The organism is Sorangium sp. So ce145, from assembly GCF_051525985.1.
Taxonomy (GTDB): Bacteria; Myxococcota_A; Polyangia; order Polyangiales; family Polyangiaceae; genus Sorangium; species Sorangium cellulosum_B.
The window spans coordinates 10,175,001-10,232,671 of record NZ_CP150315.1; the positions used below are offsets into that span (position 1 = coordinate 10,175,001).

The 57,671-nt window shown below is 72.6% G+C and carries 37 protein-coding genes (1 of these 37 only partly in view); 19 read left to right on the forward strand and 18 right to left on the reverse strand.

Annotation, left to right across the window (positions count from 1 at the left end; all coding sequences use genetic code 11):
- Nucleotides 1-106 precede the first annotated feature (106 nt).
- The gene (locus tag WMF34_RS37715; RefSeq protein ID WP_437990822.1) at nt 107-940 is read left to right on the forward strand and encodes a hypothetical protein; all 834 of its coding nucleotides are present in this window, start codon (nt 107-109) and stop codon (nt 938-940) included.
- A 21-nt stretch (nt 941-961) separates the two neighbouring features.
- Here WMF34_RS37715 and nadA read toward each other — a convergent pair whose 3' ends face one another.
- Nucleotides 962-1,921, reverse strand: coding sequence for a quinolinate synthase NadA (gene nadA, locus WMF34_RS37720; protein WP_012240033.1), 960 nt, complete (start codon nt 1,919-1,921; stop codon nt 962-964).
- Between the two features lie 238 nt (nt 1,922-2,159).
- On the opposite strand from nadA, the gene WMF34_RS37725 reads away from it, so the two are divergent.
- From WMF34_RS37725 to WMF34_RS37740, 4 genes are all read left to right on the forward strand, one after another.
- A complete protein-coding gene (locus tag WMF34_RS37725; protein ID WP_044966758.1) occupies nt 2,160-2,498 on the forward strand; it encodes a DUF3634 family protein in 339 nt (112 codons plus the stop codon).
- Nucleotides 2,499-2,538: 40 nt separating this feature from the next.
- Nucleotides 2,539-3,930 (forward strand): ABC1 kinase family protein, encoded by a 1,392-nt coding sequence (locus WMF34_RS37730; RefSeq protein ID WP_012240035.1) that lies wholly within the window; start codon nt 2,539-2,541, stop codon nt 3,928-3,930.
- A 108-nt stretch (nt 3,931-4,038) separates the two neighbouring features.
- Nucleotides 4,039-6,147 (forward strand): protein kinase domain-containing protein, encoded by a 2,109-nt coding sequence (locus WMF34_RS37735; RefSeq protein ID WP_437990823.1) that lies wholly within the window; start codon nt 4,039-4,041, stop codon nt 6,145-6,147.
- A gap of 34 nt (nt 6,148-6,181) precedes the next feature.
- Nucleotides 6,182-8,047, forward strand: a complete 1,866-nt coding sequence (locus tag WMF34_RS37740) for an SBBP repeat-containing protein (RefSeq protein ID WP_012240037.1) — start codon at nt 6,182-6,184, stop codon at nt 8,045-8,047.
- Between the two features lie 19 nt (nt 8,048-8,066).
- Here WMF34_RS37740 and WMF34_RS37745 read toward each other — a convergent pair whose 3' ends face one another.
- Nucleotides 8,067-10,013: a ribonuclease R family protein gene (locus WMF34_RS37745; protein ID WP_012240038.1), complete on the reverse strand. Its 1,947-nt coding sequence runs from the start codon at nt 10,011-10,013 to the stop codon at nt 8,067-8,069.
- A gap of 299 nt (nt 10,014-10,312) precedes the next feature.
- Between WMF34_RS37745 and WMF34_RS37750 the strand changes: the two genes are divergently transcribed.
- On the forward strand, nt 10,313-10,843 hold the full coding sequence (locus tag WMF34_RS37750) for an FHA domain-containing protein (RefSeq protein WP_231864463.1): 531 nt from the start codon (nt 10,313-10,315) through the stop codon (nt 10,841-10,843).
- A gap of 19 nt (nt 10,844-10,862) precedes the next feature.
- On the opposite strand, the gene WMF34_RS37755 is transcribed toward WMF34_RS37750, so the two are convergent.
- Together WMF34_RS37755 and WMF34_RS37760 are read right to left on the reverse strand one after the other, a co-directional pair.
- Nucleotides 10,863-12,710 carry a PEGA domain-containing protein gene (locus WMF34_RS37755; protein WP_437990824.1) on the reverse strand — a complete coding sequence of 616 codons (1,848 nt, stop codon included), beginning with the start codon at nt 12,708-12,710 and terminating at the stop codon, nt 10,863-10,865.
- Nucleotides 12,711-12,715: 5 nt separating this feature from the next.
- Nucleotides 12,716-15,517, reverse strand: a complete 2,802-nt coding sequence (locus WMF34_RS37760; protein ID WP_437990825.1) for a protein kinase domain-containing protein — start codon at nt 15,515-15,517, stop codon at nt 12,716-12,718.
- 490 nt (nt 15,518-16,007) lie between these two features.
- Between WMF34_RS37760 and WMF34_RS37765 the strand changes: the two genes are divergently transcribed.
- The gene (locus WMF34_RS37765) at nt 16,008-17,405 is read left to right on the forward strand and encodes a cytochrome-c peroxidase (RefSeq protein WP_437990826.1); all 1,398 of its coding nucleotides are present in this window, start codon (nt 16,008-16,010) and stop codon (nt 17,403-17,405) included.
- A 54-nt stretch (nt 17,406-17,459) separates the two neighbouring features.
- Here the strand turns inward: WMF34_RS37765 and WMF34_RS37770 are convergent, their stop codons facing one another.
- The 3 genes from WMF34_RS37770 to WMF34_RS37780 form a co-directional block, all read right to left on the reverse strand.
- A complete protein-coding gene (locus tag WMF34_RS37770) occupies nt 17,460-17,768 on the reverse strand; it encodes a hypothetical protein (RefSeq protein ID WP_157907193.1) in 309 nt (102 codons plus the stop codon).
- Nucleotides 17,769-17,887: 119 nt separating this feature from the next.
- Complete coding sequence (locus WMF34_RS37775) at nt 17,888-18,445, reverse strand: hypothetical protein (protein ID WP_012240044.1); 558 nt, start codon at nt 18,443-18,445, stop codon at nt 17,888-17,890.
- A 162-nt stretch (nt 18,446-18,607) separates the two neighbouring features.
- Entirely contained in the window at nt 18,608-19,996 is a 1,389-nt protein-coding gene (locus WMF34_RS37780) for a diiron oxygenase (protein WP_231864464.1), read from the reverse strand.
- Nucleotides 19,997-20,234: 238 nt separating this feature from the next.
- Here WMF34_RS37780 and WMF34_RS37785 point away from each other — a divergent pair, with 238 nt between their 5' ends.
- From WMF34_RS37785 to WMF34_RS37795, 3 genes are all read left to right on the forward strand, one after another.
- Entirely contained in the window at nt 20,235-20,696 is a 462-nt protein-coding gene (locus tag WMF34_RS37785) for a PIN domain-containing protein (protein ID WP_437990827.1), read from the forward strand.
- A 194-nt stretch (nt 20,697-20,890) separates the two neighbouring features.
- On the forward strand, nt 20,891-22,222 hold the full coding sequence (locus WMF34_RS37790) for a putative metal-binding motif-containing protein (protein ID WP_437990828.1): 1,332 nt from the start codon (nt 20,891-20,893) through the stop codon (nt 22,220-22,222).
- 360 nt (nt 22,223-22,582) lie between these two features.
- A complete protein-coding gene (locus WMF34_RS37795) occupies nt 22,583-23,377 on the forward strand; it encodes a hypothetical protein (RefSeq protein ID WP_437990829.1) in 795 nt (264 codons plus the stop codon).
- Nucleotides 23,378-23,404: 27 nt separating this feature from the next.
- Here the strand turns inward: WMF34_RS37795 and WMF34_RS37800 are convergent, their stop codons facing one another.
- On the reverse strand, nt 23,405-24,358 hold the full coding sequence (locus WMF34_RS37800) for an ABC transporter substrate-binding protein (RefSeq protein WP_437990830.1): 954 nt from the start codon (nt 24,356-24,358) through the stop codon (nt 23,405-23,407).
- A gap of 72 nt (nt 24,359-24,430) precedes the next feature.
- Here WMF34_RS37800 and WMF34_RS37805 point away from each other — a divergent pair, with 72 nt between their 5' ends.
- From WMF34_RS37805 to WMF34_RS37815, 3 genes are all read left to right on the forward strand, one after another.
- Nucleotides 24,431-25,198 carry an SDR family NAD(P)-dependent oxidoreductase gene (locus WMF34_RS37805; protein ID WP_437990831.1) on the forward strand — a complete coding sequence of 256 codons (768 nt, stop codon included), beginning with the start codon at nt 24,431-24,433 and terminating at the stop codon, nt 25,196-25,198.
- 150 nt (nt 25,199-25,348) lie between these two features.
- A complete protein-coding gene (locus WMF34_RS37810) occupies nt 25,349-25,711 on the forward strand; it encodes a GFA family protein (RefSeq protein ID WP_437990832.1) in 363 nt (120 codons plus the stop codon).
- Nucleotides 25,712-25,889: 178 nt separating this feature from the next.
- Nucleotides 25,890-26,648: an NAD-dependent deacylase gene (locus tag WMF34_RS37815; RefSeq protein ID WP_437990833.1), complete on the forward strand. Its 759-nt coding sequence runs from the start codon at nt 25,890-25,892 to the stop codon at nt 26,646-26,648.
- A 153-nt stretch (nt 26,649-26,801) separates the two neighbouring features.
- On the opposite strand, the gene WMF34_RS37820 is transcribed toward WMF34_RS37815, so the two are convergent.
- The 10 genes from WMF34_RS37820 to WMF34_RS37865 form a co-directional block, all read right to left on the reverse strand.
- On the reverse strand, nt 26,802-27,428 hold the full coding sequence (locus WMF34_RS37820; RefSeq protein ID WP_437990834.1) for a Uma2 family endonuclease: 627 nt from the start codon (nt 27,426-27,428) through the stop codon (nt 26,802-26,804).
- A gap of 101 nt (nt 27,429-27,529) precedes the next feature.
- Complete coding sequence (locus WMF34_RS37825; RefSeq protein WP_437990835.1) at nt 27,530-28,117, reverse strand: Uma2 family endonuclease; 588 nt, start codon at nt 28,115-28,117, stop codon at nt 27,530-27,532.
- A gap of 126 nt (nt 28,118-28,243) precedes the next feature.
- Complete coding sequence (locus WMF34_RS37830; RefSeq protein WP_437990836.1) at nt 28,244-32,872, reverse strand: capsule biosynthesis protein CapB; 4,629 nt, start codon at nt 32,870-32,872, stop codon at nt 28,244-28,246.
- 198 nt (nt 32,873-33,070) lie between these two features.
- Complete coding sequence (ypfJ, locus tag WMF34_RS37835) at nt 33,071-33,904, reverse strand: KPN_02809 family neutral zinc metallopeptidase (RefSeq protein ID WP_012240056.1); 834 nt, start codon at nt 33,902-33,904, stop codon at nt 33,071-33,073.
- Between the two features lie 564 nt (nt 33,905-34,468).
- A complete protein-coding gene (locus tag WMF34_RS37840) occupies nt 34,469-35,650 on the reverse strand; it encodes a ferritin-like domain-containing protein (RefSeq protein WP_437990837.1) in 1,182 nt (393 codons plus the stop codon).
- A 259-nt stretch (nt 35,651-35,909) separates the two neighbouring features.
- The gene (locus WMF34_RS37845; protein ID WP_012240058.1) at nt 35,910-36,908 is read right to left on the reverse strand and encodes an ADYC domain-containing protein; all 999 of its coding nucleotides are present in this window, start codon (nt 36,906-36,908) and stop codon (nt 35,910-35,912) included.
- Nucleotides 36,909-37,038: 130 nt separating this feature from the next.
- Nucleotides 37,039-41,193, reverse strand: coding sequence for an nSTAND1 domain-containing NTPase (locus WMF34_RS37850; protein WP_437990838.1), 4,155 nt, complete (start codon nt 41,191-41,193; stop codon nt 37,039-37,041).
- A gap of 94 nt (nt 41,194-41,287) precedes the next feature.
- Entirely contained in the window at nt 41,288-41,677 is a 390-nt protein-coding gene (locus WMF34_RS37855) for a nuclear transport factor 2 family protein (protein WP_049876493.1), read from the reverse strand.
- A gap of 117 nt (nt 41,678-41,794) precedes the next feature.
- Nucleotides 41,795-42,154 (reverse strand): hypothetical protein, encoded by a 360-nt coding sequence (locus tag WMF34_RS37860; RefSeq protein WP_049876494.1) that lies wholly within the window; start codon nt 42,152-42,154, stop codon nt 41,795-41,797.
- Nucleotides 42,155-42,777: 623 nt separating this feature from the next.
- Nucleotides 42,778-43,173 (reverse strand): hypothetical protein, encoded by a 396-nt coding sequence (locus WMF34_RS37865; RefSeq protein ID WP_437990839.1) that lies wholly within the window; start codon nt 43,171-43,173, stop codon nt 42,778-42,780.
- Nucleotides 43,174-43,775: 602 nt separating this feature from the next.
- Between WMF34_RS37865 and WMF34_RS37870 the strand changes: the two genes are divergently transcribed.
- The 6 genes in view from WMF34_RS37870 to WMF34_RS37895 are tightly spaced (at most 34 nt apart) and all read left to right on the forward strand, a layout consistent with a single transcriptional unit that may run on beyond the window.
- Nucleotides 43,776-45,980 (forward strand): type VI secretion system Vgr family protein, encoded by a 2,205-nt coding sequence (locus tag WMF34_RS37870; RefSeq protein WP_437990840.1) that lies wholly within the window; start codon nt 43,776-43,778, stop codon nt 45,978-45,980.
- On the forward strand, nt 45,977-48,160 hold the full coding sequence (locus WMF34_RS37875) for a type VI secretion system Vgr family protein (RefSeq protein ID WP_012240064.1): 2,184 nt from the start codon (nt 45,977-45,979) through the stop codon (nt 48,158-48,160). The genes WMF34_RS37870 and WMF34_RS37875 overlap by 4 nt, the downstream gene beginning before the upstream one ends.
- On the forward strand, nt 48,153-48,656 hold the full coding sequence (locus WMF34_RS37880; protein WP_437990841.1) for a hypothetical protein: 504 nt from the start codon (nt 48,153-48,155) through the stop codon (nt 48,654-48,656). The genes WMF34_RS37875 and WMF34_RS37880 overlap by 8 nt, the downstream gene beginning before the upstream one ends.
- Nucleotides 48,653-51,193 carry a type VI secretion system Vgr family protein gene (locus WMF34_RS37885; protein ID WP_437990842.1) on the forward strand — a complete coding sequence of 847 codons (2,541 nt, stop codon included), beginning with the start codon at nt 48,653-48,655 and terminating at the stop codon, nt 51,191-51,193. Before WMF34_RS37880 ends, WMF34_RS37885 begins: the two co-directional genes overlap by 4 nt.
- Nucleotides 51,190-53,679: a hypothetical protein gene (locus WMF34_RS37890; RefSeq protein ID WP_437990843.1), complete on the forward strand. Its 2,490-nt coding sequence runs from the start codon at nt 51,190-51,192 to the stop codon at nt 53,677-53,679. The genes WMF34_RS37885 and WMF34_RS37890 overlap by 4 nt, the downstream gene beginning before the upstream one ends.
- Nucleotides 53,680-53,713: 34 nt before the next feature.
- Nucleotides 53,714-57,671: the 5' portion of an RHS repeat-associated core domain-containing protein gene (locus WMF34_RS37895; RefSeq protein ID WP_437990844.1), read on the forward strand. The gene runs 131 nt beyond the window's last position; 3,958 of the gene's 4,089 nt are visible here — the first part of the coding sequence; the start codon lies at nt 53,714-53,716; the stop codon falls past the right edge of the window.

Genomic DNA, 57,671 nt, shown 5'->3' on the forward strand with positions numbered 1-57,671 from the left:
CACCTCGGCGGCGGCGGAGCGCGCCCGGCGGCCCCGCGGCGGGCGGCGGGGGCGCGAGCGCAGCTGGCGGCTCGGCCACACACAAAAGCCTGCTACAAGGGCGGGCATGCGAACCGCTCGCGCCCGCGTCGGACGAGGCACGGCGGCGTGCGCGGTCGCGCTCGCCTGCGCCTCGACCGCGCACGCCGAGGAGCCCTCGAGCGCCGCGACCTCCAAGGATGCCGCTTCCGCCGAGCAGCCACCGGGACCTCCGCGGCCGCCGCTGCCGCCCGCGCCCCCCCGGACCCGCTTGCCTTGGGCCAGGCACATCGAGGTCGGCGCGGACATCGCCCTCGTCAACCGGTTCGGCTCGAGCGACGCCGCCGGCCAGCCGACGGGGATTCGCCTGAAGCCCGCGATCGGCGTCGGGGCCCACGCGCGCTGGCAGATCTTCGACTACCTGCGCTTCTCCGCCTTCTTCGTGCACGCCAAGCACGAGCTCTCGCTCCAGGCGGGCGCGCTCGCGCAGCCCGGCCCGATCACGGCAGAGCCGCGCGAGGACGGCGCGCCCGCGGTGCGCACCCTCGCGCTCGGCGCGCGCCTCGCGCCCACGCTTCCGCTCGGCGAGCGCGCCCGCTCGTGGCTGTCGGTCGGCGTCGGCTACGACAGGTTCGACTTCAACCGCATGCGGGTCTCCGACCCCGGGGGGGAGTTCACGATCCGCGAGCGCGGCGCGTCGTACGTCGAGATCCCGCTGGGGCTCGGGGTGTCGTTCGACATCATCCGCCGCTGGCTCACGATCGAGCTGGAGACCTCGGGCGCCTTCCTGCTCGGCCGGGGCGGCGACGCCACCCGGGAAGGCCAGGCCATCGACGCCCAGGGGCGGCGGCGCAACGTCGGCGCGCTGCCGCAGGCCCGGGGCTCGTTCGTCCAGACGCTCGGCCTCTCCCTCGTGCTGTGATCGCCGCGTCGCGCGGCGAGCTCAGCTGAGGGCCAGCATGCGATCGATCGGGACGCGCGCGCGCTCGCGCAGCTCGGGCGCCATCTCGAGGCGCGGGGCGAGATCGCGCAGCGCGAGATAGACCTTCTCGAGCGTGTTGAGCCGCATGAAGGGGCACTCGTTGCAAGCGCAGTTGCCCTCCGGCGGCCCCTCGATGAACTCCTTGTGCGGGGACGCCTTGCGCATCTGGTGCACGATGCCGCTCTCCGTCGCGACGATGTACTTCAGGGCGTCGTCCGCTGTCGTGTACTTGAGCAGCGCGGTCGTCGAGCCGATGTAGTCGGACATCCGCAGGATCGGCTCCTCGCACTCCGGGTGCGCGATGAGCTTCGCGTCCGGGTGGCGCTCGCGCAGCGCGACGATCTTGCGCAGGCTGAAGGTCTCGTGAACGACGCAGCTGCCCTGCCACAGGCGCATCGGGCGGCCCGTCCGCTCGACGAGCCAGCGCCCGAGGTTCTTGTCGGGCGCGAAGAGGATCTCCTGCCCCTCCGGGATCGCGCGGACGATCTTCTCCGCGTTCGACGACGTGCAGATGTAGTCGCTCTCGGCCTTCACCTCGGCGGAGCAGTTGATGTACGAGATCGCGGCCGCGCCGGGGTACCGGGCGCGCCAGGCGCGGAAGCGGTCGACGGGGCAGCCGTCGGCGAGCGAGCAGCCGGCCGCGAGGTCGGGGACAACGACGATGCGCTCGGGGTTCAGGATCTTCGCCGTCTCGGCCATGAAATGCACGCCGGCGAACAGGATGACGTCCGCGGTCGTCTTCTTCGCCTGCTGGGCGAGCTGCAGCGAGTCGCCGAGGAAGTCTGCGAGATCCTGGATGTCGCCGTCCTGGTAGTAGTGGGCGAGGAGGACGGCGTTCCTCTCCCGCTTCAGGCGGCTGATCTCGTCGTGCAGATCCAGGCGTGGATCGATGGCGGCAGGCTGGGGCGCGGCGCTCGTCATGGCCCCCTAAGGTAGGCACCGCGCGGCGCGCTGGCCAGGCCCCCGAGCCGCGCGGCGCGCTCCGGCGCGCTCCAGCCACGGCCACGCAGCCGGTGCGGCGGTTGCCGGCGCCCGAGCCGCGCAGCGCGCTCCAGCCGCGCAGCCGGCCGCGTCTCCCTCGTTGACAACGGCCGGCACCGGTTCACGATCGAGGCCCGCGGTGGGCCTGGGGAGGAGCTCTCGTCGTGGGCGGCCACCCATGTCCTTCCTGATCCCCGTCGCGCTGCTCGCCCTCGTCGTACCGCTCGTCGTGGCGCTCCTGCGCGCAAATGAGCTATTTTGCGTGCGCGTCGAGGGGCGCAACGTCCGGCTGCTCCGGGGCCGGATGCCGCAGCGGTTGCTCGACGACATCACGGACGTCCTCCGCGCGGCGCCGGTCGGGCGGGGCGCGGTGCGGGTCGTGGTCGAGGACCGGCGCGCCCGGGTCCACGTGGAAGGGGATATCTCTCCCGAGCAGGCTCAGCAGCTGAGGAACACCGTCTCCATGTGGCCGGTTCCGAAGATCCGCGCGGCCCCGAAGCGCCGCGCGGGCGCATGACCCCGCCGCCGACATTTCCACCCTAGCGAGTCAGTCCCGCATGGCCGACGACAAACCCCGAGACAATCCGCCGACCTCCAAGCTGGGGCGCCTCGCGCGCCTCGCCGGCCTCGCGCCCCGCACGATCCCGTTCGCCATCGAGGGCGCGAAGCGCGTCCTCGGCGCGACCCGGACCGAGGAGGAGGAGGCCGAAGCGCGGCGGAGGATGGCCCAGGAGGTCAAGAAGACCGCCGAGGCGATGCTGAAGACGCTCGGCGAGATGAAGGGCCTGCCGCTCAAGTTCGGCCAGATGGCGAGCTACATCGACGGGCTCGCGCCGCCGGGATACGAGGAGAAGTTCCAGGCCACGCTGAAGAAGCTGCTCGACAAGGCGCCGCCCCTGTCGCCGGAGGCCGCGGAGCAGATGATCCGCGAGGAGCTCGGCGCCCCGCCCGAGCACGTGTTCGCGGCCTGGGAGCGCGAGCCGTTCGCGGCGGCGAGCATCGGACAGGTGCACCGGGCCACGACGAGGTCGGGGGAGCGGGTCGCGGTGAAGGTGCAGTACCCCGGCATGGACAGGGCCATCGAGAACGACCTGAAGAGCGTCTCGATGCTCGAGGCGATGATGGCGCCCCTCGCCAAGAAGCTGCACGCCCGGCAGACCGTCGACGAGCTCCGCAAGGTCTTCCTGTCCGAGCTCGACTATGCGCGCGAGGCCGAGATGGCGGACCTGTTCCGCCGCATGAACGCAGGGGACGAGGACGTCTCTATCCCGCGCATCCACCACAGCCTCACCACGAGGCGCGTCCTCACGCTCGAGTTCGTCGACGGCATGAGCTACGCCGAGTTCTGCGAGCGCGGCAGCCAGGAGGCCAAGAACCGCGCGGGCCTCTCCATCTGGCGCTTCACCTTCCGCTCGATGCTCCGGTACGGCTGGCTCTACGCCGACCCGCACCCGGGCAACTACCGCTTCCACGAGGACGGCCGCGTCACGATCCTCGATTTCGGCTGCGTGAAGCAGCTCCCGCCCGACCTCGTGGCGGGCATGAAGCGCTACATGCGCGCCGCCATGGACGCGGACTGGAAGGAGTTCGACCGGGCGTGCGTGGAGGTGCTCGGCTACGACCCGGCCGACGAGAGCTGGGATCTCTACCGGAGCTACACGATGGAGCTCATGGTCCCGCTGTGCACGCACGGGACCTGGAAGTGCTCCCCGGAGAAGGCGCGCGAGACGGTGGCGTACCTGACCCGCGGTATCCGGGGGCTCGCCCTCAAGGAGGGAGAGAAGATGCCCACCATCCCCCACGTGCCGAAGATGCCGCAGGACTTCACGTTCGTGAATCGCCTGCAGTGGGGGCTCGCGTCCGTGCTGGCGGGGCTCCGGACCGAGGCGGCGTTCCGGCGGACCATCGATCCCTGGGTGCGCGACGGGGTGCACCCCGTCCCCGATTGAGCGAGGATCGCTGGTAGGCTCGTCGGCGCGGAGAGGCGCGCCGAGGTCGCTTCCGCCGCGGCTCTCACCTTGACCTCGATCCCGCACGCTGTGACATTCGATCGGGGCATGGACGACGAGAGGGCGGCCTGCGAAAGGCGCGTAGGAACGACCCTGCGGGGCAAATGGACGATCGATCGCCTCGTCGGGATCGGCGGGATGGCCGCCGTCTATGCCGCGACCCACAAGATCGGGCGGCGCGAGGCGATCAAGATCCTCCACCCCGAGGTGGCGCGCTCGAAGGACCTGCGCGCCCGGTTCGAGCGCGAGGCGCAGGCCGTCAATCGCTTCCAGCACCCCGGCGTGGTCGAGATCCGCGACATCGACGTGACCGAGGACGGCGCGCCGTTCCTCGTGATGGAGCTCCTCGACGGCGAGTCGCTCGCCGACCGGATCCAGCGGCTCGGCAGCATCGAACCGGGCGAGATGCTGCGGCTCATGGATGAGCTGCTCGACGTGCTCGGCGCCGCGCACGGGCAGGGGATCATCCACCGCGACATCAAGCTCGACAACCTCTTCGTCGAGAAGACCGGGCGCCTCAAGGTGCTCGACTTCGGCATCGCGCGCATGCGCGACGGCGTGAAGACGGCGATGCGGACCCGCACGGGCGCGACGCTCGGGACGGTGTCGTACATGGCCCCGGAGCAGGTGCGCGGCATCTCGGTCGACCACAGGGCGGACCTGTTCGCCGTCGGCGCGACCATGTTCCGGGTGATCGCGAAGCGGCGCATCCACGAGGCGCGCACGGAGTCCGAGCTGCTCGTGAAGATGGCGACCATGGCGGCGCCGCCGCTCGCGAGCGTCGCGCCGGAGACGCCGCACGGGCTGTGCCTCGTCGTGGACAGGGCGCTCGCGTTCGATCGCGACCGGCGCTACCCGGACGCCCGCACGATGCAGGCCGACGTGCGCGCGCTGCTGCATGGAGCGGCGCCGCCGCACGCGTCGGCGCGCCTCGCGGCGGGCGACGTGCCGTCGGCGGGCGCGCCGCCGCTCTCCCCGATGCTCCTGTCGGCGGCCGCCTCGGCGGACGCGCAGGCCGAGCCTCCGCCGCGGCCCGCGGCCCCGTCGGGCGCGAGATGGAACGAGGTGGGCTCGGCGCCCGCGATCGGGTCGGAGCTCGGCCCGGGCAGCAGCGGGGCGTCCTCGTGGGAGGCCGCCACGATGGCGGCGCACGGAGCTCCACGCGGGAGCGCCATGGATGCGGCCCAGGCGCACGGAGGCCACCCCGGCATGGCGCAGGCCGCCCCCGGCGCTCCGAATGGACCGCCGTCGGCCCTGCACAACACCGGCGCCGGCCACGCCGGAGCGCACGGCGCGCCCCCATCGTCGTGGCAGGGCGCCAGCGCGCCCCACAGCGCGCCCGTCTCGCTCCACAACACAGGCTCGGGCCTGCACAACACCGGTCCGGCCTACGGCGCGCCCGCCTCGGCGCACGGCCCCAGCGCGCCCCACGGCGCCCCCGTCTCGCTCCACAACACGGGCTCCGGCCTGCACAACGCCGGCCCGGCCTACGGCGCGCTCGCCCCGGCGCACGGCCCCAGCGCGCCCCACGGCGCCCCCGTCTCGCTCCACAACACAGGCTCCGGCCTGCACAACGCCGGCCCGGCCTACGGCGCGCCGGCCCCGCGGCACAGCGCCGGCGTACCGCACGGCGCGCCCGCCTCGCTCCACAACACCGGCTCGTCGCTGCACGCCACCGGCTCGGCCTACGGCGCGCCCGCGCCGCCGCACGGCGCCAGCGCGCCCTACGGCGAGCAGCCGGCCGCCGCGTGGGCGCCGCGCCACGCTCAGCCGAGGCTGCCGCCGAAGCTCGTGATCCCGCTCGCGCTCGGCGGCGTGGCGCTCATGATCGTGAGCGTGCTCGCGGTCTGGATGGCGCTCCGCGACGAACCCCAGAGCGACGCGGTCCAGCACGATCTGCTGCCGGCCCAGAGCGCGAGCGCCGGACCGACCCAGCTCTCCCCGTCCTCGGAGAGCACCGACGAAGCGCGGAGCAACGTGAACGAGCCAGGATCGCGGAGCAACGTGAACGAGCCAGGATCGCGGAGCAACGTGAACGAGCCAGCGACGATGCGCCCGGACGCGCCGAACGCTCCGGCGAGCGCGCCGCCCGCGAGCACGTTCATCATCGACTTGACCAAGAAGAAGCAGCTGACGAGAAAATCACGCCAGGACTGAAGCCAGATCGCCGAACATGGAGCTCCGCCCCCTCATGGTGACGAGGACAACCCCGCGCGCTCGATCGATGCTCGTCGGGTCTGCGCTGGCGCTCACGCTCTCGGGAGCGTGCTCGGACCCGGTGCCGATCGGCCCACGTCCCGACGCCGGCGGCGACGGTGGAGGCGGCAGCGGAGGCGCGCCGCCGCTCTGCAGCTCCGGCGACGTGCAACCCTGCTATCCCGGCCCGGCAGACACCGAGGGTGTCGGCGTGTGCGCGGCGGGCGTGCGAAGGTGCCAGCCAGACGGCCAGAGCTTCGGCGAGTGCGAAGGCGCCGTGGTCCCGAGGCCCGAGGACTGCAGCACCACCGTGGACGACGACTGCGACGGCGCGACGAACGAGCCCGACGCAGGGTGCGTGTGTACCCCGGGCCAGATCAAGACGTGCTACAGCGGCCCCGAGGGGACGAGCGGCGTGGGGCTCTGCGCGGTGGGGCTGCAGATGTGCGATCTCTCAGGCACGTCGTGGCGGCCATGCGGCGGCGAGGTCACCCCGCAACGAGAGACGTGCACGGACGACACCGACGAGGACTGCGACGGCTTCGCCTGCAGCACGCCGCTCTGGGCCGCCGTCTACGGTGATCAGAACACCCAGAGCGCGACCAGCGTCGGCGTCGACGCGCAGGGAAACGTCTATATCGGCGGCACCTTCTCGGGGACCATCAACCTGACCGGCAAGGAGACGGGCGCCCTCGTCAGCATCGGCACCTCCGACGTGTACGTCGCGAGCTTCGACCCCTCCGGGCAGCACCGCTGGAGCGCGAGGTTCGGCGGCAGCGGCGCCGAGACGCTCAACGGGCTCGCGGTGACGCCCGAAGGCAACCTCGTGCTCGGCGGGACGTTCTACGGCTCGTTCACGTTCGGCGGCACGACGCTGAGCAGCGTCAACGCGCTCGACACCTTCGTGGTCACGATGACCGGAGAGAAGGGCGAGCAAGGCTGGGCACGCCAGCTCGGCGACGCGGCCGATCAGACGCTGCGCTCGATCGCGGTGGACCCCGCCGGAAACATCGTGATCGCCGGCTACTTCAGCGGCTCGCTGCTCTGCTCGTCGCCGCCCGTCCCGGTCTGCGCCACCAGCGCAGGCGGCACCGACGTCTTCGTGCGGAAGTACGATCCGCTCGGCGCCGTCCTGTGGACCAGGATCTACGGAGACGACAAGAACCAGTTCGCCACCGGCGTCGCCGTCGGCAACGACGGCAGCGTGCTCGTCACCGGCCGGTACAACGGCACCCTGACCGTCGGCCCCCGGCAGGTGAAGAACACCGGGCTCGGGCCGAACCTGTTCGTGCTGAAGCTCGACAGCAGCGGGAACGGCGTCTGGCTCTCGGACTATGGAGACACGGCGTCGCAGGCAGGCACCGGGATCGCCGTCGCTCCCTCGGGCGCGGTGCTCGTGACCGGGACGTACATGGGCACGCTCAACTTCGGAGCGGCCGGCACGCTCCCCGCCAACGATGTGCAGACGGCGTTCGTGGCGTCGATCGCCCCCGACGGCGTGCCCGTGTGGGCGCGGTGGTTCGCCGGAGACGGCACCCAGGAGAGCACGTCGATCGTCGCGGACGCGGAGAACGGCGTGGTGGTGACCGGCTCGGTCCAGGGCGTGGTCGACCTCGGCGGCGGGCCGCTGCCCAGCGGCGGCGGCTTCGACGCCTTCGTGGCGAAGCTCGACGCCGACGGCAACCACCTCTGGGGGAAGGTGCTCGGCGCCGCCGGCAACCAGAAGTCGAACGCGGCGGCCATCGCGCCGAGCACGGGGGTCATCGCGCTCTCCGGCACCGCCGAGGGGAAGATCGACTTCGGCTTCGGCGAGCGCGAGGCGAACGGCACCGACGCGTTCGTCGTGCTCCTGTCGCCGTAGACCGCAGCCGCGGCCCCGGTCACGGGGCGCCGCGTGCGCCCGCAGGGACGAGGTCGACGCGGCCGAGCTCCTCGTTGGTCGCCGCGATGGCGGCGCGGATCGGCTCGCCGACGCCGTAGCGACGGCTCGCGCCGACCAGCGCCTGGGCGGCGGCGTCGATGCGATACGGGCCGCCCGGCAGCGCCTCCAGCGCGATCGTGCCCGTCGCGCCGGACTCGACCATCTGGACGACGAGGCCGAACGGCTTGATGGATACGATGTAGCCCTCGATCTCCTCGCCGACGCGGGAGGCGAAGAGGCGCGCCACGAGCATGCGGTGCCGCTCCGTCTCGGCCTTGGCGGCGCTGCGCGCGCGCGCGTTCAGGTGGTGGGCGAGCGACGCGAGCGCCTCGGCCTCGACGCGCTGGTCGCGGCGGCCCTGGAGATAGCGCTTGACCACGCGGTGCACCGCGAGGTCGGCGTAGCGGCGGATCGGGGACGTGAAGTGCAGGTACAGCGGGGCGCCCAGGCCGAAATGCAGGCCTCCGGCGCCCGTGTACCGGGCAGGGCCGAGCGCCTTGCCGACCACGGTGCGGATGGCCGGCGCGAGCTCGGAGCCCCTGTACTGCGCCTCGAACGCCGCGAGGCCGAGGGGGCTCAGGCGCGCGCCGAAGCCGGCCTCGACGCCGAAGTTGTGCGCGAACTGCTCGAGCGCGCGGACGCGCTCCTCGGTCGGCTCGTCATGGACACGAAAGACGCAGGGGAGCCCGCGCGCCACGAGCCAGCTGGCCACCGCCTCGTTCGCCGCCACCATCAGCCGCTCGATGAGGCGGTGCGCGCCCGTGTCGGAGCGCGGCGAGACGGCGGTCGGCTCGCGCGTCTCGGCGTCCAGCGTCACGTACGCCTCCTCGCGATCGAGCTCGACGCCGCCGCGCGCCGCGCGGACCGTCGACAGCCGCGCGGCCGCGGTGCGGAGCCAGCGCACGACCGGCCGGGCGGCCTCGGGGATGCCGGCGGAGCGGCCCGTCGTCAGGAACTCCTCGACGGCGTCGTACGAGAGGCGGGCGTGCGAGCGGATCACGCTCTCGTGCAGATCGATCGACGTGATGCCCCCCTCGGGGTCGATGCGCAGCTCGACCGTGACCGCGAGCCGATCGACCCCCGGCAGCAGGCTCGCCGCCTCGCTGGAGATCGCGTCGGGGAGCATCGGGATGACGCGGCCAGCCAGGTAGACGCTCGTGCCCCGGGCGCGGGCCTCGAGATCGAGCGGCGAGCCCTCGGGGACGAACGCGTCCACGTCGGCGATCGAGACGAGGACGCGCAGCGCCCCGTCGGGCCCGGCCGGCAGCACGGAGACGGCGTCGTCGATGTCCGTGGTGACGGGCGCGTCGATCGTGACGGTGATGACGTCGCGCAGGTCGCGGCGGCCGCGCGCGAGCTCGCGCTCGACCGACACCGCCGCCACCGCCGCGCGCGACGCCTCGAGGACCTCGCCCGAGAACACGGCGCGCACGCCGTTGCGGGCGAGGCACCGCTCGATGCCGAGGTCGGCGCCCGACGCGACGACGCGCGCCGGGACGACCGCCGCGCCCTCGATGGTGGCGACCACCGCGGCGCCCTCGGGGAGGTCGTCGGCGCTGCCCGGCTTGAACGGCCAGTCCGTGTTGGAGACGAGGCGATCGACCCGGAGGTGCGGCCGCTTCGCGTGCGATACGACCGTCCCGAAGAGCTCGGAGCGATCACGCTGGACGAGGGCGAGCTGCGACGCGCTGAAGCGACCCGGCTCCGCCTCGACGACCACCGCGTCGACGACGTCGCCGTCGAGGAACGGGTTCAGATCGGGCGGCGCGATGAAGGCGGTCGCCGAGCCGAGGGCAGCCCAGCCCGGCCTGCCCGGCCCCCCCGCCTTCTCCGGAGAGGCCTCGATGTTCAGGAACCCGAAGCCACGGGGGTTGACCGAGATGCGTCCACGAACGGGTGCGTGCATAGGCGCGGAAGGTACGCCAGATCCCGGCGCTTTCGAGCACAAGCTGCCCGTTGAGCTCGCATCGACGCCAGAGAATTACTGCAACACGGTAAACAAGCAGCGCGTGACGTCGCGGCATCGCGCGCTGCATGCCGAGATGCGCTCGGGGGGCCCGGGGTGCCTCGCGCTGCGCTGCGATGACGTGCGGGCGGCATCGCGGTTCCACGTGCGCCGGGGACCCCGTGCGTGGGCGGGACGCGACGGCAAAAGTGCCTCCCTGGACGGTTCGCGGCGCCGGATCGGCTTATACTCGACGCATCGTGGAAGACTCAGGGGACATCATCGAGCTAGCGCGTGTGATGCCTCGGGACCGCTTCGTCCGCCAGGTGACGAACCTGCTCCTCGTGGTGTCCGAGGCTGGTCCGGACAACCAGCAGATCGCGTTCCGGACGGTCGCCGCGTCGCCGGCGGCGCACCGGAAACCGCCGCCTCCGCCCGGCCCAGCGAGCGAGGTGTTCCAGCTCGTCAAGGCGAAGGGCAATCCCTATCTCGACCAGATCTCGGTGGGCCGCACGCGCAATTGCGACGTGGTGCTGCGCCACCCCTCGGTGTCCAAGCTGCACGCGCACTTCCGGCGGAATGAGCAGGGGCAGCTCGTGCTCATCGACAACGGCTCGCAGAACGGGACCCGCGTGAACGGCAAGCTGCTCTCCGAGAGCGAGCCTCAGGAGGTCTCGGTGGGCGACGTGATCCAGTTCGGCCGGCTCACGACGTCGCTGCTCGACGCGGCGGCCCTCTTCGACCTCGTGCGCGAGCAGGCGCGCCTCGCGAGGGACCAGGCGAACCGGTGAGCGCCGCGCGCGGCGGCGCTCAGAACCGGTATCCCGCGGAGACGTTCGGAAAGAACATCGTGAACGTGCCGTGGGCGAGCTCCTCGAACACGACCTTCTTGCCCGGCGCGCAGTCGACCGTGGGGTGCGCCTCGTCGCACTCGGCCCCGACCACGTAGGTGTTGCCCGTCTCGAGCGGCGGGCCGTCGACGAGGAAGAAACCGACGCCGAGGCCCGCGCTGGCGCTGAAGCGCCCGAGCTTCAGCCGGAGCCTCAGCTCGGGCATCGCGAACGGGGCGGCGGCGCGGACGGCCCTGCCCGCGTTCTGCACGGCCACGCTGACGGTCCTCTCCGCGTCGGACGCCGTGCCGGTCACCTCGTCGCTCATCTCGGCCAGCACCACGCCGAGCCCGAGCGCGCCGCCGACGTCGAGCCATGACGACAGCCCGTAATGATAGCTGCCGCCGACGATCACCGTCACGCCGGCCATGCCGATGTCGTCGTGGAAGCTGTAGCGGATGGGGAGCCTCTCGTCGCCCCCGCGCGGAGCGGCGTACGTCGCGTCGAGCGAGCGATCGAGCGTCGTGTGGAGGCTCAGGTACCCGGCCGTGAGCTCGATGGCGGCGCCGATCGGGAACTCGTAGCTGCCGCGCACGCCGGCCAGGACGCCGGACGGGCGCGAGACGCCCGAGCAACTGTAGCTGCCGCAGCTCCGCTCGGCGTCGCTCTCGAGCGACGACGCGAAGGCATAGCCGCCGGTCGCCTCTAGCCGGAACACGCCGACCCTCCGACCCCAGCGCGGGTGCGCGTCGTCGATGGCGAGCGGCAGGACGATGTCGCCCCTCGTCGTCTTGTCGACGGTCGCGCGCAGCGTGCGCGCGAAGTAGCCCGGCTCGTGCGCCTCGAAGGTGTGGCGCCCGAGCGGCAGCGCCCCGCGCCACTGCCCCTTGCCGACCGGGACGCCGTTGATGGTCAGATCCGCGCTCAGCGGCTGGGCGACGACGCGGACCTCCTCGCCGAGCGGCCCCGCCTCGACCGTGGCGACGGCGAGCTGCCCCGCGATGACGCTCGCCTCGCGGGGCGCAGAGCCGAAATTGCCCTTGCGCACCGAGTAGAAGTGCGGGCCAGGCGCGAGCGCGCCCTCCCACGGCAGCTGGCCGATCAGCGCGCCGTCGATGGTGAGATCGGCGCCGACGAGCCGCTCGTCCTCGACCTTCAGCCGGCCCGTGCTGGCGAGCGGATCGAGCTTCGCGTCCACCGACCTGGTCTCGGCGACCCCGACGGTCACGATCCGCTCGAACGTGTGCCAGCCGTCCTTGACCACGCGGAGCGTGTGATCCCCGGGGAGCAGCCGGATCGGGCCGGCGAGGGGGAGCCGGCCGCGCTGCCTCCCGTCGATGAGCACCAGGCCATCGACGTTCGACGAGACGACGACGCTGCCGATCCGCGCTCGCAGCGTCGCGATCGCGGACGCGACGCTCCGGCGCTCCGGCTCGCCGAGCTCCGCGCGGAGCTCCGTGAGCAGCGCCTCGTAGAGCTCGAGCGCCTCGTCGTAACGCCCGAGCTGATCGAGGCAGAACGCGGCGTTGAGGGTGTTGGGCACCGACGCGACGATCTGACGCGACCTCAGGTAGAGCTCGAGCGCGCGCTGGAAGTCGCCGATCTTGCGCAGCTCGTTCCCTTCCTGAAAGAGCGCCTTGGCCCGGGCGAGCGCCTCGTCCGTCGACGCGGGCGACGCGGGCGCCGACGCAGGCGGCTCGGGCGGCGCGCCCGGGACAGCCGCCGCCGGTGGGGGCTGCGCGCGGACCGGAGGCGCAGGCGCCGCGCTCGCCACGGCGAGCGCGCACGCCGACAGGCAGCGCCGCAGGGCGCGACGGGCGCGCGGCATCGGTCTCACCACCGGTCGACCGGCACCACCGCGGTCGGAGCCACCGGAGCCACGGGCGCCCCCGTGGCGGCGGGCGCGGCAGGCTCGGCCACGGGAAGAGCGCCGCGCGGGGCGCGGCTCTTCCTGTCACGACGCGGGGCAGGCTCGGAGGCCGCGACCGACGCAGAGGCCGGCGCGGGCGGCTGGAGATCGATGCGATCGGGGCGGATCGTGCCGTCGCTCAGCAGGAACACCGTCTCCTTCGTGGTCGCGCCGCCGCGGGTCACCTCGATCTCGAACGTGTCGCCGGCCTTGCCCGTGAGGTCGAGCCGGCCGTCGCTCACCGGACGCGCCGCGCCGTTGACCCGCACCGTCGCCTCCTTCGGGAGCGTCACGACGGCGGTGAAGGACGCAGGCGCAGGTGCGGGCGCGGGCGCGGGCGCGGGCGCGACGGGCAGCGCGGGCTCGCTCGGCGCTGCGGGCGACGCGAGCGGCTCGTTGCCCGTCGAGGCGCGCAGCGCGAGACCGCCGCCGATCGCGGCGAGGGCGACCACCGTGACCGCCGCCCCGACGAAGCGCCGCCGTGCCGCGCCGGAAGGCTCCTTCACCGCGGTGAAGGAGCTGCCGCCGATGGATCGCTCCTCCCCCTCGGCCGATCGCGAGAGCCTGGACTCGCGCAGCGCGGAGATCGGGGTGGCGCCGGCGCGCCGCTCGGGGTCGATGCCGCGCAGCTGATCCAGCGTGACGACGCCGGTGCCGTCCGCGTGCGGCTCGAGCGCGGCGATCAGCTCCTCCATGCTCTGCCAGCGCTCCGCGGGATCCCGCAGGAGGCCGCGGTGCACGACGGCCGCGAGCGCCGGGGAGACCCACGGCGCGGCCCCGGAGAGCGGCGGCACGCGCTCGGTGCAGATCGCGAGCAGGAGCTCGGCGAGCGAGGCGTCGGGATCCCAGGGGCAGCTCCCGCAGAGCGCCTGGTAGAGCGAGACCGAGAGGCTCCAGATGTCGGAGCGGTGATCGACGTCCTTCGCCATCTTCGCCTGCTCGGGAGACATGTAGATGGGCGACCCGAGCACGCCGCCGGCGCGCGTGAGCTCGTGCGAGACACCATCCCCCGTGCGCTTCGCGATGCCGAAATCGCACACCTTGACCACGATCCTGCGATCGCTCGACGACGGCGGGCGGATGGAGCCGGACGGGCGCCGCCCCGAGGGCGGCGGGCGGACCGAGCCGGACGAGCGCCGCACCGACGGCGGCCCCGAAGCGAGCGCGCCGCGCTGGGTGGACGGCGGCGCCGAAGCGAGCGCGCCGCGCCGGGTGGACGGCGGCCCCGAAGCGAGCGCGCCGCGCCGGGTGGACGGCGGCGCGATCGAGGTCGGCGGCCTCTGGGCCGCGCCCTCGAACGGCGCGTGCAGGAAGAGGTTCGCCGGCTTGATGTCGCGGTGCACGATCCCCTCGGCGTGCGCCGCCGCGAGCCCGCGCGCCGCCTGGATGAACACGCGCACGACGGGCTCCGGCTCCAGCGGCCCGCGCATCCTGAGGAGCTTGGCGAGGTCGACGCCGTGCAGGAGCTCCATGATGATGAACGGCGTCGCGAGCGTGAGATCCGTGCCCAGCTCGAACGTCTTGACCACGTGCGGGCTCTGGATCGCGGTCACCGCGCGCGCCTCGCGGATGAAGCGGCGCACGGCGTGGTCGTCCTGCCCGACGGCGCTCTTGAAGATGACCTTGGCCGCCACCCGCCGCCCTTCGGGCGACTCCGCCTCGTAGACGGCGCCCATCCCGCCGCGCCCGATCAGCCGGCGCACCGCGTACCGGCCGCCGAGCTCGCGGCCGACCAGCGGATCGGTCTCGGCGCCGGCGCGCTCGGCGATGGCCTCGCGCAGCTCGGGATCGAGCGGCCTCAGCATGTCGATGGTGATGCGCTCCTCGCTGCCCGACGCGGCGCGCAGCGCCTCGGCGAACGCCTCGATCGACGGATAGCGCCGGTCCACGTCGCTGTGCAGCGCGAGCGAGAGCGCTGTCGCGAGGCGCGCCCCGATCCACGGGGCGCGATCCTGGATCGACGGGAACTGCGCCAGGGACGACGCCGGCGCGTCCGCCGCCGTGTCCGCGGGGCCGAGCTCGGCCGTGTCCGCCGTGACGTCGAGCTCGGCCCACGGCGAGGCGCCGCAGAGCATCTCGTAGAGCGTCGCCGCCAGGCCGAACACGTCACCCCGCACGTCCGCGGTGCGGTCCCGCGGCCCCGATTCGTCGCGCAGAGGACCGGTGCTCCTCGCCGCCTTGCCAGGGGCGGAGGTGGCCGTGTCACAGCCCTTCGAGAGCCCGAAGCCGAAGACGCGGACGAGGATCTCTCCGCTCGCGAGGTGCTCCAGGAAGATGCGCGGCGGCCGCACGTCGCGGTAGACGAGGCCCGCGGCGTGCACCGCCGAGAGCCCCGCGGCGGCCTGGAGCGCGATCCGCACGGCGACCTCGGGCGCGAGCGGCCCCGTCTCGGCGAGCAGGGCGGCGACGTCGGTCCCGTCGAGCAGCGGCATCACGAGGTAGGCGAGATCGCGCTCGAGGTCGTGGCCGGCATCGACGATCGGGACGACATGCGCGTTGTCGAGCTTCGCGGTGACGCTCGCCTCGCGGGTGAGCCGTGACAGCGTGTCCTCGGTGACGACCTCGGGCCGCAAGACCTTGAGCGCGACGCGGCGCCCCGAGGGGCCGCGGGCCTCGAACACGACACCGAAGCCCTGCGCGGAGAGGACGCGGACGATCCGATATCCGCCGGTGAGCGCGCCCCCCACGAGCGCCGTCGGATCCGCCAGAGGTGCTGTCCGGCCCATGTCCTCAAGCATACGACGGCCCATCGCGCCCCACAAAGCATGAGTGTCACGCGACCTCGGAGGCGCGCTGCGCGCGGGCGCCGCACGGACGCGGAGCGCCGGCCACGCACCTACAACGACGCCACGCCCGCCGCACCGCGGCGCGCCCGCCGAATGTAGGCGCGACAACCGCAGATAACGCGATGAACGGACCGCCGTATACGCAAGAGCACGCGGGGATACGCGAGGACACGCAAGAGCACGCGGGGATACGCGAGGACACGCAAGAGCACGAGGGGACACGCGCTGACACGCATGGATACGCAAGGACACGTAGTAAGCCCTTTGAATCATGGAATATTTATCTAATTTGCCTTGCCGATCGAAAGCTCACGACGTTAGATTCCCATCATCCCATTCACCGCCGCTCGGTCAGGATCTGGGCAGGACTGGTTGATCTCAAGCGCGCACCCCGATGTGCGCCTCCCCCGCCGGGGGACCTGGAGGCACCATGACCCTGCGATCCCTCGGGCGCGCGCTCGCCGCCCTGACGGCCTTTCTCGTCCTCACGCTCGTCCTGGCGCGACCGGCGCGCGCCAAGGGCTCTTCCGTCGATGAGCGGCTCGCCAAGGTGCTCGCCCGACACGGGTTCACCGGAGAGATCGAGTCGACGCTGGAGTCGCGGCTCGGGCGGAAGCTCGACAAGAAGCTCGCGAAGCTCGGGCGTGACCTCTTCTTCGACAGCCTCCTCGGCCTGAACGACGACAACTCGTGCTCAGGCTGCCACGCGCCGACCGCGGGCTTCGCCGACACGCAGTCGATCGCCATCGGCATCGACAACAACGGCGTCGTCGGGCCGCACCGCACAGGGCCGCGCAACCAGCGCCGCACGCCCACCATCATCAACACGGCCTTCTATCCCGCGCTGATGTGGAACTCGCGGTTCTTCGCCGTGTCCGGCGACCCCTTCGACAACAGCCGGGGGTTCTCGTTCACCGCGCCGGAGGGGACGTCGCTCTCTTCCCTGCCGCACCTGCTCAACGCCCAGGCGTTCATCCCGCCGACCGAGGTCGCCGAGATGACCGGGTATGAGGGGCCGCCATCGCACGATGTCGTGCGCGAGGAGGTCACCGAGCGCGTGAACGACGTGAAAGCGTACCGGAAGCGGTTCGCCAAGAGCTTCCAGGCGGTGAAGCGAGGGGACGACATCACTTACGAGATGATCGCGGCCGCCATCGCCGAGTTCGAGATGTCGCTCACGTTCGCCGACGCGCCCATCGACAGGTTCGCCCGCGGCCGCCGGCACGCGATGACGCTGGAGCAGAAGCGCGGCGCGCTGCTCTTCTTCGGCGAGGCGGGGTGTGTCAGGTGCCACGCGGTGTCGGGGGAGTCGAACGAGATGTTCAGCGACTTCCAGCAGCACGCGATCGGCGTGCCGCAGATCGCGCCGACCGACGACCCGGCGCACTCGAACGTGGTCTTCGACGGCCCGAACGCCGATGAGGACTTCGGCCTGGAGCAGGTCACGGGGGATCCGGCCGATCGGTACAAGTTCAGGACCTCGCCGCTGCGCAACGTCGCCCTCCAGCCCACGTTCTTCCACAACGGCTCGTTCACGTCGCTGGAAGGCGCCATCCGCCACCACCTCGACGTCTACACGTCGGCCACGGAGTACACGAACAAGCACCTCGATCGCGATCTGCGGGGTGAGATGGGCCCGCTCGCGCCGGTCCTCGCCGCCGTCGACCCGCTGCTGCAGGAGCCGATCGACCTCACGGAGGAGGAGATCAGCTGGCTCTGCGCCTTCGTGGGAGAGGCGCTGCTCGACCCGCGCGCGACGCCGAAGCGGCTCGAGGCGCTCATCCCGGAGGAGCTCCCGAGCGGGCGCGAGGTCCACCGCTTCGAGTAGCCGCGGACCGGGCAGGCGGCGCTCACCCGGTCGAGCGCCCGCCGGCACCCCGGCTCAGCTGCGATCCAGGCAGCTGCTCAGCGAGTCTTTCTGGATGCTGCACTCCTCGTCGTACTTCGCAGGATCGCAGTGGTCCTCGGCGTGGCTCCGACACTCGAGATACGACTCCCGGGCGTCGTGGCAGCCTGCCTCCTCGGCGGCCTCCGTATCGGCGCTGCACATCGCGAGGCAGCTCTGCTCCGTCATGGCGTCCCCCGGGCACTCCACGGCTTGCTCACAGAGCTCAGGGCACCCCTCCTCGCCGTGCTCGTCGCTGCAGCCCACGGCGACGAGGGCGAGCACCAACATGGTCATTACCTTCATCGGCCCACCGTATCACGAGCGCGACGGCGCGCGCTGGCGCGGCCCAGGTGGGCGCCAGTGGGCAGCAGCCAGGGCGGCGCGCCGGCTCTCTCCGGCGACAGCGCCCGGGAGGGCGCAGCTCAAGGCAGCAGCCGGGAGAGGAGGCTCCACTTCGCCGAACGACCGGACTTCATGGCGAGGACCGTGGTCACGCCGATCACCCCCGCCGTGAGGGCGATGTTGAGCGGCCCCATGACGCCGAGGAGCCGGTGCAGCGCCGCGGCCTTCGCGGGCGGGCGAGGCGCCGGCGCTTCACCCTCGTTGAGGAGGTGCACCCCGCCGTCGGGCGCCTCTTCGCGCATCTGCTGTCCGCCCAGCATGCTGGCGACGCTCGTGGCGAGCGTCGCGCCCAGGAGGACGTCCTTCAAGCGCACCAGATCGCGGGTCTCACGGTCGATCGATCGCCCCGAGATCACCGTCCGCCCGATGAACCAGGTGGCCGCGGCGGTGCCGAGCGAGATCGCGCTGACGAGGTTGTACCGCTGCCATGCGTCAGAGAGCACCTTGCCCCGCTCGGCCTCGGAATGGATGTCCTTGACCGCCTGGCGCAACGCCAGCCGGCCGAAGAGGGGGCCGCCGAACCCCGCGGCCAGACCGAGCTCATGCAGCACCCATGCGGACGTCGAGAGTGTAGCCATGTCGTTCCACCTCGTCGCGACGCACAAGCAAGATCGTGCCCAGGGCTTGACTGCGCGCCAGGATCCAGGCCGTCGCCGGCGCGCCGCCTCGGCAGCGCGCCGGCGTCCGCGAGGGCGAGGCCGGCGCGGACCCGGCGAGGACGGCGCTCGCCCGGCGCCAGGTCACGTCGACAGGTACGTCGCGCCGCCGCGCAGCACGGCATTCCCGCGAGCGCCGCTGAACTCTCGTCCGGCGGATGAACCACGCTCGTCGACGAGCGCGGCGGCGGCGGGACGGAGCACGTCGGCCACGGCCTGCCGCCGCAGCCGGCGGAGCTCGTCGGCCGCGAGGAACCCGTGGGAGGGCGGGAGATCGCGGTCGGCCAAGTCCGGCGCCCCGGTGCCCACCTGCTCGAGCGCGCGCGCGAAGGCCGCGGCGACGCGCTCTCGAAGGCGCGCGCCGCCCGTCGTGACGGCCCAGCGGACGAACGCCCAGGCGAGCTCCGCGTGGCGGGCCTCGTCGCGCGCGATCGCCTGGAGCGCCATGCGCACCGCCGGCGGCTCTGCCGCCTGCGCGGCGACCTCCGCCTCGATGGCCGAGAGGGTCTCTCCGACGCAGCCCTCCACGACGGTCGCCAGGGTGAGGGCCTCGAGCGAGCCGAGGTCGTCGAGCGCGCCGTGCAGGGGCAGCGGGCCCACGCCCACCGGCTCCCCCGCGTACGCCGAGGCGATCGCGAGCGCGACGCGCGCGTGCCGCACCTCGTCGAGCGCCGCGCGGTGCGCCGCTTCGAGCAGCTGGGGAGGCGCGCCCTGCGCCATCAGCGCGAGCGCGAAGCGGCCGAAGGAGGCGACCGAGGCGTGCTCGTTCTGGCCACGCTCGGCCCAGCGCCGGGCGAGCTCACGGCGCGCCGCGGGCGCGAGCGCGCTCAGGTCGGTGTCGGCGAGCGCGCGCTCGAAGCGCCGCAAGTCGGTCTGCGACCACGCGCTCGGAGCGCGCGAGAGCGGCGCGACGCGGGCCTCGCCCCGGACCAGGAGGGGGCGCCCTTCACAGGAGATGGAACCGACGAGGTAGCAGCAGCGCGCCGGATCCGACGCCGTCCGGTTCGCGTAGGGGCCCTGGATCCACCCGGCCGCGCCCTCGCCCTCGGCGCTGCACGTACACGTCCCCGAGCCGGGCGGCAGGTCGTCGAGGTGCGGCGCGGCCTCGGAGGACGCAGGGCAGGCGCCGCCGACCGGCGCCGTGCAGTGCACCTCGTAGCAACACTGGCCGTAATAGCCGCCGTCATGAAATGGCCCGACGCAGGTCGGATCCGGATAGGGATCGAGCGGCGCCGAGGCGTCAGGAGGATCGACCTCGCCGCCTCCTCCGGCCCCCGATGTCGCGCCTGCCGTCGAGCTCGAGCTGGATGTCGCGCCTTCAGGCGAGCTCGAGCCGGAGCTCGGCCCCGACGTCGCGCCTCCAGGCGAGCTCGAGCTGGCGCCGGACTCGATGTGCGTGCCGCAGCCCGACACCAGCGCAAGGCTCGCGCCCCACTGGGATGCGACCAGGATTCGAAGCAGGAAGTTTCGCATGGACGGCGACAAGCAAGGCATGTACCGGGCGAACAACCGTGTCTCCGGCCGCCGGGAGAGCACCGCCGTGCCAGCATGTGCCATCGCCCTGTACCCTCCACGCGGCCTCGGCCCATGCTGCCGGTGGACCTTCCATCCGGCCGCGGCCCTGGATACCGGGTCTCGATGTCACCAGACCACCCGGACGGCCGGGCAGATCTGGAGCGGCGCGATGGTGCGTCCGTCTCGAGGAGGCTTCATGCAGATCGTTCTCGATAGCTCCGTCGCCATCGCCTCGATGAAGCCCAGAGAGCCCGGGCACGCGGACGCGCTCGGGTTTCTCGAGCGCGCCCGCGCCGCCGTGGCCGCGGGCGCGGCGCGCGTGCTCGCGCCGCCCGAGCTATGGCTGGAGGTGTACGTCGCCGAGCAGCGGCTCGCGGCGTCGCGGCGGGCCGCGCCCGTGGCCGCGAGCCCGCTGGGAGGCCTCGCGATCGAGCTGGTCGCGCCCGTGGACGCGGGCGCCATCGCGGAGTTCCTCGACCAGCTGACGAGGCGCATGCGCGGCCGCAGGCCCTTCGCCAACGCGACCGACCTCGTGTATCTGTGGGCCGCCCGCCGCGCGGATGCGACCGTCGTGACGCTCGACGAAGGGCTCCTCAAGTACCACGGTGTCGTCTGCGATGTGACAAGGCCGCAGCACGTTCGGCTCGAATCCGGATAACGCGTCGCAGCGAGCGGCAATGCACGTCGCGACAACCGCTGTCCGAGAAACGTCGAAAACAGCGTCTCTGGATGGTCACGGCGCAAGTTTACACTCCGCACAAATGCACTTGTCGCACCCGGCGAGGGCAGCTATCCCTGAGCGTCGCAGCGGAGCGCGCGGAGCTCGCGAGCCTGGGCTGCGCGGCGAGGCGCATGCGAAGTACATCGCTTATTTCACCGGTCCTCCCGGTGAGCTTGGCCCTTTTGACCACCCTGGCTGCGCCGCAGGCCCACGCCCGCCGCAACGGGCTTGCGGTGGAGGGGTGCAACGGCTGCCACACCGGCGGCACGGTGCCGGACATCACCATCGACTATAGCCCCAAGAACCCGGCGGCCGGCGAGACGGTGACTCTGCAGGTGCAGATCCGTTCTGCCAACATCAACGCCGGGGGCATCTATCTCCTGACCGAAACAGGTCGGCTCTCCCCCATCAACGGTCAAGGCACCAAGCTCATCGACGAGCACCAGCTCGTCCACGACGCGCCGAAGCGGGCGAGCGGCGGGGTCGTCCGCTTCGACGCGCAGTGGATCGCGCCGGGCGCGCCGGGCGGGGTCGTCGTCCAGGTGTGGGCCCTCGCGGCCAACGGCGACAACGGCCCGCGCGGAGACGGCGCTTCGTCCGCCGACACCGCGTTTGCCTACGGGTGCACCGGGACGACGTATTACCTCGATCGCGACGGCGACGGCTACGGCGACTCCAGCGTGCCCAGGGTCGATTGCACCCGGCCGGCCGATCACGCCGACCGCGGCGGCGATTGCGACGACTACAGCGTCAACATCCATCCCGATCAGGATGAGGCCTGCAACGAGATCGACGACGACTGCGATGGAGAGATCGACGAGGAGCTCGAGGTCACCACGCAGTATGAAGACGCCGACGGCGACGGCTACGGCTCGTTCTTCGGCGCGACGGTCACGGCGAAGTGCCCCCCCGAGGGGTACGCGCCGAGCTCCAACGACTGCAACGACAGGGCCCCTGACGTCCACCCGGACGCGACCGAGACATGCAATCTCGCCGACGACGACTGCGATGGCCGCATCGACGAGGGCGTGCGCGAGGTGTGCGGCGTCGGGATGTGCGCGCGGGAAGCGACCGCGTGCACGCCCGGGTCATGCACGCCCGGCGAACCGAGCGCCGAGGTGTGCAACGCGCTCGACGACGACTGCGACGGCGAGGTCGACGAGGACCCAGGCCTCTGCGCGCCCGGCGAGGGCTGCCCGAGCGGCACGTGCAGCAGCGGGACCGGCGCCGGCACGGCCGTGAGCGCTGGCAGCGCGGGAAGCGCGGGAAGCGCCGGCGGCACCGTTGCCTCCGCGGGCTCCGCGGGCGGCGGCGCGCCGGACGAGGGAGGAGCGGACAGCGGCGGTTGCGCCATCGACGCCGGCGACCTCCGCGGCGGGTCTCCGTGGCGGCTGCTGGCGCTCGCCTCGCCGCTCGCCCTCCTCGCGTTGCGGCGGCTGCGGAAGAGCGGCACCCTGCGGTAAGCCTTCCTTCCGAGCCCGAGATCGACACGCAGGCTCTACCGCCGCTTCGGTCGCGCCGAGATCAAGAGGCCTGTCCTTGCTGCTCGCAGGGCAAGAGGTGAGGCGCCTCGGCAAACACTGAGTCTGGGCCTCGCGCCGACCCGGCGAGCGCGGCGCCGCCCAGGAGCAGCACGATGCCCGTCACGAGGGCGAAAGACGCCAGCGCGGGACGTGGAGACATGCCGCCCAGGATACCCGAGGAGCGAGCACCCGCGTCGCAAAAGCGGAGACGGCCGACAGCGCACGGTTCTTGCCGCCTCCTGCCCTTGTTCGACATGCTGCCCTGGTCGGTCAGGGACAGTCGTTCCAAGGAGGTCTCTCATGCGCATTCACGGTACAGGGACGATGGCGCTCCTCTGCGCGCTCGCGTTCGCCGCAGCGGCAGGCTGCAATTCGGGCGGAGGGGACAGCGGAAACGGCGGAGCGAGCTCCGGCGCCGGCGGAGCGAACGCGGGCAGCGGCGGCGCGGGCGCTGGCACCGGCGGCACGGGCGCCGGCAGCGGCGGCGCGGATGGCGCCGGCGGCGCAGGCGCTGGCGCCGGCGGCGGGGCGGAGGAGCTGAGATGGTATCTCACGTGCGGCGATCCGGTATGCAGCGGGCACCGGCCCCGCGACGGGGTGAAGCCATGCACCGACGAGAAGGAGGGGGAGCCGTGCGCCGCACCGGACGCGACATGCGATCCCGCGAACGACTGCAACGCCCAGCTGCTCTGCACGAGCGACGATCCGAGGCAGCAGCCGGAGGGCTGCCCCAGATCCCGCGCCCGGTACAAGCACGATATCCGGTACCTGCAGGAGACCGAGCTCGCGCGCGTGCGCGACGAGCTCGTCGCCACGCCGCTCGCAACCTGGCGTTACAACCACGAGGGCGGGCACGGCCGCGAGCGACTCGGGTTCATCATCGACGACAATCCGGCGAGCCCGGCGGTCGCGAGCGACGGCGACCACGTCGACCTGTATGGGTACACGAGCATGGCCGTGGCAGCGATCCAGATGCAGCAGAAGCAGATAGCCGCCCTCGAGCGTGAGCTCGCGGCGCTCCGCAAGGAGCTCGACTCGGCGCGGCAGGCGGCGCGCCCGCCGGCGTCCAGGGCGGCCGGTCGGGCCACACGATAGAACAGCCGCAGGCGTCGAGCGCCGGGGTCATCCGTCGTCGAAGGCGTGCCGCCGGAGCTCCGCGTCGATCCGCGCCACCGACCGGGCATGCGCGCGGCGCGCGTCGGCAAACAAGGCCGGGTGAGCGCAGGCCGCGAGGATCTCGAGCGACTCCACGATGCGGGGACCAGGGCGATTGAAGAAGGCGTTGCCGTCAGCGATGTACACGCGGCCTTGCGCCACGGCCCGATACGTCGCCCAGGGCAGCACACGGGGGAGGAGATCGAGCTCATCCAGCGTGCGCTCGAGGGTGAAGCCGCACGGCTTGATCATCACCACGTCGGGATCGAGCGCGGCGAGCGCGGCCGGCGAGAGCGTGGGCGCGTGCTCGCCGGGTCGCGTCACGAGGGGTTCCCCGCCCGCGAGGGTGATGAGCTCCGGCATCCACGTGCCGCCGATCATGACAGGCTCGATCCACTCGACCGCGAGCACGCGCGGCCTGCCCGGCGCCGCGGCCGCGCGCGCGGCGACGGCGGCGATGCGCGCGCGCAGCCGCTCGACGAGCGCCTCGCCGCCTGCCGCGCGGCCGATCCCCTCGGCGACGCGCCGGATGTCGGCCCAGATGTCGTCGAGCCGCGTCGGGTGCAGGTTGATGATGCGCACGTCCCGCCGCGCAAGGCGGGCGACGGCCGCGCGGACGTCATCGAACGAGACCGCGCAGACGTCGCAGAGGTCCTGCGTCACGATCACGTCCGGCCGCGCCTCCCGGAGGGCGTCCAGATCGATGTCGTAGACCGCGAGCGCGTCCCGGAGGACGTCGCGGACCGCGGCGTCGATCTCCCGGCTGGAGCGCGCCGGCCTGAGCCGCGGGCGCGTGAGCACCGGGAGGCCGGTCAGCCCCTCGGGGAAGTCGCACTCGTGAGAGACACCGACGAGCTCGCTCTGCGCGCCCAGCGCGCAGACGATCTCGGTCGCGGACGGCAGCAGGGAGGCGATGCGCATGCGCGGTATTCTATCTCCTGGCGATCCCCGCGGGGCGCGGCGGGCACAATGCTCGTGAAGACAGGAGGTTCCATGAGACTGCAAGGCAAGATCGCGCTGGTCACAGGGAGCAGCCGGGGCATTGGCCGCAGCATCGCTGTCCGGTTCGCCCGGGAAGGCGCCGACGTGGCGCTCACGTACCACAAGAGCAAGGAGGGCGCCGAGGAGGCCCTCGCCGAGGTCGAGGCCGCTGGGAGGCGAGGTCATCTGTTCGCGGTCGACGTCGCCTCCGTCCAGAGCGTGCAAGGGCTCATCCAGGAGGCCGTCGCGCGCTTCGGCCGGCTGGACGTGCTTGTCAACAATGCCGGGCTGGAGAAGCGGGCGCCGTTCTGGGAGGTGACCGAGGAGGACTACGATGCGGTCATGAACACCAACCTCAAAGCGATGTTCTTCGGGAGCCAGGCGATGGTCCGTCACCTGCGCGAGTCGGGGCGCCCCGGCAAGATCATCAACATCAGCTCGGTTCACGAGGATCTTCCATTTCCCCACTTCGCGTCGTACTGCGCCAGCAAGGGCGGCGTCCGCATGCTCACGCGCACGCTCGCCGTGGAGCTGCGCGGCACCGGGATCACCGTGAACGCCATCGCGCCGGGCGCGATCGAGACGGCGATCAACGCCGCTCTGCTCAAGGATCGCGACAAGCTGAGCGCGCTGCTCGACCAGATCCCGCTGGGCCGCCTGGGAAAGCCGGAGGACGTGGCCGGGCTCGCCGTGTTCCTCGCCTCGGCGGACGCCGATTACGTGACCGGCTCGACGTACTTCGTCGATGGCGGGCTGACGTGGAACTACGAGGAGCAGTAGGCGGGGCACAGCCCCTCGCCGAGGAGGGGCGTCGTTAGACCGCCTGAGTCGAGAAAAGTTTCCGACAGGATGCAATGCAGCGCAGCCGAGACCGGCGGACACATCGCATTTTTGCGTCACGCGGCCAGATCCTTGTGGCACCATGCGCGCATGACGGAGCTCAAGACCTATACAGGTGGCTGTCACTGCGGGAAGGTTCGCTACGAGGTCAAGGTGGACCTGAGCAGTCCCGTGATTATGTGCAACTGCTCGCGCTGTTCGAAGCTGGGCGCGATGCTGGCCTTCGCGCCGGTGGACCAGCTCACGCTGAAGGAGGGTGGCGACGTTCTCACCGACTACCAGTTCAACAAGAAGGTCATTCACCATGTGTTCTGCTCGGTCTGCGGCATCGAGTCGTTCGCGCGGGGAGTCGGTCCCAACGGACAGGAGATGTGCGCCATCAACGTCCGATGTCTCGACGACGTCGATATCGACGCGCTCAAGACCATGAAAGTCGACGGGAAGAGCCTGTAGACGCGCCCGGGCTGGCCGGGTCCGCGGCGAACGCGGGCGCGCCGGCGCAACGGGCCGCGGGCCCGGAGGCCGGTGCCGCACCACCGCCGGCCCTGCGCCCGCGCTTGCGCAGCTCGTGCTCGCGCCCCTGACCATTCGCAGGCGGGAGCCCGGGCGACGCGGGTAAACTGCCCGCGCGATGTCGATCGAACGAGCAAGCGCGCTCCTGGCCTCGGCCCGCTCAGCCCTCTTCATCACCGGCGCGGGGGTCTCCGCGGCCTCTGGCATCCCCACCTACCGCGGGATCGGAGGGCTCTACAGCGACAAGGCGACCGACGAGGGGCTCGCCATCGAGGAGGCGCTCTCGGGCGAGATGTTCCAGCGGCGCCCGGAGGTCACCTGGAAGTACGTCCACCAGATCGAGCGCGCGTGCCGCGGCGCGCGGCTCAACGCAGCGCACGCGGCGATCGCCCGGATCGAGCGCCGCCTCGAGCGCTGCTGGGTGCTCACCCAGAACGTCGACGGATTCCACCGCGGCGCAGGCTCCACGAACGTCATCGACATCCACGGAGATCTCCACCGCATCCTCTGCACGCGCTGCCCGTACGAGGCGCACGTCGACGATTACGCGGAGCTCGCCCCGTGCCCGCGCTGCCCGGCGTGCGCCGCCGTGCTCAGGCCCGATGTCGTCCTCTTCGGGGAGATGCTCCCGCTGGAGAAGGTCGAGATCCTCCGGCGGGAGCTCGCGCGGGGCTTCGACGTGGTCGTCTCGATCGGAACGTCGAGCCTGTTCCCCTACATCACGAGGCCGGTCCTGGAGGCCGCGCACTCCGGGGTTCCGACCATCGAGATCAACCCGGCGCTCACCGCGATCTCCACCGCCGTTTCGGTGCGGCTCCCGATGCGCGCCGTCGAGGCGCTGGAGGGGATCCTCTCCCGCATCGAGCCCGGCAGCTGACCTTTCCGCGCGCTGCGTGGCAGCTGCTCGGCCTGCCACCAGACGACGGCAAGGACCGCATTGTTCAGCTATGGCTGCCCGTCGAGTCGATATTCCGCCCGAGCTCGTCCCTGGTTCGTGGAACGACCCGGCCGGTGGCTGAGCCGGAGAAGGTTACTCGGCCGGCTCCTCTTCCCCCAGCCGATCGAGCTCGCCCCAGAGCTCGTCCAGGTCGACGACCAGCCCGTCGCACCCTGGCACTGCCTCGACGCGCCCGCCCGCGGCTCCCTGCGCCCACACGTAGCGCCCGTCCGGCCCGAGCTCGTAGATCTCCAGCATCCTCGTCGCCGGATCGAGCAGCCAGTACCAGCGCACGCCGAACGCAGCATACTCGCGCAGCTTCTCTATGCGGTCGCGGTGGACATCGCGCGGCCGCGGCGAGACCACCTCGATCATCACGTCCGGTGGGCGCCGCATGGGTCCGCGCCGCGGCGGGGGCCTCTGCCCGGGCAGCACCATGGAGACGTCCGGCTTGCGCCCGCTGCCCTTGCGGAGGAGGTACTTGAGCTCCGAGCCGGCCACGAAGCCTCCCCGGGCCGCCGCCCACGCGCCGAGCACCCGGATGAGCCACATGACGGCGGTCTCGTGGATCCAGTCCGGCGCCTCTTCCTCCACGAGCACGCCACCGACGAGCTCGCCCGGCTCGTCCTCGGCGAGCTCCAGCCACGCCTCATCGCTGAGGCGGTCCGAGCTGTCCCGAGCAACGGCGGCGCCAGCCATCACGGCTTGCGAGGATAGCACGCTTCCACCTCACGGCGCCGCCCTGCTCCTTGGCCGCGCGCACCACGGCGAGCGCCTCGCGGAGAGCGAGAATGCGCCCGGCGCCTCTCGAGGCACACCGCTCAATCGCTCGCGGAAGGCGCGAGCGGCACCTTGAGATAAACGCGATCGACGTCGATCACGACGCCGACCGACTCGAGCTCGAGCTGCGTGCCGGGGCCCAAGATGGACAGCAGCCACCGGCCGTCCGGCTGCCGCTGGAAGTGCTCGATGCGCACCTCCTTCTGGGCGACGAGCACATACTCCGCGATCGAGGGGACGCTCCGGTACTGCGCGAACTTGTCGCCGCGATCGTAGGCTTCCGACGAATCGGAGAGCACCTCGACGATGACGTTCGGGTTGAGGAGCGTGTCGATCTCCGCGTCCTCGAACACGGGATCGCCGCAGACGACGGACGCGTCGGGGTACACGTAGCGCCCCGTGGGCGCGATCTTGACGCGCATGTCGGAGGTGTGGACCTCGCAGGCGCGCTCGAGCAGCGCATTGCCGAGCTCGCGCTGGATGTTCCCCGCCAGCAGGCTGTGCGCCCGGGTGCAGCCCGACATCGCGAAGATCTCGCCGTTCGCGTACTCGTGCTTCTGCTCGGAAGCCCGCTCGAACGCGAGGTACTCCGCGGGCGAGAGGCCGGTGCGCCTGGCAGGATGTCCCATCGCCCGGACAGCTTAAGGCATCCGCCCCTCGGGGGCGAGGCGCCCCGCCTGCCGTGCCGCCACGCGCCCCCGGCGCGCGCTCCCCTACTCCCCTTACGCCGCTACGCTCCTACGCCCCTACGCCCCCTACCCTGATTCCGCCGCCGCCCCCGGCGGCGCGGCCGACTCGGCCTTCTTCGGCTGCTTCTTCCGGCGGCTCTCCAGCCACGCCCTGCGCTTCTCCACCCACTTGGCGAGATCCTTCGCCAGCCAGCCGCCCTTCTGCCGCCCCACGATCTCCCGCAGCAGCAGCGCGGCCTGGCCGTGGCCGATGCGCATCGCGAACAGATCGTCCATCACGATCTTCGCCCACCGCGTCCGGCGCACCGAGTCCATGTGATCGACGAACTGCTCTACCCGGAGCAGCACCTTCGTCCCGACCCCCGTCTTGCCCGTCACCACGAGCGCCGCCGTCTTCTCCTTGTCGAGCGCCTCGAGCCTGCGGATCGCCCCGTCGATCAGGTTCGCGTGCTCCGCCCACCCGGCGCCGCCCTGCTCCTTCGCCGCGCGCGTCGCGGCGAGCGCCTCGCGCAGATCGATCAGGCCGAAATCCGAGTACGACAGGAAGAACGTCAGCACCTCGCGCCGCGCCGACGCGTTGCTCTGCATCCGCTCGATCGCGGTCCTCACGCGATCCATCGAGAGCCACCGGTAGACGAAGTCGAGCCCGGTCCCCTTGATGTTCTGCGACCCCATCAGCCGCGCGTCGAACCCCGGCGGGATCTCGCGCGTGATGAAGTCGATCACCTTGTCCCCCTTCGCGTCGGCGTTCCACAGGACCGCGATGCGCTCGAGGCACAGCTCGCGGAACGCCGCGCGGAACGCCTGGTTGGCCTCGGCGTCCGCGCCCCGCGACAGCGCCGCCTCCACCTCCGCGCGCGCCTTGTCGCGGCGGGCGAGGCGGCGCGACAGCCGCGCCGCGTGGTGGACGATGTCCGGGCGGATGTCGTCCTCGCCCGCCGGCGGCGCGTGCGCCTCCAGCGCCTGCTTCACCGCCGCCTCGATCGCCTCGGGCTCCCCCTTCTTCCCCAGAACCCCGGGGCCGCCCACGATCGCCGCCGCCGCCGCCTCGTCGATCGCCGGCAGCGCGCGCAGCATCCGGGTGAGATCCTCCTCGAAGGCGCCCGCCCGCGCCGGGACGCCCACCTTCTTCATCTGCTCGTCGAAGCGCTCGAGCGCGCGCTCCTTGCCCCCGTCGCCCGTGATCACCATGTCCCGGAGCCGCGCGTCGAGCCCCTCCGTGATGAACTGCATCATCCCGCCGAGGTTCGAGTTGATCAGCACCACGTGATCGACCCCGATGTCCTCCACGATGATCTGCGCGAAAACGCGCGACCGCGCGACCCGGTCCGCGCGGTTGTTCACCACCATCACCGTCGCCTTGCCGGGCGTCGCGTCCATGTCGTGCTTGTCGAACGCGAGCCGCGTCCAGTTCGACATGAAGCCGGCGCGCTCGTTCGCGCTCATCCCGTTCGAGAACGTCAGCTTCCGCCCCCGGTACTGCACCGTCGGGTACGTCTTCAGGACGCCGAGATCGAGGATCACGTGATCCGCGATCTCGACCAGCGCGAACTCGCGATCGACGCCGAAATGGTCCGCGAGCGCCAGCACCAGCGCCACGTTGCGCGGGTGCTCCTGGTACGGGAGCCGATCCAGGAGGTCGACCGGCAGGAGGTCCGCGTCGATCGGCGGGATCGCGACGAGGTTCGTCCCCTTCCGCTGCGCCTGGTCCTTGAGCAGCGGGAGCATCTGCTCCTCCGTCGTGAACGACAGCCCGTCCGTGGGCATGAAGCGCGCGATCACCCGGGCGACGTCCTCGCCCCCGGGGCCCTGGATGTCCTCGTGATCCGGGTAGGCGTTCGTCAGCGTCGTGATCTCGTCGCGCATCCACTCGGAGCAGAGCGTGTCCACGAAGAGCGGCTGGAGCGCCATGCACTCCCACAGGAACACCTGGGCGCGGAGGTTCCGCCCGGCCGTGAGGATGTTCCGCTGCTCCCAGATCGTGGCCTTGTCGTACGGGCGGTAGATGAAGATCTCCTGCGCCGGCAGGTCGCGCATGGCGTGGATGAACATCGCCTCGCAGCCGGTCGTCTTCACGACGACGTCGTAGCGGAGCGCGTGGAACAGCGCGGCCTTGAGCCGCTCCGAGCCGCTCTTGCCGCGCGTCCCCCAGCCGCCGATCGTGAGCGGGATGCCCCGGCGGGCGCGCTCGATCTGCGCCGCGATCCACGCGGCCCGCAGCACCATGTACGCGAGGACGAGGAACACGATCCACGCGAGCTGCGTCGGGACGTTGCCCGCCGGCGAGACGAGGTACGAGAAGAAGCCGTCGATCCAGACCGGCACCGACGGGCCGGCGAGCCAGTCGCGGCCGCTCTGGAGCAAAGGCGCCAGCGCGACCGCGAGGTACTTGCCCGGCAGGTGCGGCTCGATCGCGTACGGGCGGCCCTCGACCTCGCCCCCGGTGTCGCCGAGCGCGACCGTGAAGCCGAGCTCGCCCGTCATCAGCGTGAACTTCTTCTGCTCGGCCGGCTCCTGCGCCACGAGCGCGCGCATGCGGGCCTGGGCGTAGCGGTCGTAGCGCAGCGTGAGCAGGGCGCGGGCGCGCAGCCGGTGCGCGAGCTTGGCCGGGCCGCGCACCGTGACCGTGCCGCGCGCCGTGATGAGGCGGATCTCGCGCTGGGTCAGGCTGGCGGCGGCGAGCAGGTCGTCGATGCGGGGGACGAACGGCCCCCAGCCGCCGACGGGCGGGTAGACGTGGCGCTCGCCCGGCACGCGCGTCGGCGTGACCTCCGCCATGCCGACCGGCGGCGCGACGAGCTCGCCCGCGAACAGGCGGCCGTTCGTGTGGATCCACCCCTTGCGCTTGTCCGGCATCGGCGTGCGCATCTCGTGGATGAGCCGCCAGAGGCGGAAGCCGCGCGGCTCGCCGCGCGTGAGCAGGTACCGTCCCCGGCCGCGGCGCCGCAGCGTGTACGTCATGTCGCCGCGCGACGCGACGACGAGCGCGCGCTCGACGTCCCTGGGCTCGGCGTCGGCCGGGAGCTCGACCGGCGCGCTCTCGCCCTCCAGCAGCTCCGACGCCGCGGCGAGGAGCGTCTGGCGGATGTGCTCGGCGACCGGGCGGCTCTCGACGTCGAGCAGCCGCAGCGTGGCGGCGGCATCGTCCGACAGGTCCGGCGAGATCGCCGGGCGGCTCGCGAACTCGGCGAGCAGCTCGACGAAGGTCCCCGGAGACAGCGGGGCGTAGGGCCCGGCGCAGAGCGTGCGCACCGCCTCGAGGGCCGCGCGGGACGCGAGCGGCGGGCCTGGCTTCGCGAGGGCGAACCGGACGGCGCGCTCGGCGAACGGGGCGGCGTCCGCGTGGTCGGTCGCGTGCCGCGAGAGCTCCCGCAGCGCGTACCCGCGGACGCGAGGCGACCCGTCCCCCTCGGCGAGCTCGACGAGCGCCGTCAGGGCCTCCGCGCCGCCGAGCTCGACGAGCTGGCGCACGAGCTCCTGCCGGACGTGCTCGCTCGGATCGTCCCGGGCGAGCAGCGCGATGGCGAGCGGGTCCGCGCTCGCGGGCGCCACGCGCGCGGGCGGCGCGCCGGCCGCGGGATCGGCGCTGAGCCGGGGCGCCGAGTCGGGCGCGGGCGTGTCGGGCGGCCCTTCGCCCTCGAGGGCGCCTCCGGAGGCGGCGGCGTCGTCCGGCGCGATGCTCGACCGGCTGGCGCGGCTGGCCTGCGCGCCGTCCCTGCGGCGCGGGTCCCGCGGGGCGCCGGCGAGGCGCGCCGCGCGGTCGAGCGGGATCACCGAGGCGGACGGACGCGCCGCCGCGCCGAGGAGGCGCAGGGCGTTGCGGCGGAGGATGGGGCCGTCCTTGTCGGCGGCGTCGCGCGCGCGGAGGCGCTCGGCCAGCAGGGAGAACGCCTCGTCGGGGAACAGGAGGACACCGATCTCGAGGGCGGCGATCTGCACCCAGCGGGACGCGTTGACCCCGCGCGACCACGCCAGCACGGAGCGGGCCGCGTCGAGCCCGAGGTGGCCGAGGCGCTCGCGCGCCGGGAGGCGGTGCAGGAGGGCGACGGCGGCGAGCAGCGCGGCCCGGCGGACGGGCGCGGGGCGGCTCGGCTCGGCGTGCGCCATGGCGAGCCGGAGGACGCCGCCGTCGCGGGCGACGTGCACCGCGTCGGACGGGTCGTCGAGGTGCTTCGCGAGGTGGGTGAGGGCGTGGTAAGCGACCTCGATCTCGTCGAGGCGGTCGGCGATGGCGGTGGCGAAGCGCTCCTGGGCCGCCTCGAGGTCGAGGTTGCGGCCGAGCGCCGACAGGTCTCCGGCCTGCTCGACGCGCGCGGCGACCCAGCCGAGCAGGGAGGCGGCGCCGCGGCTCTCGCGCTGCTCGCGCTCTCGCGCCCAGACGCGGAGCTGCCGGGCGAGGAGCTCGCGCCGCTCGGCGGGGGTGGCGGCCGACTGGTAGGCCAGCACGAGCGCGGACTCGGCGCTGCGCAGTCGGTCGACCTCGGCGGCCGCGCCGTCGGCGCACCGGGCGAGCGCGGCGAGCAGCGCGGGCCTCGGGTGCTCCTCGTCGCCCAGGTCGGCCGTGACGCGCGCGACGACCGTGGCGATGGCGCGCGGGCGCAGGCGCACCTCGATCTGGGGGAGACTGTCCTCGATGACCTCCGCGATCGATCGTGGCGCGGCGGTCCAGGAGTCAGGCGCCTCGCGCGAGCTCACGGCGCCTCCGCGAGCGCGCGAGGGCGGAGGGGACGCGCACGAGGGCGGAGGCGGCCTTGCGTCGGGGAGCGAGGGGCACCGTGCGGCGAGACCATCGGCGGGCGAGCAGCGTACACCGTCGCGCGGAGCTGTCGCGAGCCGCCGCTCGTGTGATCTGCGCTCCCCTCGCCTTCCCGCGCGCGGGCGGACGGCGCCTGTTCAGGGCGAACCTTCGGCGAACGTGTCGCAGTCCTCGACGCGGCCGCCCTGCATGCCGCGCTTGAACCAGGCGACCCGCTGCGCCGACGAGCCGTGCGTCCACGTCTCCGGGTTGACCCTGCCGGTCGCGGCCTTCTGCAGCCGGTCGTCGCCGATCGCGGACGCGGCTCGGAGGGCCTCCTCGACGTCGCCCGCCTCGAGCAGGTCGCGCTTCTGCGTGGAGTGGGCCCACACGCCGGCGAAGCAGTCCGCCTGGAGCTCCATCTTCACGGAGAGCGCGTTCTTCTCGCCCGGGCGCGCGGCCTGCAGCTGGCGCAGGCGGCGCTCGGTCCCGAGCACGTTCTGCACGTGGTGGCCGATCTCGTGGGCGAGCACGTACGCCTGGGCGAAGTCGCCCGGCGCGCCGAACCGCGCCTTGAGCTCACGGTAGAAGCCGAGGTCGATGTACGCCGTCCGGTCCGCCGGGCAGTAGAACGGGCCCATCGCCGACTCGCCGACACCGCAGCCCGACCTCACCGAGTCGGTGAACACCGTCAACACGGGCGCCGGATAGCGCTGCCCCGTCCGGCTGAACACCTGCGTCCACACGGCCTCGGTGTCATCGAGGACGAAGGAGACGAAATCGACGAGCCGCTCCTCTTCGGGCGAGCTCGAGCGCCCGCTCTGCGCGCCGGGGATCGCGGAGCCCTGACCGAGCCCCGACAGGAGATCCTTCCCGAAGACCAGCGAGAGCACGAGCAGGATCACCGTCCCGCCCACACCGAGCTTCGCTCCGCCGGACGCGCCGCGGAGGTCTCGGAGGTTTTCACTGCGTTTCCCAGGTGTCCAGCGCATGGCCAGCGCATGTATAGCGTGGACTGCGCATCGGGTGGTACCTTAGCTTTCGGTCGGGACGTGCGGGTATTGCGCGCCTGGTGGTGGCGCCGGCCTGGTCGCGCGGCGCGCGACCGAATCGCCGCCTGCGCCTCGCCACGAAGGACACGAGGTCTCTCTCGGCGTCGTCGGAGAAGACCTCTCTCTCCGTCTCCCTCCAGGCGTCCTGGCCGTGCCTCTCCTCGACCCGCGTCTTCGCGGCGAGGCGCTGAGCGCATCCAGGGTCGCCAGGATGCCTGGCAGGCTGAAAGCGTCTGGAACACCCGATCACGTCATTCAATCGAGAACAAACCGCCAAGACGCCATAAGACGCCAAGGGAAAATTCAATACAAATACATTGGCGTCTTATGGCGTTCTTGGCGGTTCAAGATTCTGCGCGTTTCAGGCGATTTCAACCCGTTTGTCGCTCTAGTACTACAGCCGTACTTGGTCCGAGGTGCGGCTGTAGACATCAAAATCGTCGAGAAATCCGTGCCCGTCCGCCCGTCTACAGCCGCAAATGGACCGCAAGTACGGCTGTAGTACTAGGCGCTCGCCGCCGGCCGAGCCGCTCCCGCGGGCTTCCAGAGCCCCAGGGCGCGCGCGCACGGCAGCACCACCTGGGCGAGCGCCGCGCCCTGCAGCGCGCGCATCTCGGCCACGGCGAGGTGCCCGTGCGTCGCGAGCGCCGCGGCGCGGCCGCCGCCCGGCTCGGCCCCCGGCGGGGGCGGACGCCCGAGCGACGCCGCGGCGGCCTCGAAGACCTCGGCCACGGCCCGGCGGACCGGCTCGCCGCCCGCCCCGATCGCCCACGCCACCGTCAGCCAGGCGAGCTCGGCGTGCCGCGCCTCGTCCTCCGCGATCACCTCGAGCGCCGCCCGCACCGCGGGGTCCTCGGCGCGGGCGCGCTTCTCCGCCGCGATCATCGCGGCCACCGTCTCGCCGACGCAGCCCTCCTCCGCGGCGGCGCGCGCCAGCGCCGCGAGATCCGCGGCGATCGGCACCGCCGGCGACATCGGGAAGGCGGCCGGGCCGACAGGGCCGCCCCCGTACGCGGTCGCGAGCGAGAACCCGAGGCGGGCGTGACCGACCTCGTCGAGCGCGGCGATGTGGGCCGCCTCGACGAGCGACGACGGCGCGCCGTGCGCCATGAGATCCAGCGCGAAGCGCGCGAACGACGCCACCGACGCGTGCTCCTCCAGCGCGCTCCGGAGCCATCCCCCGGCGAGCGTCTCCCGCTCCTCGTCCGTCAGATCCGCCAGCGAAGGCTGCTGCCCGCCGGCGCCGCTCGCCGTCGCACGCGCGAGCCACCCCGCCTCGGCCGGCCGCGGCGCCGCCGTGAGGTGGTGCCCGTCCAGGGAAAAGGGCCGCCCCACCGCGGCGCAGTCGATGGTGTTCTCCTCGACGATCACCTCGTAACAGCACGCGCCGTCACGGCGGGTCGCGTCGCTCTCCACCGACACGATCGTGTCTTTCTCCAGCTCCCTGTCCTTGCCGTCGCAGGGCCGGTAGATGGTGCGGAACTCCTCCAGCGCCGCGTCGCGGTCCAGGCAAGCCCCGAGCTCGTCGAACCAATCGAAGCAACGGAGCTGCTGGGCGCTCTCGGCCTCGGCCGCGGGCTCCCCGCAGCCCGGCGCTGCGACGAGGAGCGCTGCGGCCGCCGAGGGGCCGGCGCTCAGCAGGAGGCGGGCGAGGAGCGTTCGTCGAAAGGATCGGTCGAGCAGCATGACGTGCACCTCCAGCCCATGCCCGCTGCCTCATGCGCGCGGCGAGGAGCTCGGAACAGGGCGGCTTGTACCTGACGCTCCAGCCCTCATCGCAAGACATGGTCCACCGCCGCGCGGGGCTCGATCGCGCCGAGGCCAGCGGTTTTCGCGGGGAGCGCAGCGGCCCCCCTCGATCGTCGCGCCGCAGCGCTGACACACTCCGGCACTCCCCGGCCCAGGCGCGGGCATGACTGCGTCCGGATCTGCGCGACGGCGCCGCCTACAGGGGGCTGACGTTGGTCGTGAACGACGCGTTCCGCAAGATGCGCCGCTGGCCGAGCGGCGTCGCGAAGCCGTTCTCTTTGTGGAAGGTCGAGGTGCTCCCGCCGCAGCTCGGATCGTCCCCGGCCCAACGTTCCGGGCAATGCGCCAGGATGTAGTCGCGATCCGGGTTGCTGCTGCCGAGGCCGTTCCACCGGGTGTGCTTGACGCAGGCGGCGCCGTCCACCGTCCACTCGGCCTCGAGGCTCATGCCAGAGCCCACCGTCTCGGTCTGGATGCCGAGCGCATCCCAGACGTCGATCGCCGTCCCGGTCTGGGTGTGCGGCACGCCGTCGCCGCAGTAGTCCGCGCGCACCATGCGGATGCACGCTTGATGGAAGTACGAGAGATCCCTGTCCTCGCAGCCGCTCGCGTTGCACTCCGCCTCGGCCATCCATTCCCTGTAGCCCCACTCGGCGCACTTCCCGATCGCCGCGCCCTGACAGGCGAACGTGAACATACCCCCGTCGTCCGAGTGGGCACCCGTCACCGCGTCCCACGTCCCCTTCACCGGGATCGCGTCGAGGCCCTCGCCGCAGATGTTCACCCAGACCCCGAGGCCGGCGTTGTACTTGACCGTGTAGTACTGGAGCCCGTCGCGCTCGACGACGTTCGTGACGCGGACGGCCACCGACGACCCATCGTCCAGGACCGCCTCGACGTCCGCGCCGATGAAGTCGGCCCCGGCGACCGGCGCGCCGTCGCCCTCGCGCGTGCCGACCAGCGTGGTCGCGTCCAGCGAGACGCCGTTGAAGCGGACCCCGTTGAAGCGGACCCCGTTGAAGCGAACCCCGTTGAAGCGAACCCCGTTGAGGTTCATGCCGTTGAGCCTGCTCATCGCGAACGAGCTCTCCGCCAGCGCTTCCTCGTCCTCGCCGCCGTCGATCTCCGCGGCGCAACCGGCGCCGAGGGATATGAGCCCGACCATCGCCCCTGCCAGGAACCCTCGCTTCAACATGATCTCCTCCGGACGCTGCCGCTAAAGCCGTGACGCCTTGCGCATCGACGGTCTTCCCTCGGGCGGTCGGGGCCCGATCACGCGAGCGATGGAGCCCGCGTCGGCTCGAGCGCCGCAGGCCTCGCCGCCTTCACGGTGGTGGAGGGAACGAGGCGCAGATGCGGAGCCCGATCACCGGGTCGAGGAAGGTGCCATCAACGACGGTCCGGTTGTCACTTCGGACCGAGGTTTGATCATAGATATAAGCACCACCTCGCAACAGCACTTTGTCGGGCTCGATCGAAGAAATGGCCCACTCCAGCACGTTTCCCGCCATGTCGTCGACCCCGAACGGACTACGTGAGGCGGGGTGCGAGCCCACCTCATCCGGCCCCATCGTGGAGCTCTCCTTGCCGTAGGTCTCATCGAAGTTGGCGTCGGCGGGAGCCAGCCTGTCCCCGTGCGGGAAGATGCGGCTGTCGGCGCCCCGCGCCGCGCGCTCCCACTCGTAGTCGGTGCAGAGGCGGGCTCCGCGGACGCGGCCTGTCCTGTGGAGCCACGCGGCATACTCGGTGGCCTGAGCGAAGGAGATGCCCGTGACGGGGAAACGAAGCCAGTCCTGCTGCGCGCGGACCGCCCGCGATGGGTACACGAGCGGCTCCCCTGCCCGCGCGGTATACGCCTGGATCGTGGGCTGAATCGTGAGCTGCCACACACCGCTTGGCAGGCGGCGCAGCCCCAGGGCGCCTGTCATGGCGCCGTTGCCCGCCTGGATGGACCAGCTGCCGCGGGACTCCTTCGGGAGCTCCTGGATGTAGTCGAGCCACTCCTGGAACGTCGTCTCGTGTCGCGCAATCAGGTACGCGCCTGTGCGGATCTCGTGGAGAGGAACGGTGGAGAGGAACGCCCACCGGTACATGTCGTCGAGGGCGGCGCCGAAGAGGAACCGGCCCGGCGGGATGTAGATGTACCCGGGAGGAACGTCCCCGGCGTGCGGCAGCGGGATGGAGAGCTTCAATGACTCTCCGCGTTGGACCAGGAACGGATAACGCACGATGGTGCGATTCCGCGCCTCGCAGGTGAGCAGGTAGGAGCCCTGCGCGAGCGCGATGCTCGCGAAGGGCGTCGTCCCGAGGAGGCGCTGGCCGGTCAGCTGCCGGTGCCCCTCCGCGTCGCTCTCGTACCGCTCCAGCGTGATGTCCGCGCCGGGGGGATCGGTCTCGATGGCGACCTCGGCGGGCGCGTTCCATCGCTGCCGGCGCTCGCCGTCGGGATCGTACGTGGTCATGCGCTGGAGCAGCTCGTCGCGCAGCGAGGCGTGGCCGCGCGCGTCCGCGGCGAGCGCGCGCTCGTAGAGCACGTCGCCGAGCCGCGCGCGCGCGTCGTTGCGGGCGCCGTCGAGCGTGAGCGCCGCCTCCAGCTTCTGGCTCACCTGCAGCTGCAGCCGCTCGGCCTCGGCGGCGCGCCCCTGCGCGCGCTCCCAGAGCGCCTCCCCCTCGTCGCGGCGCCGGCGATCGAACGCCGAGAGCGCCTCCGCGCGGATCGCCTCGGCCTGGGCGCCCTCGATCGCCGCGGCGGCCGAGGTGAGCGCGGCCTCGTGGATCTTCCTGTCCGCCCGCGCGGCGAGCTGGCGCGCCGCCCTGAGCTCCAGCGTGCCGTAGAGCAGCGCGGCGACGAGCGGGACGCCCACGGCGAGGGCCCACCGGACCGCGCGCTGCGTCAGGACGGCGCGCCGCGACGCCCTCAGGAACGCCGCCTCGCGCGGCGGCAGGTCGGCCGGGTCGAGGCCCTTCGCCTCCTTGAGCTGGCGCGCGCTGAAGAGCGCGTCGCGGCGCCGGCCGAGCCGCTCCCACTCGGCGGCCGAGGCGTCGAGGCGCTGGCGCGTCGCGCGCTGCTCGCGCTGCTCCTCGAGCCAGTGGCGCAGCGTCCCCCAGCCGTGGATCAGGGCCTCGTGGGCGATCTCGTAGACCGTCCCCTGCTCGCCTTCGCGGGCGAACAGGAGGCGGCCCTGCACGAGCGCGTCGAGCGCCGCGCGCGCCGCCCCGTCACCGCCCTTCTCCGCGAGCTCGCCCTCGGCGCGCCGCGCGCGCGTGCCCTGCGGGGTGATGAGCGCGCCGAGCAGCCGCCGCGCGGCCGCGTGGACCTCGGGCGGCATGCGGCCGAGCACGCGATCGGCGTGGCGGGCGAGCGCGCCCTCGACCCCGCCGATCTGCGCGAGATCGGCGCTGCTGAGCGGCGCGTCGGGCGCGGCGCGGGCGTCCCAGAGCTCGGCGAGCGCGAACTGGAGGAGCGGCAGCCCGCCCTCGGCGCGCGCGGTGGACTCGACGAGCGCGTCGACGACCGCGTCGGACTCGAACGCGACGCCCTTGGCCAGCGCCGGCCCGGTGATGGCCTCGCGGAGCTTGTCCGCCGACATCGGGCGGAGCAGGTAGAGCGCGCGCTCGATGTCGTCGCCCAGGCCGGAGATGCCGGCGACGCGCGCGAGGAAGTCGCCGCGCACCGTGGCGAGCAGGCGCAGGGAGGGCGAGCGCGCCGCGAAGGCGCTGAGCACCTCGCCGACGAGCGCCGCCTCGCCCGGGCTGCTCAGCGTCGCGAGCTCCTCCATCTGGTCGATGAACAGCACGAGCCCGCCGCGCTCGCCAAGCCGCGCGCGGAGATCGCGGGCGAGGGAGCCCGGCGCGGCGCGCACGGCCTCGGCGATGCGCTCGGCGGGCGCGCCGAGGACCGGCTCGAGCGCGGCGGCCAGCGCGGCGAGCGGGTGCCGGCCCGGCACCATCATGGCCGCCTGGAAGGCGCGCCCGCCGCCGAGGGCGCCCTCGAGCACGAGCGAGAGCACGCCGGCCCGGCAGAGCGAGGACTTGCCCGAGCCCGAGTCGCCGGCCACGACGATCATGGGCTCGGAGCGGAGCCGATCGAGGATCGTCCCCGTCTCGGAGCTGCGCCCGTAGAACACCGCGCGGTGCTCGAGATCGAAGACGAGGAGCCCGCGGTACGGGTTGCCCTCGGGAGCGACGGAGGCGTGGCGGCTCCTGGCGAGCAGCTGTTCGAGCGCGTCGCGCAGCTCATCGCCCGAGGCGAAGCGGTCGGCCGGGTCGATCTCGAGGCACCGCTCGATGACGGCCGCGAGCCGCGGGTCGGCGCCCGGCGCGAGGGCGGCGAGGGGCCGCGGCGCCTCGGTCTGGACGACGAGCGGGAGCTCGGTCATCGGCACGTCGTGGTGCGGCGGGACGCCGGCGCACAGCTCGAAGAGCAGCGCGCCGAGCGAGTACACGTCGGAGCGGCGCGTCGCGAGCTCGTCGCGCCACAGCTCGGGCGGCAGGTAGTGGGGCGTGCCGCCGCCGACGCTCGTCGTCACGTCGAGCAGGCGCGCCGCCATCTCGGCCGCCTCGCGGAACTCGCCCTCGAGCGGCTCATCGCCGGGCGCGATCGCCGCGTCGACGTCGCACGGAGCTCCTCGCAGGGCCTCGCCGCCCGAGAGCGCGTCCGCGCCGAGCGCGTCGAATCGCCTTCCGGGCATGTCCGATCGCCCTCCGGGCATGTCCGATCGCCCTCCGGGCATGTCCGATCGGACCCCGGGCATGTCCGATCGCCCTCCGGGCATGTCCGATCGCCCTCCAGGGACGTCGAATCGCCCTCCAGGGGCGTCGGATCGCGCTCCGCGGGTGTCGGGCCGCGCGGCCGGATCGAGGAGCTTTGCGAGGCCGAAGTCGAGGAGCTTCGCCTCGCCTTCCGCGGTGAGGACCGCGTTGGCCGGCTTGATGTCGAGGTGCAGCACCCCCCGGCGGTGGGCGGCCGCGAGGCCCCGCGCGAGGCCCGCGCCGAGCTCGAGCACGCGGCGCGAGGGCATCGGTATGTCGACGCGATCGAGGCTCTGGCCGCGGACGAACTCCGAGACGACGAACAGCCGCCCCCGGAGCTCGCCCACGCGGAAGACGGCGACGACGTTCGGGTGCTGGATGCGGGCGGCCGCGCGCGCCTCGGCGAGCAGCCGCGCGCGCACCTCGGCGTCCGCGGTCGCCGCGCGGATGAACTTCACCGCGACCATGCGGTCGAGCAGCGTGTCGTGCGCGAGGTAGACGTCGCCCATGCCGCCGCTGCCGAGCTTCTGGAGGAGCCGGTACTCCTCGAACCGCCTCGGCGGGTGGAAGCTCGACGGGCCGGGGCTCTCCGGGCCGAAGCTCGACGGGGCGAGGCTCTCCGGGCCCAAGCTCGGCGGCGGCAGGGCGTCGCCCGCTCGCGACTGCGTCTCCGCGCCGCCGGGGCGCAGGATGGCCTGCGAGAGGGTTGAAGCAATCTTCTCTTTCACGAGGGCCCGCCTCGCGCCAAGCGCCCGGGGACTATACCCGAGCCGAGCGTTCCCTGTGGGGTCCGCCGCCCGACGCCGCGCAGTCCACCCGCGCTCACCCCTGATCCAGGCCCGTCGACTGGCCCGCTATGTAGCGCCACACGCCCTCGCGGCGCGCGTAGACCTGCGTGGAGCGGAACCGCGCGCTGAACGGCTCGCCATGCCAGGTCCCCTCGTCGCGCACCACGCAGGTCACCACGGCGAGGTCGCCGTAGCCGCGCACACCGACCTCCTCCGCGGTCTGCGCGCTCCAGCGCAGCGCGCCCCCGTCGACCGCCGTCAGGTACTCGGCCTTGCCCCAGAGGGTCCCCTGGGAATTGACGTACGAGAAGTCGTCCGCGAGGAGGAGCGCGAGCTCGGCGAGGTCGCGCGTCACCAGGGCGCGGGCGCGGCGTTCCATGACGTCGCGGATGGCTTGCCCGAAGGCGGGGTGTTCGTCGGTCATGGAGGTCCGCGGCGCCACGCAGTGTTACCCGTGCGCCCTGACGCCGTCGACGGTGAAGTCACGCCGCGACCAGGTGTGGCGTGGCGGACCGCGTCAACCGCGTGGCCATCGGCCCGATCATGAATCAACGATTTTGTTCCGCAAGGCCCGTAAACCGCGGAGAACCCTCTTGCGGTTCCTGGCGAGGCACATCCACCGGGGCAGCGTGGCCAGGTAATCGCGATCGGCCCAATGCATCCGCAGGCGCTCGCGCAGGGGACAGGCGATGTAGAGCTCCAGGAACGCGAGGTGGTGGCTGTCGACCGCATAGAGGGTGTGGCCGCAGCACGCGACCCGAAGCCAGTACCGATATCCGCTCGGGTTCTGCTCGACGTGCCCGCATCGCGAGCAGCTCAGCACCTCCTGGGGCGGCTCGTGGCGGCGAGCCAGCTCGGCCCGTTCGCAGCAGCGCGGACAAGCGACGAGGAGGATCGACACCGAACCCGGAGCGATGGGTCTCGGGCTGTCATCGTATTCCTCCCGAAACCGTCGCTTCATTGGTGCCTCTGCCCGCCGAACAATCCCCGCTCACCCCGGGTCTACCTGCCGTCTTGAGTCACTACCCCCGCGAGAACATAGCTCTTGTCGGCCGCGAGCGCGACGACCGCCGCCCCCGGCGGCACTCGGTTTCCAGCTCGCCCCTCCGTCGTGGCTGATCGCGACACCTTCCGGTGACGTTCCCACGAGGACATTCGGGCCCGCGCCGCCGAGCACCCAGGTCGGTGAGCGATCCGTCAGACCGTCAGCGAGACGCCACGTCAGTCCCTCGTCGATGGACCGGTATACCCCTCCCGGGTTGTGCCCGGTGAGGAGGGACTCGCCATGCACGTAAAATCGAAGCGGCTCCACGTCTCCCACTCTCCGCCAGCTCCCGCCACCGGCGGCAAGTCGATAGAGACCCCTGCTGTACAGAGCGGCGTAGATCCACGTGTTCTTGACCCAAGTGCCCCATGGTCTGGCGTACGAGCGTCGGCACGGGCCCCAGTCCGTGGACCCCACGCTGTGCCACACCATGCCGCGGGGGTGACGGCAGGCGGGCGGCTGCTGCGACGCGTCGCGATCTACGTCAGCGCTTCCTCAGCGCCGGCCGCGGTCACGGCCTGCTCAAGCCATCGGTGCAACGTGGGCATGTCGACGCAGCCGTCGATCTGCGCCTCCAGCGCGGGACTGAGCGCGAGCCCACGCCGCGCCAGCACCGTGCGTAGCGCGGCGCGCGCCTCGGTCAGCTGGCCTTCCTCGATGAGCTCCTCCTTCACCTCCGGGCTATCCGCGAGCAAGGTGCGCAGGATCCCCTGCCGGCGCGCCTCGATCTCCGGATCATCGGAGCGAGCGAACCGCCGCTTCAATTCCTCCTGGGTCCACGGTGACATCGACATGTACTGTAGCATGGAGAGCACCCATTCCACTTCCCGCCGCGGTGCGACCCACCGGGCGAAATCGTCCAGGCGTTTCCTCATGTCCCCGAGCCTCCGGCCATGGCGCAGCCAGGGGAGCCAGGCCGTCGGGCTGCAGCACCCGTAGGTAGCCGTCGGCCTGCACCCGATCGAGGCGAACCTCGGGCGCCTCCTGCCACGCGGCGGCGCCGCCCGTGACCCGCGCCGCTTCCTCCGCGAACGTCTGCTTCGCGAACCGGTCCAGCTTTCCCACACGGCTCTGATATCGATGCTCGGGCACAGGCGCACTTGAAATAACCACTCTGCTCGGCAGAAATAGAGAGATGATTCCGGCAGAACACGCGTAATTGCGTGAGCCTGGGTGCGCTGGGGACCCAGAGACTCACGACGGCCGGCGGGCATGGTCGTGCTGCCCTTCGAGGACGAGCCCCGCGTGCCTCCTCGAAGAACCGATCCGAGCGTTCCCCGGGCGGTCCGCCTCCCGACGCCGCGCGACGGGCTGGCCAACGGGCGTGCAGATCTGCTCTGTTACGGTGTTGCGGCTCTTGTCTACACCGGCCACGGCGACCTCGCGTGGCCAGGAGCGATCTCGAGGTGGCAGCGAACATGCGCAGATCCCCGCGGAACGACGCCGGCCTCCCCCGTGGCTCACGGACCTGGGAGCCATGAGCGACGTCGACGTCCGGCTCGCCTGCGGGCCGCTCGGTGAGTGCGTCGTGCTGGAGCTCGCGGGGCGCGAGGCCATGGACGCCCTCTCGTCCTGGGAGGTGCGCGTCGCCGTCCCCGGCGAGGTGGATCTCGCGGCGCTCCTCCGCGCCCCGGCGACGCTCGCGCTCGTCGACCCCGCCGAGGGCTCCGAGCGGCTCGTCCGCCTCCTCGTCGTCGAGGCGAGCTGCGATCTCCGCCGCGGCCGGGAGCGGATCTACGCGCTCCGCCTCTCGGATCCGCCATGGCTCCTCACGCTGCGCGGCGGCTACCGGGTCTTCCTCGAGAAGACGACCGAGCAGATCGTGGCCGAGGTGCTGGCGGGCGCGGGCATCCCCGCGGCGGCGATCGCGCCGCGGCTCGCGGGCGCGTACCCGGTGCGGCCCCAGTGCGTCCAGTACGCCGAGGCGGAGTGGGCGTTCATCGAGCGCCTGCTGGCCGACGAGGGGATCTCGTACTGGTTCGACACGACGGCCGAGGGCGAGCACCGCATCGTCCTCGGCGACGGCAGCGGCTCGCACGACGGGATCGAGGGCGGCGCGGCGCTCCCCTACGCCGGGGCCCGCGGGGCGAAGCTCGGCGCGCGCGCCCTCTCGTCGCTCGAGTGGGAGGAGCAGGCCGTGGCCGATCGGGTCACGGTGCGTGACTTCGACGTGCGGCACCCGGACGTCTACGTCGACGGCCACGCCGGCGAGGGCGAGCTCGCGTGGCTCGAGGTCCCGGCCGGCGTCCCCACGGCCGAGGCCGCGAAGGCGCGGGCCAGGCGGCGGCTGGAGCAGCTGCAGCGCGACAAGGTCGCCGTCACGGGGGAGAGCGACTGCATCCGCCTCGGGCCAGGGCGCCTCGTGGAGATCACGGGCGCGGGCGCGGACCTCTTCGAGCAGCGGATGCTCGTCGCCGAGCTCTCCCACCGCTACGCGCGGCCGAGCCGCGACGGCGGCGCGGCCACGCCCTACGGAAACCGGATCGCGCTCAGGCCGACGAAGGCCGCGGACGGCGGAGATCACCCGCCCTTCCGGCCCGCGATCCGCCCGGCGCCCGCGGTGGAGCACATCGACGGCGCGGTGATCACGGGGCCGCCCGGCGAGGAGATCCACGTCGACGATCTCGGCCGGATCAAGCTGCGCTTCCTCTGGGATCGCTCCGGGATCGCCGACGACCGCGCATCGCACTGGATCCGCTGCCTCCAGCACCCGCTCGGCGCCTCGATGTTCCTGCCCCGCGTCGGCTGGGAGGTCCACGTCGGCTACCTCGACGGCTCGCCGGATCGCCCCTTCGTCCTCGGCCGCGCCTACAACGCGACCGCCGTCGCGCCGTTCCCGCTCCCCGCGGCGTCGGCGACGACCGCGCTCCAGTCGTGGACCACGCCGAGGAGCGGCGAGACCCAGGGGATCACGATGGTCGACGACGCGGGCGCGGAGGCGCTCTCGATCCACGCCTCGCGGGATCTCTCGGTCAAGGTCGGCGGCCCGGAGGCGACGCGGATCGACGGCGACGACGCGCAGGTCGTCGGCCTGTCGCTCACCAGCAACGTGCTCGGGAGCCACGCCGCGCGCGTCGGGGCGACCCAGCGCGTCGACGTGGGGCAGGAGATGCTCCTCTCGGTCGAGGGGGCGAGCTCCGAGCTCGTCGGCGGGGTGGAGCTCGTCGACGTCACCGGCAACCGCGCCGTGCTGGCCAGCGGGTCGTGCGTCGAGGTCGTGGGCGGCGGCTACGCGCTGCTCTGCAACCAGTCCAACGTCAACGTGAGCGGCGGCTGCGCCCGGGTGGTGCTCGGGACGACGTCGATCGCGAGCGGCCTCGGCGTCACGGAGTCGGTCGCGGGGGCGCGCACCTACGCCTGCCGCGGCTCCCGGACGATCCGCTGCAGCAGCTACGCCGAGTCGATCAACGGCGGCAAGCGGAGCCAGGCGGGCGCGGTGCACGAGCGGGCCGCGGGGAACGTCGGCCTCAAGGCATCGATGGGCACGATCACGGCCGGGAAGGTCTCGATCGGCGCGGGCGGGAAGGTCTCGATCAGCGCGCCGGTGGTGACGATCCAGGCCAGCGGCAGCATCGCGGCGGGCACGATGACGCTGGGCGGCGGCAAGCTGAAGACGACCGGCGGCGTCACCCACGTGGACGGCGGCACGACCCGGCGCGCCAGCGGAAAGGCGGGCAAGTGAGCGAGCGACCCATCCTGCTCGAGATCCCCGGCGTGGACGCCGAGCTCCGCGTCCACGCGTGCCAGGTCGAGGAGCGCGCCTGCGCCCCGACGGTGGCCCACGCGCGCTGCGCCGCCTTCGTGGGCGGCGAGCCCGCCGAGCTCGCGGCGCTCGATCTGATCGGGCGCGCCGCGACGCTCACGCTGCGCTTCCACGGCGTCGAGCGGCGCTTCGCGCTCGCGGTGGAGGCCGTCGAGGAGCGCGACGCCCACGCGCGTGTGACCCTCGCCTCGCCGGTCGCCCGGCTCGACGGGACGCGCGACTACCGGGTCTTCGTCGACGAGAGCGCCACCGAGATCGCGGCGCGCGTCCTCGGCGATCACGGCGTCCGCCTCGACCTCCGCGCCCGCCGCGCGGCGGCGAAGCGGCCCCACTGCGCGCAGGTCTTCGAGAGCGACCTCGGCTTCTGCGCCCGCCTCCTCGCCGAGGAGGGCATGAGCTGGTTCCCGGACGAGGGCGATCCCGCGCTCCTCCACGTCGCGGACGCGCCCGAGACGTTCCTCGACACGGGCGCGGCGATCCCGTGGCGCGACGAGGCCGGGCTCGTCCCCGGGCGAGCCCTGTACGCGGCGCGGGTCCGGAGGCGGGTGGCGGTCGAGAAGGTCGCGCTCAAGGCGTACGATTTCACCCGGCCGATGCTCGATCTGAGCGGCGCCTCGGGCGAGGGCGCGCTCGAGTGGTACGAGGTCCCGGGCGGCCTCGACGATCCGGGCGCGGGCCGCGAGCTCGCGGCGATCCGCCTCGCCGAGCGCCGGGCCGGGGCGACCTCGCTCGAGGGCGAGGCCACGGCGCCGGAGCTCCGCGCCGGCGAGATCGTCGAGGTGACCGACCCGCCCGAGGAGCTCGGCGACGCGCGCTGGCTCGTGCTCGCCGTCGTGCACGAGGCGAGGGCGCAGGGGGGTCCGGAGGAGCTCGCTTACCGCGCTCGCTTCGAGGCGGTCCCGGCGCGCGACGGCTTCCGCCCGGCGCGCCGGGCCCCCGAGCCTCGCGGCGGCGCCGGGACCGCGGTGGTCACCGGGCCGCCGGGCAAGGAGATCGCCCTCGACGAGCACGGCCGCAGCCGCCTCCGGCTCCGCTGGGATCGCCAGGGCACGTGCGAGACGTGCGATACGTGCGAGACGTCAGATAACCGGAGCTCCGGCTTCGCCCGCGTGACCCAGCCGCAGCTCTCGGGCGCGATGCTGAACCCGCGGGTCGGCTGGGAGGAGCTCGTCGGCTTCAGCGACCGGGGCGGGGAGATCCCGGTGATCCTCGGCCGGTTGTACAACGCCGTCCAGGCGCCGCCGGCCGCGCTGCCCGCGAAGAAGGTCGAGACCCGCCTCGGCACGCGGGCGACCCCCGGCGGCTCGGGCGGCAGCGGCGTCGGGATCAGCGACGAGGCCGGGAACGAGCGCCTCGGGCTCGACACGTCGGGCGACTACCGGGAGCGGACCGAGAACGACAAGCGGACCGAGATCGCCGGGCGCTCCGAGCGCGTGGTCGGCGGTGCCCGGACGGTCGAGGTCAAGGAGCGGCGGGTCGAGAAGGTGGCGGGCGCGCTGTCGCTCGAGGTGGGCGGCGAGCGCAAGGTGGCGGTCGACTCGAACTACGGGCTGAAGGCGGCCTCCGAGGCGATCACCGTGGGGGGCGCCCGCGTGATCCGCGCCGGCGGCGACTACCTCACCGTGACGCCGAGCTTCGTCCGGATGGTGGGCGGCGCGAAGCAGGAGGTCGGCGTCGAGCACCAGAGCGTCTTCGCCAAGGGCGCCTCGACGCTGCTCGTCGGCGGCTCGGTGAGCACCACCGCCGGCCCGTCGGAGTCGGTGGGCGTGGCCGGCGCGGCGATCGTGAAGGTCTCGGGCGCGCAGACCATCGACGCCGGCTCCTACGGCCTCACCGTGCGGGGGCTCTACGCCGAGAGCTTCGGCTCGCGCAGCGTCGCCGCGGGAGGCGACGTCGCGGAGAGCTTCGGCAAGGTCACGACCACCTCGCGAGGCGCCGCCGACATCGCCGGCGCCGAGATCGCCGTCGAGGCGGCAGCGAAGCTCACGATCAAGGCGCAGGGGGTGACGATCACCATGACCCCCGGCTCCATCACCATCTCGGGCAAGCTCGAGGGCCCGACGTCGAGCGTCGAGGAAGGGGTTCATCACTATGGCTAGGTCGCGCACGGTCCAGCAATCGAACGCCCGCCCCGCGCGGGGCGAGGCGAAGCCCCTCGGCCCCGGGTTCCACCCGGGAATCGTGGAGATGATCGCCGCGCGCGGCGAGGAGAAGAGCGACGCGCGCCCCGCGTTCCAGGTGCGCTCGAGCGACGGGCGCCGGCTCCTCGCGACGCTCGCCGCCGGCGTCTCGCCCGCGTTCATCGAGGAGTGCATGCGCGAGGTCCGCACCGTCGTGCTCGCGGACGCGCCCGGGGGCGTCGCCATCCTGGGCGCGCTCCAGACGGCCTCGGCGCCGGCGCCGGACGCGCACGGGACGCTGGCGCTCGACGCCCGCCACCTCCGGCTGCGCGCCAGGGAGACGCTGGAGCTCGAGGTGCCGGGATCGAGCCTCCGGATCGAGCCCGGCGGCGCGGTGCGGATCGAGGGCGACCGGCTGGTGATCGACATGGCGGCGCTCGTGCGGATCTTCTCGGCGCGGGTGGAGCTGCCGTGAGCGGCGTCGCGCTGACGATCGAGGGCGATCCGGATCTCTCGCCGTGGCGCGTCCGCGGCGCGGAGCGGCTCGGGGAGGCCTCGGCGTTCGAGATCGATCTCCATGGCCCGAGGGACGCGCTCGTCGCGCCCGGGAGCGTGCTCCGCAAGGCGGGGCGGCTCGCCCTGGACGCCCCCACGGGGAGCAGGACGTTCCTCGGCGTCGTCACCCGGTTCGCCGTGATCGCGAGCGATCACGAGCACCTGCGGGCTTACCGGCTCACGCTCGCGTCGCGCTTCGCCTTGCTCGCGCTCACCCGGAGGGCGCGCACGTTCCAGGAGATGACCGCGCCGGAGATCGTCGAGCAGGTGGCGCGAGGGGGCGGCTACAGGGCCGTGCGCAAGCGGCTCGCGGCGTCCTACCCGAAGCGCCGCTACGTCGTGCAGTACCAGGAGAGCGACGCGGCGTTCGTCCGGCGGATCTGCGAGGAGCACGGGCTGTATTTCCGGTTCGAGGACGACGGCGAGGGCGAGGTGTTCGTCCTCGAGGACGACTCCGCCTCCGCCGAGGACGCCTACCCGGGCGGCGTCGCGCTGGTCACCCGCAGCACGCTGGACGAGCCGGGGCCCGTCGCGGTGGACGCGGCGCGGCGGCTCCGGCGCGCGGCCGGCAAGGTCGTCCTCCGCGATCACAGCCCCGATCAGCCCCGACTCTCGCTCGAGGCCGAGGCCTCGGGGGGCGTCGAGGCGGAGCGGGACGTGGAGGTCTACGAGGCGCCCGGCGGCTTCGCCTCGCCGGCGGAGGGCGCGGCGCGCGCGCGGATCCGGCTCGAGTCGCTGCGCGCCGAGGCCGCGCGCCTGTCGTTCGACAGCAACGCGCTGGCGCTCTCGCCCGGCGCGCGCTGCCGCCTCGTGGAGGCGCCGGACCACCACGGCGTCGTCCAGGCGGCGGGCGACTGCGTGGTGACCGACGTCGCGCTGCGCTGGGACGCGGGCGACGGGGTCTTCCGCGCCAGCGTCGGGGCGATTCCGGCGAGCGTGCCCTTCCGCCTGCCGAAGGTCACGCCGAGGCCGCGCATCGCCGGGGTGCAGTCGGCCTGGGTCACCGGGGAGCGCGGGCAGGAGATCCACCCCGACGCGCTCGGCCGCGTCCACCTCCGCTTCCACTGGGATCTGCACGGCGAGGGCGACCAGCGGAGCAGCCTGCCCGTGCGGGTGGCGCAGCCGCATCTGCCGGATCCGATGCTCCTGCCGCGCGTGGGCTGGGAGGTCTTCGTGATGTTCGAGGACGGCGATCCGGATCGCCCCGTGGTGCTCGGGCGCTCGTACAACGAGAAGCAGCGGCCGCCCCTCGCGCTGCCCGCGAACAAGACGGTGACGTCGATCGCGACCGACAGCTCGCCCGGCGGGGGGGCGCGGACGGCGATCCAGATGGACGACGCGGCCGGCCGCGAGCACGTCCTCGTGCACGCGCCCTTCGCCAAGGAGACGACGGTCGGGGGGGACCACGAGGCGCAGACGCTGAAGAACGAGGATCTCCAGGTCGGCGCCGCCCTGCAGGCCGAGGTCGGGGGCGACGAGTCGACCTCGGTGCACCTCGGGTACATCGGCGGCTACGGCTCCCGGAGCGTGACGGTGGGCGGCGCGCAGCGCCAGAGCGCGGGGGGCAACTTCGTGAGCGAGGTGGGCGCCGAGACGGCGGTGGTGGGGGGGATGCTCGTGGAGCAGGCCGGCAACCCCGTGAAGGGCGCGGCCAACCTCGCCGCGTCCGCGCTGCTGTCGAAGGTGAGCGCACGGGGCGCCGCCGGGCAGATCGCGGCGTCGGCGATGGGCGCGTCGCGCGCGGCCTACGAGGGCTACCAGGCGAAGGGCGCGGAGGGCGCGCTCGCCGCGATCAAGGACAGCGCGGCGGGCAGCGCGATGTCGCTGCTGCCGGGGGGCGAGGCGATCCTTGCGGCGGTGAAGGGGTCGTCGAGCCCGATGCCGTGGGATCACGGCCGGCCCGCGCAGGGCGAGGCGGCGCCGGGCGGCGGGGCCGCGGGGGCGAGCGGCGCGGGCGGCGGGCCGGCGGGCCCCGGCCCGGGCCACCGCAGCGTCGTCGCGAGCGGCTCGTACACCGAGGCGGTGGGCGCCCTCTACACGCTGACCACGCCGGGCCCCGTCTCGTGGGTGACCGCCGGCCCCGCGACGACCGTGATCAACGGGAGCCACACGAGCAGCGCGGCGAGCGCCGGCCTCACGGTGGGCGGCGGCCTCGGCGAGTGGCTCGGCTCGCTGAACATCGGCAGCCGGGGGGCGATCACCCGGAGCGTCGCGGGGGCCATGACCTCGGACGTGAAGGGCGCGCTGAAGATCAGCGCGGGCGGCTCGTACACGCTCACCGCGAAGAGCGCGCTGACGCTCGAGGTGAGCGGGAACCTGAAGCTCGGCGGTAGCCCGATCACCTTCCGGTGCGGCGCGTCCGAGATCTCGGCGACGCCGGCGGGCGTCACGATCAAGTCCCCCTCGATCACCATCACCGGGAGCTCGAAGCAGTCGGGCTCGCTCACGCACCGATGAAGCTCACCGTGCTCGGCCTCGGCCTGGTCTCGCCCGCCGGCGCCTCGGCGCGCGATCACGTCTTCTTCCCGCGCGCCGGGGCGCCGCCGCCCCCGCCGTCGCCGTTCGTCGGGCCCGACGGGCGCCGGCTCGACGCGCGTTACTGCCCCTGGATCAGGCCCTCGCAGGCCGACGCGGGCCGCCTCCTCGCGCTCGCGCGGGGCGCCGTGGCCGAGGCCCTCGCTGTGGTGCCCGCGGACGAGGCGGCGGGGATCCCGAGGTTCGTCGTGACGCCGGCGCCACGGCCGGGGTTGCCCGAGGGAGCGCTCTCGGAGCTGGCGCGCGCGCTCGGCCCCGCGGCGCAGCGCTTCGCCGGGGCGGCGGGCGCGTTCGCGGCGCTGGCGCGGATCGCCGAGCTGCTCGCGGGCGGCGCGGGCGGCGCCGCGCTCCTCGTCGGCGTCGACTCGTACGCCGGGGTGGACGCGCTCGCCGAGCGGCGGCGGAGACCGGAGAGCCCGTGGCTGCTCGCGCCGCCGCCGCCGTCGGAGGGCGCGGGGGCGCTGCTCGTGGCCTCCGCGGAGCAGGCGTCGCGGTGGGGGGCGGCGGCCGTGGGAGAGATCGTCGCGAGCCGGCACGCGCCGGGGCGCGCGACCGACGAGGACGACGAGCCCGTCGACGCGGTGGCGATGACCGCGCTCCTGCGCGGCTTGCCCGCCGCTGCCGGGCCGATCCAGGCCGTCTTCGGGCAGGGGCGTGCTGGCGCGCTCCGGTGCCGAGAGTGGCAGTTCACGACGGCGCGGTGCGCGGAGCGGCTCTCGCCGAGTTATTTCGATCGCTGCCTCGAGGCGGAGATCGGCGAGCTCGGCGCCGCGGCGGGCGTGATGGGCCTCGCGTGTGCGTTCGCGACGCTCCGGCACGGCGCGGCGCCGGCCGAGGCCGGGAGGTCGTTCGTGGCCTGGGCGATCTCCCGCGATGGCACCCGCGGGATCGCGCTCGGGGCCGCGGCGCGCACGGGAGCGGGCAAGGTCGCGGCGGGAGCGGAGGGGGCGCTTCCGGTGATGATGCCGCTCTCGGGGGCGGTGATCGCGCGGCAGGTGGAGCGCGAGGCGTTCGTCCCGCCGCCGGTCGAGGCGGAGGAGCCGGGAGACGAGGCGTGGCTCGAGGAGGGCGCCGGGGAGGTGGGCGCGGCGGCGGCGACCATCGGGGCGGCGACCGTCGCGGCGGCGGCCGTCGCGGCGGCGAACGACGTGGCGCCGGCGCTCCCGGAGCTGCCGCGCGAGAGCGCGCCCGCGCCGGCGGTGCGGCTCGATGCGGGGCGCGTGACCGAGGTCACGCTGGCGGGGTTCTACGCGTCGGTCGTCGATCACTGCGCGGAGCTCGTGGCCGCGCTCGCTCGGGATCGCGTCGAGGGGCGGCGCTCGTGGCTGCCGGAGGCGGAGCCGCGGATGCTCCGGCAGATCGACGCGATCGTGGCCGCGGGGCCGCGGGCCCTGATCGAGGTCGCCGCGTTCTGGGAGCGCTGGATGGACGACCCGTGGAAGTCGTTCGCGGGCGCGATCTCGCTCGCCGCCTTCGCGGGGGACGACGCGCTCGCCGCGATCCACCGGGCGGCGCACCTGCTCCCGCAGGACGCCGAGGATCACGCGATCGCCGTGGCCGAGGCGCTCGCGCTGGTCGAGCGGCCCGGGCTCGCGGGGCTGGCGCGGGCGCTGTCGGCGTCGGCGCACCCGATCGCGCGGGCTGCCGGCGTGAACCTGCGCTCGATGCGCGGCGAGCTGCCGGTCGAAGGGATCGGCGCCGCGCTCGCCGACGAGCACGGCGCGGTGATGCGCGCCGGGATCTGGGCCTGTGAGCGGCTGCCGCCGGCGCAGCGTGCGCGCTTCGTCGAGCGCTTGCGGGAGCTCTGCGGCGAGGCGTCCGCCGGTGTGGCGTGGTCGGCGGCGAGGATGCTGGTGATCGGCGGCGAGGTGGAGCTCGTGCGGGACGAGGCGCTGAGCGCGCGGCTCGGATTGTACGCGACGGAGCTGTTCGCGCTGGCCGGCGAGCCGGCCGACTGGCCCCGGCTCGAGAGCCTTCTCGGCCGCCATCGGCCGACGCGCGCGGCGCTCTCCGCCGTGGCGCGCTTCGGCTGCCCGGCGAGCGCCGGGTGGATGATCCAGCGGCTCGACGACGAGGCGCTCGCGGACGATGCGGCGGAAGCGCTGCGCACGCTGTTCGGGCCGGTCGTCGAGGAGGCGCGGGAGCTGGAGGCCGGGGCGTGGCGGGAGGCGATCGCGGCGCAGCGGCTCGATCCGAGAGGGCGCTACCGCGGGGGGCGAGCGCTCTCGACCGCGGTGGCGGCGGAGGAGTGCGCGTCGGGGAGGCTGTCGCGCATCGCGGTGGAGGCGCGGGTCGACGAGCTGCGCGCTCGGCTGCGGCTGCCCGATGCGGTCGACGTGAGCGGCTTCTGGGCGAGGGCGGAGGCGAACCTGGCGGCGTTCCTGAAGGTGGCGCGGAGCCGGAGCTGAGGGGCGGGGGCGAGCGGGAGAGGGAGAAATCGCCGTGGCGACGATCAATTACAAATATATTGCGACGACGCGGAGCAATCACTTCTGTCCTGGCTTCGTGCCGGCCCTGAGCCATGCGCCGCCAGTGCCTCCCATCGGTCCGGTGCCAACCCCGTTCGTATATATCGCGCTCTCAGCAACGGCGACGGGTACCGACGAGCGGTTCCAGATCGGGGGCGCGCCGGTGCTCGTTCACGGCAGCGCGATGGGTCTGCAAGCGCCAGGTAACTTGCCTTGCAGCGCAACCGGCGGCGACGTCGTTACACACTTCGTGAACGGGGGGTGCTCCGTCGACACCTCGTCGTCGAGGGTGATGGCTGCCGGCCATGGAATCGCATGCACCGGCGATCTGGTGAAGCTCAACGTAGCAGCGACGAAAGGGGAGATCGAACGCATCAAGCACGGCATAAGCCAGATCGACGGAGTGCTCCTGGCGGCGGACACTGTCCAGGTCACCACGTCCAACAACACCACCACGAACGTACACTTGGTGCTCGATCCGATCTCCGTTGCATCGGGCGCCACCGTCGACGAGAAAATGGATGTCTCGATCCCGGGACTCATTCCGGTCGAGTGGAAGCGCATCTACAGCTCCGCACGCAACTGCGAGAATACCCCGCTAGGGCGCTGTGGCTGGACGCATACGTATCACCAGTGGATCGAGATCGAAGGCGGCGTGCTGCGCCTCCGCGACGCGGACGGGGCGACAGTAACCCTGCACGACACGAAGCCACGTGAGCCGGCCTTCCACCGCGGCAGGCGCCTCGTGATCACCCGCGACCTCCGGGGTGGTGCCACGGTCTTCTCACTCGATACGCGCCTCACCCGCACCTTTGTCCCGACCGGCGGCGGCCGCGCATTCCTCCGGGAGATCAGCGATGAATCCGGGCACAAGATCGTCCTCGAGTACGAGGCGGAGCGGCTCGCCCGGCTCGTCGATACCGCGCGTCGCACGATCGCCCTCACGCATGACGGCGACGGCCACATCGTGCGCCTCGAGGTCTTCCCCACGAGCAGCGGGGGGCGCGCATCCGTCTACACCGTCGCGTTCGCATACAGTGATGGCGGGGAGCTCGTGCGAGTGACCGATCCGCTCGGCCACGCAGAAGCGTACGGCTACGACGAGCAGCGCCGCCTGAATCGCAAGACGCTGCCGACCGGCCTTTCGTTTCATTACCTCTACGATCCCGAGACGGGCCGCTGCATCCGATCCTGGGGCGACGGCGATCTACACGCCGGCGACCTCACCTACGATCTCGACCGAGGGGTCACGCACCTCACCGGGAATCCCGAGCCCCGCGTCTTCACGTGGCGGCCCGAAGATGGCTCGGTGGTACGCGAGGCCTCGACCGACGGCCTTTCCGCACGCGATCTCGAGTTCGACGCCGACGGCCTGCTCCTCAAGACGAAGAACGCGGCCGGCGACACTCTGGTGTTCACCCGCGACGGGCGGGGCAACGTCACGCGCATCACCGATCCTCTCGGCCGGGCCATCGACCTCGAGTACTCGGACGATCTCCTGGTACGGCGCCGCGCCAACGGCCTGACCACCGAGTACGAATACGACATTCAACACCGGCTCACCTCGGTGAAATACGCGCCTGGCGCCTTCCTCACGCTGACATACGACGAACAGGGACGCCTCGCAGCGGTATACGGGCCGGACGGGCTCTGCACCGGCTTCGCCTACGACGAGCAGCACAACGTCATCGAGGAGCGCACGCCTCGCGGCGGGGCGCGTCGCTGGCGCCACGACGCGCTCGGCCGGCCCGTGGCGTACACCGATCCCCTCGGCCGGGTCACGCGTCGCGAACTCGACGCCGTCGGACAGCCGCTCGCCGTCTACCTACCCGACGGGACCTCACTGCGCTTCGAGCACGACGCGCTCGGACGCCTCACCCGCCGCACCGATGCGCTCGGGCGCATCGAGACCTTCCATTACGCAGGCTTGAAATCGCCGATCGAGGTAATCCAGCCTGACGGCTCGATCTGGTCCTTGTCGTACGACCTCAACGAGCGCCTCCAGCAGGTGAAGAACCCCAAGGGGGATACCTTCGATCTCCGCTATGATCGCGCCGGCAACCTCCGCGAATACCGCTCGTATGACGGCCGGCTCTGTCGCGCTCAGCACGGCAAGAACGGCCGCCTGGCCCGGGTAGAGAGCCCCGACGGCACCTTCCGCGCGCTCCGGTACGACGGGGCGGGGGGGCTGGTCGCGGAGGAGACGCCACACGGAGCCGTGAAGGTCGAGACGCCCGAAGATCTCGCTGTCGAGTACATCTACGAGGATCCTGCAGGGGAGGCCCGCCTGCGCGTCCAGCGCGATGCGCTCGGCCGCGTGGTCGCCGAGACGCAAAACGGCCGGACCATTCGCTACGCGTATGATGCACAGCACCGCTGCACCGCGCGCATCCTCCCGACAGGGCATGTGACCCGCTACGCCTACGACGAGGAAGGTCACGTCTCGTCGCTCGATCACGACGGCTACCGCGTGGAGATTCAGCGCGATCTCGCCGGCTCGGTGGTCCGCAAGATATTCGCGAGCGCGGGCGTGGAAGCGCGGCGCGAGGTCGACCCGATGGCGCGCCCAACCCGGGACTGGGTCGGCAGCGCTAAGCGCACGCTCGTGGATCGCTACTATGCCCGCGACGCATCCGGCACGCTCGTGGAGCGCAATGATCTGCGTTGGGGCCTCACGCGTTACCGACACGATCGGCTCGGGATGCTGCTCGAGGCGATCTCTCCGCAAGGTCGCGAGTCCTTCACGTACGACGCTGGAGGCTCGCTGAAACCCGCGGGCTCGGGTTGGGAGACCGGGCCGGGCGGCATCTTGCTCCGGACCGAGCAGTCCGCCTATGCCTACGACGCCGGGAACCGACGGATCCACGAGACGCGCTCAGATGGCGAGACGGAGTACCTCTGGGACTGCCGCGGCCAGCTCCGCGAAGTCCGGCGCCCCGACGGAACGCGTATTCGCTTCTCCTACGATGCGTTCAGCCGCCGCATCAAAAAGGAGGTCGTCCCACCCTCCGCCCCGAGCGCGCTCGATCCCGCAGGAGCGCCGAAGCCCCGCGTGGTCGAGTACCTGTGGGACGGCCTCTGCCTCGCGGCCGAGATCGACTCCGAGCGCGGCACGCGCATCTTCGTGCACGAGCCTGGGACGATGTGCCCACTCCTCCAACAGGAGGGCGCGGCCATCTACGCGGTTATCACCGATCACATCGGCACCCCGACCGAGCTCATCGGGTCGGATGGGGAGGTCGCGTGGTCGGCACGCCACTCGGTTTTCGGCATCGTCCTGGAGACCATGCAACCCACCGGCGGCGCGCCCGTGATGTCGCCGTTCCGCCTGCTCGGCCAGTACCACGACGAAGAGACTGGACTCTGCTATGTCCGCTATCGCTACTTCGATCCACAGACGGCGCGCTTCCTGAGCCCCGATCCAATCGAACTTTTCGGCGGCCGCAACCTGTTCGCCTTTGACGGAAGCCCCACCACCCACGCCGATCCGTTGGGCCTATCCTGTGTCATCATCGGCAATCCTTTGCACGACAGCGGCGCCCGTATGGCTATGCTTTACATCAAGCCGAACCCGGACATTTATCGAGTCATGGTCCACGGGACGCCCGACCACGTGGAGGCGGATGACGTGAACGGGATGAGTGCGGCTTTCGCGCCATCCCAGCTCGTGGCCATGATCAAAGCCGCCGACAACTACCACAACGCGCGCCTTATCAGCCTCAACTCGTGCAACACGGGGCGTACGCACAACGGCGTCGCCCAGCAGGTCTCCGCCGCTTTGCCCAACCGGGACATCCGTGCCCCGAACGATATGGTCTGGGGGGATGGTCATCGCGTCGCTCCACCCATCGGGGTCATCAACAGCGTACAATGGAGGCCTACCGCCAAGGAAGTGAGCGAGGCCAAATATGACGAAACGCGCCTCGGGCGGT

Bases quoted from the DNA above. Each gene is read 5' to 3' on its own strand.
- WMF34_RS37890 (WP_437990843.1), top strand. From the start codon at position 51,190: ATGAAGCTCACCGTGCTCGGCCTCGGCCTGGTCTCGCCCGCCGGCGCC.
- WMF34_RS37745 (WP_012240038.1), bottom strand. From the start codon at position 10,013: ATGCACGCACCCGTTCGTGGACGCATCTCGGTCAACCCCCGTGGCTTC.
- WMF34_RS37785 (WP_437990827.1), top strand. From the start codon at position 20,235: ATGCAGATCGTTCTCGATAGCTCCGTCGCCATCGCCTCGATGAAGCCC.
- WMF34_RS37780 (WP_231864464.1), bottom strand. From the start codon at position 19,996: ATGCGAAACTTCCTGCTTCGAATCCTGGTCGCATCCCAGTGGGGCGCG.
- WMF34_RS37715 (WP_437990822.1), top strand. From the start codon at position 107: ATGCGAACCGCTCGCGCCCGCGTCGGACGAGGCACGGCGGCGTGCGCG.
- WMF34_RS37775 (WP_012240044.1), bottom strand. From the start codon at position 18,445: ATGGCTACACTCTCGACGTCCGCATGGGTGCTGCATGAGCTCGGTCTG.
- WMF34_RS37845 (WP_012240058.1), bottom strand. From the start codon at position 36,908: ATGTTGAAGCGAGGGTTCCTGGCAGGGGCGATGGTCGGGCTCATATCC.
- WMF34_RS37880 (WP_437990841.1), top strand. From the start codon at position 48,153: ATGGCTAGGTCGCGCACGGTCCAGCAATCGAACGCCCGCCCCGCGCGG.
- ypfJ (WP_012240056.1), bottom strand. From the start codon at position 33,904: ATGCGCTGGACACCTGGGAAACGCAGTGAAAACCTCCGAGACCTCCGC.
- WMF34_RS37825 (WP_437990835.1), bottom strand. From the start codon at position 28,117: ATGGGACATCCTGCCAGGCGCACCGGCCTCTCGCCCGCGGAGTACCTC.
- WMF34_RS37800 (WP_437990830.1), bottom strand. From the start codon at position 24,358: ATGCGCATCGCCTCCCTGCTGCCGTCCGCGACCGAGATCGTCTGCGCG.
- WMF34_RS37740 (WP_012240037.1), top strand. From the start codon at position 6,182: ATGGTGACGAGGACAACCCCGCGCGCTCGATCGATGCTCGTCGGGTCT.
- WMF34_RS37805 (WP_437990831.1), top strand. From the start codon at position 24,431: ATGAGACTGCAAGGCAAGATCGCGCTGGTCACAGGGAGCAGCCGGGGC.
- WMF34_RS37770 (WP_157907193.1), bottom strand. From the start codon at position 17,768: ATGAAGGTAATGACCATGTTGGTGCTCGCCCTCGTCGCCGTGGGCTGC.
- WMF34_RS37725 (WP_044966758.1), top strand. From the start codon at position 2,160: ATGTCCTTCCTGATCCCCGTCGCGCTGCTCGCCCTCGTCGTACCGCTC.
- WMF34_RS37755 (WP_437990824.1), bottom strand. From the start codon at position 12,710: ATGCCGCGCGCCCGTCGCGCCCTGCGGCGCTGCCTGTCGGCGTGCGCG.
- WMF34_RS37790 (WP_437990828.1), top strand. From the start codon at position 20,891: ATGCGAAGTACATCGCTTATTTCACCGGTCCTCCCGGTGAGCTTGGCC.
- WMF34_RS37815 (WP_437990833.1), top strand. From the start codon at position 25,890: ATGTCGATCGAACGAGCAAGCGCGCTCCTGGCCTCGGCCCGCTCAGCC.
- WMF34_RS37870 (WP_437990840.1), top strand. From the start codon at position 43,776: ATGAGCGACGTCGACGTCCGGCTCGCCTGCGGGCCGCTCGGTGAGTGC.
- WMF34_RS37765 (WP_437990826.1), top strand. From the start codon at position 16,008: ATGACCCTGCGATCCCTCGGGCGCGCGCTCGCCGCCCTGACGGCCTTT.
- WMF34_RS37795 (WP_437990829.1), top strand. From the start codon at position 22,583: ATGCGCATTCACGGTACAGGGACGATGGCGCTCCTCTGCGCGCTCGCG.
- WMF34_RS37865 (WP_437990839.1), bottom strand. From the start codon at position 43,173: ATGAGGAAACGCCTGGACGATTTCGCCCGGTGGGTCGCACCGCGGCGG.
- WMF34_RS37735 (WP_437990823.1), top strand. From the start codon at position 4,039: ATGGACGACGAGAGGGCGGCCTGCGAAAGGCGCGTAGGAACGACCCTG.
- WMF34_RS37855 (WP_049876493.1), bottom strand. From the start codon at position 41,677: ATGACCGACGAACACCCCGCCTTCGGGCAAGCCATCCGCGACGTCATG.
- WMF34_RS37730 (WP_012240035.1), top strand. From the start codon at position 2,539: ATGGCCGACGACAAACCCCGAGACAATCCGCCGACCTCCAAGCTGGGG.
- WMF34_RS37840 (WP_437990837.1), bottom strand. From the start codon at position 35,650: ATGCTGCTCGACCGATCCTTTCGACGAACGCTCCTCGCCCGCCTCCTG.
- nadA (WP_012240033.1), bottom strand. From the start codon at position 1,921: ATGACGAGCGCCGCGCCCCAGCCTGCCGCCATCGATCCACGCCTGGAT.
- WMF34_RS37810 (WP_437990832.1), top strand. From the start codon at position 25,349: ATGACGGAGCTCAAGACCTATACAGGTGGCTGTCACTGCGGGAAGGTT.
- WMF34_RS37760 (WP_437990825.1), bottom strand. From the start codon at position 15,517: ATGGGCCGGACAGCACCTCTGGCGGATCCGACGGCGCTCGTGGGGGGC.